This window comes from Siccirubricoccus soli (assembly GCF_024178315.1).
Taxonomy (GTDB): Bacteria; Pseudomonadota; Alphaproteobacteria; order Acetobacterales; family Acetobacteraceae; genus Siccirubricoccus; species Siccirubricoccus soli.
Window position 1 is genome coordinate 1 of the sequence record NZ_JAMZIK010000101.1, and the last position, 55,001, is coordinate 55,001.

The following is a 55,001-nucleotide window of genomic DNA, read 5'->3' on the forward strand; positions in this document are numbered from 1 at the left end:
CTGCCAAGGGCCGGAAGGCCCTTGGAACCCCTGAGTCGGCAGGCTGCACCTGCGCGCTCCAAACTCATGGTTTCCAAAGGCCCTTCGGCCTTTGGCGGGGTGAGCCCGAGAGGGGCGGCGCCCCTCTCGGAGGGAGGTTGTCATGGGTGAATACTTCGACGCCCTGGAAACCCGCAGCGCCGACGAACGCGACGCCGCCCTCGCCGCCGCGCTGCCGCGCCAGGTCGCGCATGCCAAGGCGAGCACGCCGCACTATGCGCGCCTGCTGGCGGATGCCGATCCCACCACGCCGCTCGCCATGCTGCCCGTCACCCGCAAATCTGCCCTCATCGCCCGGCAGGCCAGCGATCCGCCCTTCGGCGGCGTCGTCGCCGCGCCCTTCGCCTCGCTGGCGCGCGTCTTCGCCTCCCCGGGCCCGCTGCACGAGCCGGAGGGCGCCGGCCCGGATTACTGGCGCTATGCCCGCGCCCTCTTCGCCACCGGCCTCCGCGGCGGCGAGCTGCTGCATAATTGCTTCGCCTACCACTTCACCCCGGCCGGCAGCATGCTGGAAGGCGGCGCCCGCGCGCTTGGCTGCCCGGTCTTCCCCGCCGGCACCGGCAATACGGAGGCCCAGGCCCGCGCCGCCGCCCAGCTTCGCCCGCGCTGCTACAGCGGCACGCCGGATTTCCTGAAGACCGTCCTGGAGAAGGGCGACGAGCTCGGCCTCGACCTCTCCTCGCTCAGGCTCGGCCATGTCACCGGCGGCGCCTACCTGCCCAGCCTGCGGGAATGGTATGCGGCGCGCGGGCTGACGGTGCTGCAAAGCTACGGCACCGCCGATCTCGGCCTCATCGCCTATGAGAGCGAGGCGCGCGAGGGCCTCATCCTCGACGAGAGCATCATCCTCGAAATCGTCCGGCCCGGCACCGGGGAGCCGGTGCCCGATGGGGAGGTGGGGGAGGTGGTCGTCACCACCCTCAACCCCGTCCATCCGCTCATCCGCTTCGCCACCGGCGACCTCTCCGCCATCCTCCCCGGCACCTCGCCCTGCGGCCGCACCAACCGGCGCATCCGCGGCTGGATGGGCCGCGCCGACCAGGCGGCGAAGGTGCGCGGCATGTTCGTCCGGCCGGAGCAGGTGGCGGAGCTGCTGCGCGCCGTCTCCGGCGTCACCAAGGCCCGCCTCGTCATCGCCCTGGAGGGCGAGCGCGACACCATGACGCTGCGCGCCGAGGCCGCCGCGGCGGATGAAGCGCTGGTGGAACGCCTCGGCCTCGCCCTGCAATCCGTCACGCGCCTGCGCGGCGTGGTGGAGCTCGTCCCGCCCGGCAGCCTGCCGAATGACGGCAAGGTCATCGACGACACCCGCCCGGTCGCCGCCTGATGCTGCCCGCCGGCGACAGCTACGATTCCGTCCGCGCCGCCTTCCGCTGGCAGATCCCGTCGCGCTTCAATATCGGCGTGGCCTGCTGCGATGCCTGGGCGGATGGCAGCAACCGCCTGGCCCTGCTGCATCTCCGCGCCGATGGCCGGCTGGAGCCACTGAGCTTCGACGCGCTGAAAGCCGCCTCCAACCGCCTCGCCAATGCGCTGCGCGCCCAGGGCATCGCGCGCGGGGACCGCATCGGCGTGCTGTTGCCGCAGGTGCCGGAAGCCGCCATCGCGCATCTCGCCGCCTACAAGCTCGGCGCCATCGCCGTGCCGCTCTTCCAGCTCTTCGGCGAGGATGCGCTGGAATACCGGCTGCGGGATTGCGGCGCCGCCGCCCTCGTCACGGACGCCACCGGCCTCGCCAAGCTGGCCGCCATCCGCGCCCGCCTGCCGGCGCTGCGCCTCATTCTCTCCGCCGATGGCGCGGCGGAGGGCGCGCTGGACCTGCACGGCCTGATGGCCTGCGCCAGCGACGCCTTCACCCCGGTGGATACCGCGGCCGACGACCCGGCGCTCATCATCTACACCTCCGGCACCACCGGCGCGCCGAAGGGGGCCCTGCATGCGCATCGCGTGCTGCTCGGTCATCTGCCGGGGGTGGAGATGCCGCAGGAGCTGTTCCCCAAGCCCGGCGACCTGTTCTGGACACCGGCCGACTGGGCCTGGATCGGCGGGTTGCTGGACGTGCTGCTGCCCAGCCTGTTCCATGGCGTGCCGGTGCTGGCGCATCGCATGGCAAAATTCGACCCCGATTTCGCCTTCCGCCTGATGGCGGAGCACGGCGTGCGCAACGCCTTCCTGCCGCCCACCGCGCTGAAGCTACTGCGCGGCGCCCCGCCGGCCCCCGGGCTGCGGCTGCGCAGCATCGGCAGCGGCGGGGAGACGCTGGGGGCGGAGCTGCTGGATTGGGGGCGCGCCACCTTCGGCTGCGCCATCAACGAATTCTACGGCCAGACGGAATGCAATTTGGTCGTCAGCAATTGCTCGACGCTCATGCCCATCCGCCCTGGCCGCATGGGCCGTCCCGTGCCGGGGCATGCGGTGGCGGTGCTCGACGCCGCCGGCCGCCCCCTGCCGCCGGGCGAGGCCGGCACCGTCGCCATCCGCCGCCCGGACCCGGTGATGTTCCTCGGCTATTGGAACAATCCGGAGGCCACCGCGGCGAAGTTCATCGGCGACTGGCTCCTCACCGGCGACCAGGCGGTGCTGGAGGAGGATGGCTATCTCCGCTTCCTCGGCCGGGATGACGATGTCATCACCTCCGCCGGCTACCGCATCGGCCCGGGGGAGATCGAGGATTGCCTGACGGCGCACCCGGCGGTGGCGATGGCGGCGGTGATCGGCCTGCCTGACGCGCTGCGGACGGAAATCGTCACCGCAATCATCGTGCCGAAGCCTGGCATCGTGCCGGATGCGGCGCTGGCGGCCGAGCTGCAGGCGCATGTGCGGCAGCGCGTCGCCGGCCATGCCTATCCGCGTCGGGTGGAGTTCGTGGAGGCGCTGCCGCTGACCGCGACGGGCAAGATCATGCGTGGGGCGCTGCGGCGGCAATTCTCGGGGGGCGCTGCCCCCTGAAACCCCCGCCGGCCCCCGGTGTGAGTCGGCAGGCTGAACCGGCAGACTCGCACCGGGGTCCGGGGGGTGGTCCACCCCCCGGCGGAGGTGCAGGAGGCAGCGCCTCCTGCCGGGGCTCCGGGGGCGGAGCCCCCGGACTCGCCCCACGCCGAAATCGGTGCAGAATGCGGAAAACCGCGGGGGGGAACACGGCGTGGCCGAGATGCACTCATCTTCCTTGCTGGCCGCCGCGCGGCGCCTCGCCCCCCTGGTCCGCGCCGCCGCGCCCGAGGCCGAGCGCCTCCGCCGCTGCCCGCCCGACCTGGCCCAGGCCCTGACCGAGGCCGGCCTCTTCCAACTCTATCTCCCCCGCGCCCTGGGCGGGCCGGAGCTCGCGCCGCTCGAGGCCTTCGAGGTGGTGGAGGAGATCTCCCGCGCCGATGGCTCGGTCGGCTGGTGCCTCATGCTGGCCGCCGCCATGTCGCTGAACGTCGCCCGCCTGCCGCTGGAGGCGGGGCGGGAGCTGGCCGGCACGCCCGCCGATTACCGCGGCGCCGGCTCCGCCCGCTCCGGCGGCCGCGCCGTCGCGGTGCCGGGCGGGTATCGCGTCACCGGCCGCTGGAATTTCGCCAGCGGCATCGACCATGCGCGCTGGCTCTACGCCACCTGCACCGAGATGGCGGGCGAGGCGCCGCGCCTGACCGCCGCCGGCAAGCCGCAGCTTCGCGCCCTCTGGATTCCGAAGGCGCAGGTCACGGTGATCGACACCTGGCATGTGATGGGCATGCGCGGCACCGGCAGCCAGGATGTCGCGGTGGAGGATGTCTTCGTCCCCGCGCATCTCAGTACCCCGTCGGATGCGCCGCCGGCGCTGACCACGCCACTCTACCACCCGCGCGCCTGGCAATGCGTCACCTGGACCGTCTCCGCCGCCAATGCCCTTGGCATCGCCCGCGGTGCCATCGAGGCACTGATGGCGCTGGCCGGCAGCGAAGCCTCCACCATGAACACCCAGCTCCTGCGTGACCGTCCCGCGGTGCAGGCCCGGCTGGGGGAGGCGGAGGCGATCGTGCAGGCGGCGCGGGCCTATGTGGTTGCCGCCATCGGCCGGCTCTGGGCGGTGGTGAGCGAAGGGCGGGACCCGGGCGATGCCGAGATCGCCCAGGCGCGGCTGGCCATCACCCACGCCATGCATGAATCGGTGCGGGCGGTGGACAAGCTGTTCCACGTCGCCGGGACCAATGCCATCTATGCCAGCCTGCCGCTGGAGCGCGCCTTCCGCGACCTGCATGTGGTGGTGCAGCACGGCGCCGCGCTGCCGCAGTATTTCGAGAGCGCGGGCAAGGTGCTGCTTGGCCTGCGGCCGAGCGATCCGGGCTGGTAGGGCGCCACGCGGCTGCACGAGATGGCCCGCGCGGCGCAGAGACGGCCGTGACGCTGGGCCGCCCCAGGCGCTGCGCATGATCGGCGGCGCCCAGGCCGTGGCGGGGTTGCGCATGACAGCCAGCGGGGCAGCGGCGGGCGCCGCCGCCAGAATCCGTCCTCGCAATGCCTTGCCGGGACAATACTCGCGGATTCGTGATAATATTAGAAGAAGTCGGGAAAAATTACACCTCGACCTTCTCACGGGGAGGCGAGGCATAACTACAGTAATTTAGGATCTGGTATCAGAATTGCTCCTCTCCCCGCGGTGGCGACATGCCACCGGATCGCGAGGAGAACATCATGAAGTCTTGTACCAACTGGCTCGCGGCAGGGCTCTTTGCCGCCGTCGCAGCAATCGCCACGCCGAGCGCCGCGGACATCATCCCCTTCGCGGACACCATCAGCGGCGGGCCGCATGGCCATCTGATCGTGCAGGGCACGCCCTTCAGCTACACGCACAACATCAATGACAGCATCGACATCGTCACCGACACCATCGCGGAGGCCAAGCTGGCCATCGTCCTGCAGGATCAGGGCGGGGGCGAACGCGTCGAGGTGCGCTTCAACCTCGGCAGCTTCCTCGCCTTCGCCAACAACGTTTCGAACCCCGGCCAGACCTTCAACTTCGACCTCGGCACCCTGGCCGGCAGCATCATCGTGGCGCTGCAGCAGACGGGCCTGCTCGACGTGACGCTCCAGGTTCTGGGGCAGGGGGGCCAGACCAACGCGGATGTCCTGTTCTCCAGCTCCACGCTGACCGGCTTCGCCGAGCGGGTCAGCGTGCCGGAGCCAGCCTCGCTCGCCCTGCTGGGCGCCGGCCTGCTCGCCCTCGGCGTCGGCAGCCGCTGGCGGAGGCCGGCCGCCACCGGGCCGGCGCTGTCCAGCGCCGACTGAAGCCAGGGACGAGCGTCGTCATGGCGTGGCCTCGCGCGGTCGGCTGCAGGGCCGCACTGGCCGGGCGCCCTCGACGCAACCGAGCTGGCGGCGCCGGCATGCGGCACCGCGCCGGAGATGCGGCGCATCCTGCAGGCAGGAGGCCAGAATGGCCTCCGGCGCCTTCCCTTCCGCAGCAGGACATCCGACCGGTGACGTCACTGGGCCGGCCGTTGTTGGCCTAGAGCGTTTTCGGTTTACATGCGGGCACCGAAAGCGATCTACGCCTTTGTTTGCAGAGCAGATTCACGCCTTCGGGCGATGCCGCCCTACGGCGATCTGCTCTAGCCCGCCTGCCACTCCTTCACCGCCTGTACGGGCCAGAGCAGCATCAGCACGTTCAGCGTCAGGTTGTCACGGATCGCCACCAGCGCCAGCAGCTCCAGCCCCACAGCCAGCGCCACCGCGGCCCGGACGGGCAGCCGCGCCGCCAGCGCGAAGCCGGCCAGGGTGAACAGCATGTCGAAGACGGAGTTCAGCACGCTGTCGCCCTCATAGCCCTGGGCGATAGTCCCCGCGCGGTAGCGCTCGATCACCCAGGGGCTGTTCTCCACCAGCTCCCAGGCGATCTCGACGCCGAGCGCGATGAGCGCCCGCGCACCGAGGGAGAGCCGCGGCGCCAGCCAGGAGAGCGCGGCGTAGAAGAGCAGCCCATGGACGATGTGGGAGGGCGTGTACCAATCCGCGATGTGCTGGGAATTCTCCGGCCCCAGCGCATCGCCTTCCCACAGCTTCACCGTGCCGCAGCGGCAGATGGCCGGCCGGCCCATGGCGCGCTCCAGCCGCGCCGCGGCGGCCAGCAGCAGCAGGCCGGGGAAGAGGTAGCGCAGCCGGTGCCGCAGGATAGCCGCGGGGCCCCGCCAGCGCCTCACGCCGCGCGCAGCACCCGCCCGGCCACCGCATCCAGCTTCTGCAGCAGCGCCGGGTCGCGCTTCTCCGGCGCGGTGATGATGGCATGGTCCAGCGCCCGGTCGCAGCCGGCGGGGCAAAGGCCGCGTGGCTTGCCCAGCTCCGGCACCACCGCCTTCACCAGTGCCTTCGCCTTGTCGGCATTGCCGAGCAGCACCTTCACCACCTGGTCCACCGTCACATGGTCATGGTCGGGGTGCCAGCAATCGAAGTCGGTCACCATGGCGACCGTCGCGTAGCAGAGCTCCGCCTCCCGGGCGAGCTTCGCCTCCGGCATGTTGGTCATGCCGATGACGCTGCAGCCCCACTGCCGGTACAGCTCGCTCTCCGCCTTGGTGGAGAATTGCGGGCCCTCCATGACGAGATAGGTGCCGCCCCGCGTCACCGGCAGGCCGAGCCCCCTGGCCGCGCCCTCCAGCGCATCGCCGAGCCGCGGGCAGACCGGATGGGCGACCGAGACATGCGCGACACAGCCCGTGCCGAAGAAGCTCTTCTCCCGGGCGAAGGTGCGGTCGATGAACTGGTCCACGATGACGAAATGGCCGGGCGGGAGATCCTCCCGCAGCGAGCCGACGGCGGAGAGGGAGAGGATCTCGGTGACGCCGGCGCGCTTCAGCGCGTCGATATTGGCGCGGTAGTTCAGGGCGGAGGGCGGCGTCGGATGGCCGCGGCCGTGGCGCGGCAGGAAGACGCAGCGCACCCCGGCCAGCCGGCCGAAGAGCAGCTCATCCGAGGGCTCGCCCCAGGGGGTGAAGACGCGGCGCCATTCCCGCTCCTCGAGGCCGTCGATGTCGTAGAGGCCGGAGCCGCCGATCAGGCCGATGACGGGTTCGATAAGCTCTGGCATGGCATGCTCCTGCGACGATCGGGGTGCTTCTAGAGCAGATATGGCCCCGATGCAGCAGGAGGCGAGGATGCAGGGGGACGCGGCGCCACGGGTCAGCGTGCTGATGACCACCTGGAACGGCGCCGCGAGCATCCGGGCCAGCATCGCCAGCATCCTCGGCCAGAGCTGTCCGGACTTCGAGCTGGTGGTGGTGGATGACGGCTCCACCGACGGCACGGCGGAGATCCTGGCGGGGATCGGCGATCCGCGGCTGCGCGTGCTGCGGCCGGGGCGCAACCTCGGCATCGTCGGCGCCCGCAACCATGGCTTCGCCGCCTGTCGGGGAGAGTATCTGGCGGTGCTGGACCATGACGATCTGGCGCATCCGGCGCGGCTGGCGCGGCAGCTGGCGCATCTGGAGGCGCATCCGGAGATCGCCTTCCTCGGCACCGCGGTGGAGATCATGGCGGCGGATGGCCGGCGGCGAGAGGCGGAGGCGCCGCCGGGGCGGACGCCGCTGCTGCTGCGCTGGGCGCTGCTGGTGGACAACCCCTTCACCTGGTCATCCATGATGTTCCGCATGGCGGCGCTGCGGCGTCTGACCGTCTTCCTGCGGCCGGAGGCGGAGTATGCGGATGATTTCGACCTCTATCACCGCCTGCTGGCGGCGGGGGAGCCGGGGCGGCTGGCGGAGGTGCTGACGACCTATCGCTGGCACGCCACCAACACCACCCACGCGGCGGCGGCGGCGCTGACCGCACGGGCGGCGGCGGTGCTGGCGGCCGCCTATCGTCCCTGGCTGGGGGAGGGGGCGGAGGCAGCGGCGCGGCTGGCGGTGCGCCACCTCTCCGACCGCAAGCCGGTGCGGGAGGCCACGACCCTGCTGGCGCTGGGGGAGGTGCTGGAAGCGCTGCTGGCAGGGTTCGCGGCCGGGCTGGCGCCGGCGGATCGCGCCGCGGTGACGCAGGCGGCCGGCCGGCTCTGGTGGCGCGTGGTGCGGGCGGCGGCGCGGTCCGGCCAGCCCTGGCTGCTGCGGCACTGGCCGGCGGCGCCGGCGCTGGCGGCGGGGTTCCGGCCAGGGGCAGGGGAGGTGACGGCCGCCGCGGCCATCGGCCTATTGCGCGCGCTGCGCCGCCCGGGCTGAGCGCTGCCATCCCGTCGGCCGGCGGGGGCCTGCTTTCGCCGTCTGCGGCGCGCAGACGCTGCGCAGCGCGCTGCCGTCGAAGGCGACCTTCCGGCCTTGGGTGGCCTAGCCGGCCGGGGCAGCCAGGGTGGCGGCAGCGGCAAGGGCAAGGCATCCTGCCGGGAAAAGGAGTCCCGATGCCCCGCTCTCTCGCTCTCTGCCTGCTGATCCTGGGCATCGCCCTGGCCGCCTGCGGTGCCGTCGGGCCATCCCCGGCCGGCGACCGCATCGAACGCGGCACCGCCCTGCCGCCGCCCGGCCTGGACGCGCCGCCGCGGAACTGAGGCGCACCGCCGCGCCGCGCCGAAACGCGAAACGGCCGCCCACCGGGGCGGCCGCTTCCAGACATCCAGGGGCCAGGACCGCTCCTCGTCACGCGGGCGAACGGGGCCGGGGCGGCCGCCATTCCCCCGCGCGGCGGGGGTCAGTGCACGTCAGCCCAGACCTTGCGCTTCACGCTGTAGGCCAGGCCCGCCAGGATGACCAGGAAGACGATGATCTTCACGCCCATCGCCTTGCGCTGCTCCAGCTCCGGCTCGGCCGTCCAGGCGAGGAACTGCACCACATCGTTCACCATCTGATCGACGGTCGCCTTGGTGCCGTCATGGAACTCCACCTGGCCCTCGCCGGTCAGGGGCGGCGCCATGGCGATCTGATGGCCCGGGAAGTACTTGTTGTAGTTCATCCCCGGCATCAGGGTCACGCCGGCCGGCGGCTCGGCATAGCCGGTCAGCAGGGCGTGGATGTAGTCCGCGCCATTCTCCCGCGCCTTGACGATGACGGAGAGATCCGGCGGCAGCGCGCCATTATTCGCCGCCCGTGCCGCCCGCTCATTCGCGAAGGGGCTGCGGAAGCGGTCCGAGGGCCGGCCCGGCCGCTCGAACATCTCGCCCTCGTCATTCGGCCCGTCCTGCACCTGCACCGTCGCCGCGATGGCCCGCACCTCGGCATCCGAGAGGCCGAGCTCGCGCAGGTTGCGGTAGGACATCAGGTGCATGGAATGGCAGTTGGCGCAGACCTCCTTGTAGACCTGGAAGCCCCGCTGCGCCGAGGCGCGGTCGAAATGGCCGAAGATCCCGTCGAAGGAGAAGCGGGTGTTCGGGACCTCCACCCCTTCCCCGGCGGCGAGGGCCGGGCCGCCGGCGAGCAGGCCGGCGGCGAGGAAGAAGGCCTTGAGGCTGGTCAGGCGGCGCATGTCAGGCCTTCTCCATCGGCTTGCTCATGGCCCCGGCCGGCAGCGGCCCACCGCCGCGCAGCACGGGACGGGCGATGCTCTCCGGCAGCGGCAGCGGCCGCTCCAGCCGCCCGAGCAGCGGCAGGATCACCAGGAAGTAGGCGAAGTAGTAGAGCGTGGCGATCCGGGCGATCGTCACGAAGGGCTCGTCCGGCGGCTTGCCGCCGCAGTAGAGCAGGGTGAGGAAGGCCACCAGCCAGATCAGCAGCGCGATGCGCGCCAGCGGCCGGAAGCGCATCGACCGCACCGGAGAGGTGTCCAGCCAGGGCAGGACGAACAGGACGGCGATCGAGCCGAACATCATCAGCACGCCGCCGAGCTTGTTCGGGACCGCGCGCAGGATGGCGTAGAAGGGCAGGAAGTACCATTCCGGCACGATGTGCGGCGGCGTCACCAGCGGGTTGGCCGGGATGTAGTTGTCCGGGTGGCCCAGCATGTTCGGGAAGAAGAACACCAGCACGGCGAAGACGATGAAGTACACCACCAGGCCGACGCTGTCCTTCGCGGTGTAGTAGGGATGGAAGGGCAGGGTGTCCTGCGGCCCCTTTGGGTCGATGCCGAGCGGGTTGTTGGAGCCGGTGATGTGCAGCGCGGCCACGTGCAGGAAGACCACGCCGAAGATCACGAAGGGCAGCAGGTAGTGCAGGCTGAAGAAGCGGTTGAGCGTCGGGTTGTCCACGCTGAACCCGCCCCACAGCCAGGTGACGATATGCTCGCCCACCAGCGGGAAGGCGCTGAACAGGTTGGTGATGACGGTGGCGCCCCAGAAGGACATCTGGCCCCAGGGCAGCACGTAGCCCATGAAGGCGGTGGCCATCATCAGCAGGAAGATCACCACGCCGAGCATCCAGAGCAGCTCGCGCGGCGCCTTGTAGGACCCGTAGTAGAGGCCGCGCCAGATATGCACATAGACCACGATGAAGAACATCGAGGCGCCGTTGGCGTGCACGTAGCGCAGCAGCCAGCCGTAATTCACGTCGCGCATGATCCGCTCGACGCTGTCGAAGGCCATGCTCACATGCGCGGTGTAGTGCATCGAGAGGAAGATGCCGGTCGCGATCATGATCAGCAGATTGACCATCGCGAGGGCGCCGAAATTCCAGAAGTAGTTGAAATTCCGGGGAGTCGGGAAGGTCCCGTACTCCTTCTGCATCATTGAGATGACGGGAAGGCGCGCGTCGATCCAGCGCAGGACCGGATTGGCGACGTCGCTGTTGTGCAGGCCGCTTGCCATGGGGTGCTCCTCAGCCGACCCGGATCTGCGTGTCGGAGGTGAAGGTGTAGTCGGGCACCAGCAGGTTGGCCGGCGCCGGACCCTTCCGGATGCGGCCGGAGGTGTCGTAGTGGCTGCCATGGCAGGGGCAGAACCAGCCACCGTAGTCGCCGCGCGGGTCGGTTGGCTTCTGGCCCAGCGGCACGCAGCCGAGATGGGTGCAGACGCCGACCAGGATCAGCCAATTGTCCTTCTTCACCCGGGACTGGTCGGTGGCCGGGTCCCGCAGCTCGGAGAGCGGGACGTCGCGGGCCTCCTTGATCTCCTCCGCGGTGCGGTTGCGGACGAAGACCGGCTTGCCGCGCCACATGACGGTGACGGCAGAGCCGGTGGCGATGGGGCTCAGATCCACCTCGGTGGTCGAAAGCGCCAGCACGTCCCGCGCCGGGTTCATCGAGCTGATGAAGGGCCAGACCACCGCGCCGACCCCGACCGCGGCGAAGGCGCCGGTCACCAACTGCAGGAAGTCCCTGCGGGTTTCGCCGTCCTGCGGCGCCGTATGCGCCATACTTTCGGCCATGCCTCATCGTCCCTGGGTCGCGGCCTGGGCCCATCCCCCTGGCGGGGATGGGCGGGCCGAAGGTGGTGCGGCGGCGGGGCGGCAAGGGCACGCATGGCCCTGCGCCATCCCGCGGCGCCGCGGCGCATATAAAGCCACGCTCCGCAGGGTGGCAATCCGCCCGGGATGCAATCAGGATCGGCAAAGCAGGAGGATGGCTTGCCCGACACGATTACCCCCGCCGACCACCCCTATGCCGCCCCCGCCCGCGCCTGGTTCGAGAGCCTGCGGGACCGCATCTGCGCCGCCTTCGAGGCGATCGAGGATTCGCTCGATTCGGGCGCGCATGCCGCCCTGCCGCCCGGGCGGTTCGAACGGATGCCCTGGACCCGCCCCCAAGGCGGCGGCGGCGTCATCGGCCTGATGCGCGGCCGGGTCTTCGAGAAGGTGGGGGTGAACGTCTCCACCGTGCATGGCGAGTTCTCTCCGGATTTCCGCAAGCAGATCCCGGGGGCGGAGGCCGATCCCCGCTTCTTCGCCACCGGCATCTCCCTGGTGGCGCATATGCGCAGCCCCCGCGTGCCGGCGGCGCATTTCAACACCCGCTTCCTGGTCACCAGCCGGCCCTGGTTCGGCGGCGGTGGGGACATCACGCCGATGAACCTGACGGCGCCCGAGTCGCTGGCCGATGCCGCCCGCTTCCACGCCGCCTTCCAGGCCGCCTGCGACCGGCACGACCCCGGCTACTACCCCCGCTTCAAGACCTGGTGCGACGAGTATTTCTACCTGCCGCACCGGGGCGAGGCGCGCGGCCTCGGCGGCATCTTCTTCGACTGGCTGGGGGACCGGACGCCGGGGCAGGGGATCGAGAACGACTTCGCCTTCGTCCAGGATGTCGGCCGGGCCTTCCTGGAGGTGTACCCCGCCATCATCCGCGACCGGATGCACGAGCCCTGGACGGAGGCGGAACGGGAACACCAGCTCATCCGCCGCGGCCGCTATGTGGAGTTCAACCTGCTGCACGACCGGGGGACGCTGTTCGGCCTGAAAACCGGCGGCAATGTGGACGCCATCCTGATGTCCATGCCGCCGGAGGCCAAGTGGCCCTAGCCGGGTGTTGAGGGGGAGCGCCGCTCCCCCTCGAGCTCCCCCTCGCCAAGGGCCGAAGGGCCCTTGGAACCCTTGAGTTATCGCCGCCCGGAGGGCTTCGGATGGCGATTGAGACTCAGACCGGGGTCCGGGGACCGGTCCGGTCCCCGGCGGGGAGAGCCCGAGAGGGGCGGCGCCCCGCTCGGCACCCACTTTGACACCCGCCCCGCACCATGGCGCCATGTTGCGAACAGCTCCGGAGGCGGCATGGTGGACAAGCGGATCAATTGGCCGAACGGTGCCCAATGCGCCGTCATGCTGACCTTCGATTTCGACGCCGAGACCCTCTGGACCGCCCGCGACCCGAAGGACGCGCATCGTCCCGGCGTGCTCAGCCAGGGCCGCTACGGCGCCAAGGTCGGCGTGCCGAAGATCCTGGAGACGCTGGAGGAGGCCGGCCTCAAGGCCACCTTCTTCATCCCCGGCTGGACCGCCGAGAACCACCCCGCCCCCTGCGAGGCCATCCTGCAGGCCGGGCATGAGATCGGCCATCACTCCTATTCCCATCGCTGGGTCGCGGACAGCCCGGAGCATGAGACGGAGGAGATGGAGAAGGGGCTGGCGGCGCTGAAGAGCCGCCTCGGCGTGGTGCCGAAGGGCTACCGGTCGCCGGCCGGCGAGGTCAGCGAGAACCTCTTCCGCCTGCTGACGCAGCACGGCTTCCTCTACGACAGCTCGCTGCTCGACGACATCAACCCCTACCGCCACACCCTGGCGGATGGCTCCCGCGGCCCCATCGAGCTGCCCTGGCACTGGAGCCTGGACGACGCGCCCTATGCCCTGTTCTCGGTGGCCAGCCCCCGCCCGATCTTCCCCAACTCCCACATGCTGGAGGTCTGGCAGGAGGAGTTCCGGGAGATCCATCGCTGGGGCGGGCTCTACGACATCGTCTTCCACCCCCAGATCTCCGGCCGTCCCAGCCGCATCGCCCTGCTGCGGCAGTTGATCGCCTGGATCCGGACCTTCCCAGGGGTATGGTTCGCCACCGGGGCCGAGGTGGCCGAGGCCTGGTCCGCAGCGCATGAGGTGACGGTATGAGCGGCAGCTACGATCCCACGGGCTTCCGCCCCCTGACCTTCCACGACGCGGTGCCCGGCTTCCGCGACGGCAGGGACACGCCCCGCGCCTATCTGGAACGCTGCCTCGGCGTGATCGAGGCGAAGGAGCCGGTGGTCCGCGCCTGGGTCACGCTGAACGTCGAGGGCGCCCGCGCCGCCGCCGATGCCGCCACGGCACGGTACAGGGAGGGCCGGCCGCTCTCCCCCATCGACGGCATGCCGATCGGCATCAAGGATTTGATCCTGACGCAGGACATGCCGACCGAAATGGGCAGCCCGCTCTACAAGGGCTACAATCCGGGCACGGACAGCGCCGCCATCCAGGCGCTGCGCCAGGCCGGCGCCGTCATCCTCGGCAAGACGGTGACGACCGAGCTCGGCATGTCGCATCCCGGCCCGACCACCAACCCCTTCCACCCGGCGCATACCCCGGGCGGCTCCTCCTCGGGCTCGGCCGCCGTCATCGGCGCCGGCATGGTGCCGGCCGCCATCGGCACCCAGGTGGTGGGTTCCATTATCCGCCCCGCCGGCTTCTGCGCCAACCACGCCATCAAGCCGACCTATGGCGCGCTGAACCGGGGCGAACGCCAGGGCTTCTCCCAGAGCCATTTCGGCGTCCATGCCGGCAGCCAGCGCGACATGTGGCAGGTGGCCTGGGAGATCTCCCAGCGCGCCGGCGGCGATCCCGGCCATCCCGGCCTGTTCGGCGAGCCCCTCCCACGCCCGCCGGCGAAGCCGCAGCGCCTGGTGCTGATGGAGAGCGAGGGCTGGAAGCTGCTGGACAGCGCGACGCTTGGCGGCTTCGAGACCTTGCTCGGCCGGCTGCGCGACGCCGGCGTCGAGATCCTGACGCGCCGGGACAGCCCGCTGATCGAGGCCTTCGAGCAGGCCATCGGCCGCTCGCTCGAGATCTGCCGCGACGTCTGCGGCTTCGAGCAGCGCTGGACGCTGGAGAACCTGGCCGCCAAGCACCGCGAGGGCTTGAGCGACAGCATCTATTCCCGCCTGGTCCTGGCGCGGGAGATGACGCTGGACGACTACCGCGCCGTGCTGCTGCAGCGGGAGCTCGCCCGCCGCGCCTTCGCCGCCATCGGCGGGCTGGCGGATGGCGTCATCAGCCTCTCCTCGGTCGGCCCGGCGCCGCGCGCCGACAACCAGGCGAAGGACAGCGGCATCACCCACACCACCGGCCTGCCGGCCTTCAACGCGCCCAGCTCCGTGCTCGGCGCCCCGGCCATCACCGTGCCGCTGATGGCGGTGGGCGGGCTGCCGGTGGGGGTGCAGGTGATGGGCCAGCCGCATGCGGATGCGCCGCTCACCGGCCTCGCCGCCTGGCTGGCGCAGCATGTGCCGCCGGTGGTGGTGGCGTGAACCCGCTGCTGGGCGGCGGCAATCGCCTCAAGCTCGGCATCTTCGGCACCAACGGCAAGGGCGGCGCCCAGACGCTGGTGCCGGAAGCCTACCGCCCCACCTGGCAGGCGGCGGTGGAGACGGCGCAGCTGGCGGACGCCGCCGGCTTCGAGGCGATCGTCGCCTATGCCCGCTGGAAGGGCTACGGCGCCCTGCCGCCGGACCACCCGAGCGGCGTGGTGCTGGACCCCTTCACCTTCGCCGCCGGCATCGCCCAGGCGACGCGGCACGCCGCCATCTTCGCCACCTCCCACGCCCCCACCATCCATCCCATCGTCGCGGCGAAGATGGGCGCCACCATCGACATCATCTCCGGCGGCCGCTTCGGGCTGAACGTCGTCGGCGGCTGGAACCGGCCGGAGCTGGAGATGTTCGGCGCCCCGCTGCGCGAGCACGATGAGCGCTACGACCATCTGGAGGAATGGCTGCTGCTGGTGGAGCGGCTGTGGCGGGAGGAGGCGGAATTCGACTTCGCCGGCCGCTTCTTCCAGGTGGTCCGCGGCGCCTCCATGCCGAAGCCGCTGCAGCGCCCGCGCCCGCCCATCATGAATGCCGGCGGCTCCGGCCGCGGCATGCGCTTCGCCGCGCAGCACGCCGATATGTGCTTCATCATCCTGAAATCCGACCACCCGGAGGACAGCGCGCCGCAGATCGCCGAATACAAGCGCCTGGCGCGGGAGGAATACGGGCGGGAGGTGCAGGTCTGGACCTACGCCCCGGTGGTGCAGCGGGACACGCATGCGGAGGCCGAGGCCTATCTGCATCGCTATGCCGTGGAATACGAGGACACCGCCTGCCTCGACCAATGGACCGCCGGGCTGGCGGCGGAGACGCGCATCCTCGACCCGGCGAAGGCCAGGGAATTCCGCATGCGCTTCGCCGCCGGGGCCGGCGGCTCCATCCTGCTCGGCACGGCGGAGGACATCGCGGCGCAGCTCCAGGGCTATGCCGAGGCGGGGCTGGATGGCGCGCTGCTGACCTGGGTGGATTTCCATGACGGGCTGCGCCGCTTCACCGCCGGGGTCATGCCCCTGCTGGAAGCGCGCGGCCTGCGCCAGCCTTTCAAGGGAGATTCGTGATGGCGCAGCGGGTGGCGATCCTCTCCGGCGGGGCCGGGGAGCTGGGGCGGGCGCTGGTGGCGGAGCTGCTGCGGCAGGGCTACGCGGTGATGGCCACCGACAGCAACGACAAGGCGCTGGAGGCGCTGGCCGCCGCCCATCCCGAAGCCGGCGACCGCTTGGCCACCCGCGTCACGGACGCCACCGACCAGGCCCAGGTGGAAGCGGCAGTGGCGGAGGCGCTCTCCCGCTTCGGCCGCATCGATGCACTGGCCAATGTGGCGGGCGGCGCCGGCCCGGTGCGGGCGCGGCATGCGGATGAGATCGACCTGGAAGCCTGGACCCATGTCATCGACCTGAACCTGAAGAGCGCCTTCCTCTTCTCCCGCTCCGTGCTGCCGGCGATGCGGCGGCAGAAGCATGGGCGGATCGTGAACTTCTCCTCCAGCGCGGCGCGCGGCACCAAGGGCCCGCTGACCACCGTGACCGGACGGCTGCCCTACGCCACCTCCAAGGCGGCGCTGATCGGCATGACGGCGCAGATGGCCAAGGATCTGGCGGAGGAGGGGATCACGGTGAATGCGGTGATGCCCGGCCTCGTCCTCGGCGCCCAGGGCACCCGCATCCGCACCCGCTTCGAGGCGCTGACCGAGCCGGAGCGCGCCGGCATGATCGGCGGCATCCCCATGGGCCGCGCCGGCGTGCCGGAGGAAGTGGCGGCGGTGGTGGCGTTCCTGTTCTCGGAAGCGGCCAGCTACGTGTCGGGGGTGGCGTTGCCGATCGACGGGGCGGCGGCCTGAGGGGGAGCCCTGCTCCCCCTCAAACTCCCCCACGCCAACGGCCGAAGGGCCTTTGGAAACCATGAGTTTTGAACTCGTCGGTCGAGACGCAAAACTCTAGGGTTCAAAGGCCCCTTCGGCCCTTTGCGGGGGGGAGCTTGAGGGAGGGCAGCGCCCTCCCTCAACTCACCTGACGGCCCCCGCGAACCCCGGCGCCTTCTTCAGCGCATCCGTCGTATCGAAGTCCCGCAGCACGGCGTCGTCGGCCATTTCCACCTCCGCCACCCGGTCGGCATGCTTGCCCACCAGGTGCCGCGCCCCGACATCGCCGGTGATGCTCATCATCTCCGGCAGGAATTCCCGCGCCCAGAGCATCGGGTTGCCCTGCTTGCCGCGGAAGGTCGGCATGACGATGGCGCGGCCCTCCTCCGGGTCGAAGGCCGCCAGCAGCCGGTCGATCATCGGCCCCGCCACCAGCGGCATGTCGCCGAGGCAGATGACGACGCCCTCCACCTCCTTCGGCAGCGCAGCCAGCCCGGCCTTCAGGCTGGCGGAGAGCCCTTCGGCGTAATCCTCGGCATGGGCGAAGATGACGCCACGGCCGGTCAGCGCCTCCTCCACCCGCTCCCGCTCATAGCCCGTCACCACCACCACCGGCCGGGCGCGGGAGGCAAGGACATTGTCCACCACCCTCGTCACCATCGGCACGCCGGTGTCGTCGGTGACCAGCAGCTTGTTCAGCGGCGCCATGCGCCGGCTGCGCCCGGCCGCCAGCACCAGCGCCGCCACTTGCCGGCCGCGCCGCGGCGCCACCGCCGGGGCAGGGGCGTTCGCCGCCTCGGCCCGGGGCAGGGGCCGCACCTCGATCTCCTTCAGCAGCCCGCCGACGCCCATCCCCATCACGTCCCGCGCCGTCACCGCAAGCCCCGCGAAGATCCGCTGCAGCACCCAGTCGATGCCGTTCAGCTTGGGCGATTTGGCGCAGCCCGGCAGCACCAGCGCCGGGATGTCGTCGATATGCCCGAGGCAGATGAGGTTGCCCGGATCCACCGGCATGCCGAAATGGTCGATGGCCCCGCCGGCGCGGACGATGGCGGCCGGCCCCACATCCCGCCGGTCCACCACGGCGGAGGCGCCGGCGATCAGCAGCACCTGCGCCCCCTGGCGGCGCAGCCGGTTCAGGGCATCGGCAATCGCCGGCGTCTCGTGCCGCACCCGCTCGGCCGGCAGCAGCGTGCCGCAGAGGGCTTCCACCCGCCCCCGCGTCACCTCCACCGCGCCTTCCATGACGCTTTCCTTCACGCCCGGCAGCTCGGTCAGCACCAGCCCGACCTTCAGCGGGCGGAAGGGACGCACCGCCAGCACCGGCCCGCCCAGCTGCCCCGCCTGGCGCGCCTGCGCCTCCGCCACCTGCAGCACGGCGCCGGGAACGGCGAAGGGGATGACCTTGATGGTCGCCACCATCTCCTTCGCCGCCACCGGCACGTAATTGGCCAGGGTGGCGATGGTCAGGCTTTCATCCAGCGCATTGATCCGGTCGATGGCCGCCGGGTTCACCACCAGCAGGCCCGCGGCATCGGCCATCAGGTTCACCCGCCCGGTGGACGCCCGGCTGCGCGCCAGCAGCGGCCCCATCAGCGCATTGGCCAGGCGGTCAGCGGCCTCGTCCTCCGGCACGTCGCCCGGCTCCAGCCGCGCGGCGATGATGCTGCCATGGCCGCCGGCCTGCAGCGCCGCAATCGCCGCCTCGTCCAGCACCGTGCCCTTCTTGAGCACCTTGCCGGTCATTCGCACGGTATGCGCCAGCACGGCGCCACGCGCCTCCGCCAGCGGGGTAGGACCGAAGATCATGCCGCTGCCGCTGCCGGCGCCCGCCGGCCAAGCGCGGCGCCGCGCCGCACTGCCACGATCTCCGCCATGATGGAGAGCGCGATCTCCGGCGCCGTCACCGCCTCGATGTTCAGCCCGACCGGCGCATGGATGCGGGCGATGGAGTCGGCCGAATGCCCCATCTCCGTCAGACGCGCCACGCGCTTCGCATGGGTCCGCCGGCTGCCCAGCGCGCCGATATAGAAGCAGTCGGATTTCAGCGCGGCGTCCAGCCCGGGATCGTCCAGCTTCGGGTCATGCGTCAGCGTCACCACCGCCGTCCGGGCATCCGGCGCCAGCGCGGCCACCGCATCGTCGGTCCATTCATGGATCAGGGTGATGCCCGGGAAGCGCTCGGCGGTCGCCCAGGCACGGCGGGGATCCACCACCGTCACCGCATAGCCCGCCGCCTGGGCGATCGGCACCAGCGCCTGGGCGATATGCACCGCGCCGACGATGACGATGCGCAGCGGCGGGTTGTGCGGATGGATGAACCAGGCCTCGCCATCCAGGGTCAGGTTGCCCGCCGCATCCTCCTGCAGCGCCTGCGCCGCCGCCTCCGCGAGCGCCGCCGGCACGGCGCTGTCCGGCCACAGCAATTGATGCCCGTCGGAGAGCCGCGTCAGCAGCGCCACCGGCCGCTTCTTCGCCTGCGCCTCCTGCAGCGCGGCGAGCAATTCGGGCGTCACGCGAGCTTCTCCACGAAGACCTTCAGCTTGCCGCCGCAGGCGAGGCCCACTTCCCAGGCCCGCTCGTCGGAGATGCCGAAATCCAGGAGCTGCGGCGTCCCGCTGGCCATGGTCTGCTTCGCCGCATCCGCCACCGCCCCCTCGATGCAGCCGCCGGAGACGCTGCCCGCCAGCTTGCCGGAAGCGCTCACCGCCAGCCGCGACCCGGCCGGGCGAGGGGAGGAGCCCCAGGTCTCCACCACCGTCGCGATTGCCACATTCTCCCCGGCGGCCCGCCAGCCCGCGGCGGTCGCCAGGACATCTTCGGAATCGCTCATGCGGCCATCCTCCTCGGCTGCGGGGGGGCGCCGCTCAGCGTCGCCACCAGCTCCCGCAAGCTTGCCAGATTATGCACCGGGCGGAACTCGTCCACATGGGGCAACATCGCCCGGATGCCCTGGGATCTGGGTTCGAAGCCGGAAAACCGCAACAGCGGGTTCAGCCAGATCAACCGGCGGCAGGAACGGCGCAGCCGGTCCGTCGCCTCCGCCAGCCCCTTCGCCCCCTCCCGGTCCAGCCCATCGGTGATCAGCAGCACCACCGCGCCCTGGCCCAGCACCCGGCGGGACCATTGCCGGTTGAACAGCTCCAGGCTCTCGCCGATTCGCGTCCCGCCGGACCAGTCAGGCACGATGTGGCTCACCATCTCGAAGGCCACCTCGGCATCCCGCGCCCGCAACTGCCGCGTCACATTGGTCAGCCGCGTGCCGAAGAGGAAGGAATGCACCCGGTCGCGCTCATTGGTGACGGCGTGCAGGAAATGCAGCAGCACCTGCGCATAGCGCGCCATGCTGCCGGAGATGTCGCAGAGCGCGACGAGGGGCGGCGGCCGCTCCACCCGGCGCCGTCGCTCCAGCGTCAGCATCTCGCCCCCCTGGCGCAGGCTGGCGCGGATGGTGGCCCGCAGATCGATGCTCGGCCCCTGCGGATCCGGCCGGAAGCGCCGCGTCGGCCGCGCATCCAGCGGCAGCACCAGCTTGCGGATCTCGGCCTTGGCGGCGGCGATCTCGGCCGCCGACATCGCCTCGAAATCCATGGCCTGCAAGCGCTCCCGCTCGCTGACCGTCATCGTCATCTCGACCGGCGGCCGCTCCTCCGGCGGCTCGGCGGGCGGGTTCGGCCGCTGCTGCGGCGCCAGCGCCTCGGCAATCCGCCGGCTGGCCGGCGGCGGCTTCGCCGGGTCCTTGGCGCCCTCCATCAGCGCCATGGCCGCAGCGTTCCTGCCACCCTCCGGATCGCGCCAGAACAGCAGGAAGGCCTGGTCGAACACCTCGAAATGCTCGCGCCGATGCACCATCACGCCGCGCAGCGCCGCATGCACCTGCCGCCGGTCGCCGATATCGACCAGCGCCAGCGCCGCCATGGCCGCCAGCCCCTCCGCCGGCCCCACCGGCACCCCGGCCCGCCGCAACAGCCGCCCAAACGCCAGCACATTCGCGGCCAAAGCCCGCCCCGGCTCCGGCACCGAAACCAGCCCGGCCATGGCCGCGAAATCGTTCATGCGTCGGGATTGCCGCAGGGGGACGCTGTCCCCCTGCACCCCCTGCCAAGGGCCGAAGGGCCCTTGGAACCCATGAGTTTATCGACACCCAGGGGGCCCCCGATGGAGGCACCCTGGGTGTCGATTGAACTAATACCGGGGTCCGGGGACCGGTCCGGTCCCCGGCGGGGGGGCGGGGGGCAGAGCCCCCCGCGGACCACCCGACCCATGCCGATCACGCCGCCGTGGCCTGCTTCGTCTCGGCGACGAGGCGGGCGGCTTCGGCGCCGCGCAGCTTGGCGATGTCGTCCTGGTATTTGAGGAGCACGCCGAGGGTCTCGTCCACCGCGGCCGGTTCCAGTTCGCGGGCGTCGAGGGCCGTGAGGGCGGCGGCCCAGTCGATGGTCTCGGCCACGCCCGGCAGCTTGAAGTAGTCCCCGCCGCGCAGCTTCTGCACGAAGGCGACGACCTGGGCGGAGAGGGCTTCCGGCACCTGCGGCGCGCGGATGGCAAGGATGGCGTGTTCCCGTGCCGCGTCCGGGTAGTCCACCCAATGATAGAGGCAGCGCCGGCGAATCGCGTCATGCACCTCCCGCGTGCGGTTGGAGGTGATGATGACGATGGGCGGCGTCGCCGCCCGGATGGTGCCGAGTTCCGGGACGGAGAGCTGGAAATCGGCCAGCACCTCGAGCAGGAAGGCCTCGAAGGGCTCGTCGGCGCGGTCCAGCTCGTCGATCAGCAGCACGGCAGGGTCGCCGGTCAGCGCCTGCAGCAGCGGCCGCTCCTGCAGGAAGGAACGGTCATAGATGCCGCGTTCCAGCGCCGCGCGGTCCGCCGCCTCGCCGCTCGCCTCCGCCAGGCGGATGGCCATGAGCTGCTTGGCATGGTTCCACTCATAGGCCGCGGCGGAGAGGTCGAGCCCGTCATAGCATTGCAGCCGCACCAGCCGGCGCGGCAACTCCTTGGCCAGCACCTTGGCGACCTCGGTCTTGCCGGTGCCCGGCTCGCCCTCGAGGAAGAGCGGCCGGTTCATCTTCAGGGCAAGGTGCACCGTGGTGGCCAGCGCCCGGTCGGCGACATAGCCGCCGGCTGCCAGCAGGCGCTGGGTTGCTTCGACGCTGTCCGGCAGGCTCACAGGAACATCAGCGCCAGGATGACCAGCAGGATGAGGCTGCCGCCCCAGAATTGCAGCGGCAGGCCGAAGGGCTCGATATGCAGCAGCAGCCGCATCGGCGTCAGCGCCTCCGGCGCCACCGGCCGCGGGTTGGGCCGGTAGACCGGCTTGCCGCCGCCCGCGCTCGGGCCTTCCGCGCCATGCTGGGTGAGGGGGCCGGGGGCGCCGGCATCGTCCAGGTATTCCGTATCCGTCCCGGCCGCCACGCCGCCATGCCGGGCGGCCTCCACCCGGGCGCTGGTCGCCGCGGCATTGGCCGGGCTGCGGGTGGCCGCCATGCCGGCGGCGTTGGCGGCATCCTCCGGCGCCGAGCGCGGCGTCTCGGTCACGCCCACGTCCGCCCGCGCGGGCGCAGCGGTGGTCGCGCCCATCGCCTCGGCGGTGGTCGGCACCGGCGTCAGATTCGCAGCGAAGCGGTCGAAGAACTGGTCCGCCATCTGCTTCGCCGTGCTGTCGATCAGCCGGGCGCCGAGCTGCGCCATCTTGCCGCCGACCTGCGCCTTCACCTGGTATTTCAGCAGGGTCTCGCTGGCGGAGAGTTCCTCGAGCGCCACATCGGCGCCGCCCTTGGCGAAGCCCATGGCGCCGCCATTGCCCTCGCCGGTGATGGTGTAGCTCTCCGGCGGGTTGATGTTCTCCAGCTTCACCTTGCCGCCGAATTTGGCCGCCATCGGGCCGAGCTTCACCGCCACGCGCGCCTGGAACTGATCCTCGGCGGTGCGCTCGACGGATTCGCAGCCGGGGATGGCGGCGCGCAGCGCCTCGGGGTCGTTGAGGGCTTCCCAGACTTGCTGGCGCGGCGCGGGGATGCGCCGCTCGCCGGTCATTTCCATGCTCTGCTCCCGCGTTTGGCCCGGACCTTAAGCGCCGGGCCCCGGGAGGAAAACCCCCGGGACCGGCAACCGGTTTTGCTTGCGCCGGGCCTCCGGGCGGGAGATTTGGGGCGCATGCCCGGGAATCTCCACCGCCTGGCCCTGCCGGCGGCATCGCTTCTGCTTGTCCCCATGCCGGCGCTGGCGGCGCCGGAGCAGCTCGTCGGCCTTGTCTGGGGTCTGCCCTTTGCCGGGCTGCTGCTCTCCATCGCGCTGTTTCCCTTGCTGGCGGACCGGATCTGGCACCGGCGGATGGGGGTGATCGCGGCGCTCTGGGGGCTGTCCCTGCTGCTGCCCTGGGCGGCGCGCTTCGGCGCGGGCGCCGCCTTCCACTTGGCCTGGCATGCCATCCTGCTGGAATACCTGCCTTTCGTCGCCCTGATCTTCGCCCTGTTCACGGTTGGCGGCGGCATCGTGGTGCAGGGCGGGCCCTGGGGCCAGCCGGCAGGGAATACGCTGCTGCTGGCCATCGGCACCGTGCTCGCGAGCGTGATGGGCACCACCGGCGCCGCCATGGTGCTGATCCACCCGCTGCTGCGCGCCAATGCGCACCGGACGCGCAAGGTTCACCTGGCGGTCTTCTTCATCCTGCTGGTCGGCAATGTCGGCGGCAGCCTGACGCCGCTCGGCGACCCGCCGCTCTTCCTCGGCTTCCTGCGCGGCGTGCCGTTCTTCTGGCCGACCCTGCATCTGCTGGCGCCGATGGCGGTGGTGGCGGGGGTGCTGCTCCTCGTCTTCTTCCTGCTGGATTCCTGGCTGGCGCGGCGGGACCCGCCGCCGCCGGAGCCGCGGCCGCTCCGCCTGCGGGGCGGGGCCAACATCGCCCTGCTCGGCCTGGTGGTCCTCGCCGTGCTCATGCAGGGCGTCTGGCAGCCGGGCGAGGTGGCGCTGGCCGGCACGCCGATCGGCGGGGAGCGGCTGGCGGGGATGGCGCTGATGCTCGGCATCGGCCTGCTCTCGCTGCGCCTGACGCCGCGCGCCGCCCGGGAGGCCAATATGTTCTCCTGGGCCCCCTTCGCGGAGGTGGCGAAGCTCTTCGCCGCCATCTTCATCTGCATGGGGCCGATGGTCGCCATCCTGCAGGCGGGGGAGGCCGGGCCGCTGGGCGGCGTGCTGGCGCTGGCCACCGGGCCGGACGGGGCGCCCTTGCCCGCCGCCTATTTCTGGCTGACGGGCGGGCTCTCCGCCTTCCTCGACAACGCCCCGACCTATGTCGTGTTCTTCGAGCTGGCGGGCGGCGACCCGGCGCGGATGACCGGCGAGCTGGCGCGGGTGCTGCTGGCGATCTCCTGCGGCGCGGTCTTCATGGGGGCGCTCACCTATATCGGCAATGCGCCGAATTTCATGGTGCGGGCCATCGCCTCCCGCCGCGGCGTGCATATGCCGGGCTTCCTCGGCTTCATGGTCTGGAGCCTGGCGCTGATGCTGCCGCCCCTCGCTCTCGTGACCTGGCTGTTCTTCCTGTAGAGCGGGCGAAACGGCCGGGGGGCGGGGCGTTGCGGGGAATCGTCGCGGGGTTGGTCCTGCTGCCGGGTCCGGCGGCGGCAGCGGTGGTGGAGGGGGCCTCGCTCGGCCTCGGCTGGGGCCTGCCCTTTGCCGGGCTGCTGCTCTCCATCGCCCTGATGCCGCTGCTGGCGGGGCGGCTCTGGCATCATCACTATGGCAAGATCGCCGCCCTCTGGGTCCTGGCGCTCGCCCTGCCCTTCGCCATGGCCTTCGGGCCGGGGCCCATGATCGGCCTCTTCCGCCATGTGCTGGTGCAGGATTACCTGCCCTTCATCGCCCTGCTGCTGGCGCTCTACACCACCGGCGGCGGCGTGCTGCTGCGCGGCCGGCTGGTCGGCACGCCGGCGGCGAACACCGCGCTGCTGGCCGCCGGCACCGCCATTGCCAGCCTGATGGGCACCACCGGCGCCGCCATGCTGCTGATCCGGCCGCTGCTGCGGGCCAATGCCTTCCGTCGGCGCAAGACCCACAGCTTCGTCTTCTTCATCTTCCTGGTCGCCAATATCGGCGGCGGGCTGACGCCGCTGGGGGACCCGCCGCTCTATCTCGGCTTCCTCAAGGGGGTCGGCTTCTTCTGGACGGCCAGCCACCTGTTCGCCGAGGTGCTGTTCTGCGCCCTGCTGCTGCTCGCCGCCTATTGGGCGCTGGATAGCTGGGCCTGGGCGCGGGAGCGGCCGGTGCCGCCCGAGGCCCCGCCCGGGCGGCTGGGGGTGGAGGGCAAGGTGAACCTCGCCCTGATCGGCGGCATCGTCGCGCTGGTGCTGCTGCAGGGGCTCTGGCAGCCGGGGGAGGTGGCGCTGCTCGGCGAGCGGATCGGCCTTGAGCGGCTGCTGGCCATGGCCGGCTTCCTCGGCATCACCGCCCTTTCCCTGGCGCTGACGCCGAGGGCGTTACGAGAGGCCAACAGCTTCGCCTGGGGCGCGATGGCGGAGGTGGCGAAGCTCTTCGCCGCCATCTTCCTCTGCATGGCGCCGGTGCTGGAGATTCTGAAGGCCGGTCCGGCGGGCGCCGCCGCCGGCCTGGTCGCGCTTACCTCCGATGCCGCCGAGGCGCCGGTCCCCTGGGTGTATTTCTGGCTGACCGGGGGGCTCTCCTCTTTCCTCGATAATGCACCAACTTACCTGGTGTTCTTCAACCTAGCTGGCGGCAATGCGGTCCATCTCATGGGGGAGGGGGCGCTGGTGCTGGCGGCAATCTCCTGCGGTGCGGTCTTTATGGGCGCCAACAGCTATATCGGCAACGCGCCTAATTTCATGGTGAAAGCCATCGCCGAGGAAAGCGGCGTCCGGATGCCGAGCTTCTTCGGCTACTGCGCCTGGGCGGCGGCGGTGCTGCTGCCGCTCTTCCTGCTGGTCACCTTCGTCTTCTTCCGCTGAGGCAGGGGCGGGCGGCAATCCGTCCCGGCTATCGCCATCTTCCCGCCTCGGGAATTGACAGCGCCCGCATCCCGCCGCCTTCTGCCGCCACGCGAGAAGGAGACCTTCCATGCCCTATGTGATCGGCGCCGATGTGCCGGACGAGCCCGCCGGGCTCCGCTTCCGCCGGCTGCTGGAACGCCCGCAGATCCTGCAGATGCCGGGCGCCCATCTCGGTATCTCCGCCCTGCTTGCCAAGAAGCAGGGCTTCGAGGCGCTCTACCTCTCCGGCGCCGCCATGACCGCCACCATGGGCCTGCCCGATCTCGGCATGATCACGGTGGACGAGGTCTGCTTCTACATCCGCCAGGTGGCCCGCGCCGCCGGCCTGCCCATGCTGGTGGATGGCGATACCGGCTATGGCGAGGCGCTGAATGTCATGCACATGGTCCGCGCCTTCGAGGAGGCGGGGGCCGGGGCGGTGCATCTCGAGGACCAGCTCCTGCCCAAGAAATGCGGCCATCTGAACGACAAGAAGCTGGCCGACGCCCACGACATGGCCGCCAAGGTCGCCGCCGCCCGCAAGGCGCGGAAGCACCTCTATATCATCGCCCGCACCGATGCCGCGGCCAGCGAGGGCATGGACGGCGCCGTCGCCCGGGCGAAGCTGTATCTGGAGGCCGGGGCCGACGCGATCTTCCCCGAGGCGCTGAACACCCGGGAGATGTTCGAGGAATTCGCCCGCCGCATGCCCGGGGTGAAGCTGCTGGCCAACATGACGGAGTTCGGCCGCACCCCCTTCTTCACCGCCGAGGAATTCCAGGCCATGGGCTATGCCATGGTGATCTGGCCGGTCTCCCACCTGCGGGTCGCGGCCAGGGCGATGGAGGAGCTCTACCTCTCGATCAAGGAGAATGGCGGCACCCACAAGATGGTGGACCGGATGCAGACCCGGGCCGAGCTCTACGCCACCATCGGCTATCACGACTACGAGGCGCTGGACGCCACCCTGGTGAAGACCGTCATCCCGACGGCCATGCCGCAGCGGGGCTGACCCGCCGGGTCCGGTGGCCTGATCCCGAAGCCCTGCGGCCTTCGGGTCCCAGGCCGCCGGCTTGCACGTTCAGCGGGGCTCCTGTCCGTCCCTTCGCCGGGCATCCGGCGAACTCGGCCGGCAGGGCAGCAGTGGCTCCGGACAGGCCGTGCCGCCTGAAGCCGCTCCGGCGCCTTGTCTCGTTAGGCTTCCCGGGGGATGGCGGTCTTTCCCGGCCTGGAAATGCGCCAGCTCATACCGGCAGCGCGAGATGCCGGCCCATGGGCGCGCCGCCGGCATGTCCTTAATCCTGGTGCGCCGCCGCCACACCAACCCCTGCGTGCGATACCCGGCTCGGAACGTCAGGGCTTATCGAGCCGGCACCAGGCGTCTGCCGTCACGGCCGGGCCGGCGCCGTCCGAAACCTGCCACCGCCCGGCGTCATTCGGCGGCGCGCCGTGGAAGGCCGCGGGACGTCAGCGAATCCAGGGGCCACAAGGCCGCATGGCGGCCTTCTCGGGGGCTAGAGCAGATCGCCGTAGGGCGGCACTGTCCGAAGGCGTGAATCTGCTCTGCAAACAAGGGCGTAGAGCGGTTTCGGTGAACGCATGTAAACCGAAAACGCTCTAAGGCGGGGCGACGTCCTCGGGGGAGGGCGGCCTATTGCTGCCCTGGCGCCGGCTGCTGCTGGCCCATCATGCCGAACCGGCCGACATTGCCGAACAGCGCCTGCATCAGCGTCCGCTCCGTGCCCGGCGTCGGCGTCTCGCGGGCGACCATGGTGACGTTCTTGCCGTCCTCCGCCCCCAGCACCTTCACCTCCTGCACCACGCCGCGATTGTCGAACAGCACGGCGACGGTGCGCTGGTCGGTCACCGCCAGCTCCCGCCCCGGCCTGACGCGGGTGTTGGAACTGATGTAGTACCAGGCGCCGTCGCCGAAGGTGCTGCTCTGGGTGGGCGAGCCGAGCAGGGCCTGCACATCCTGCCGCGTCGCCACCCCGGGGGTGATCTGGGCGATCTGCTCGTCCGAGACCCGGTTGCCGCGCATGATGGTCGGGGAGTCGAAGATGCTGCAGCTGGCGAGCAGCAGCAGTGTCGCGGCCGCCAGCGGCCGGGCCAGAAGGCGCGCCGACAGGCCCCGGGGGCGGCCCCCAGGGGCGCCGGCCCGGGCACCGGCAGGGACACATGCCGCGTTGACCGTTCGGGTGGGGCGATCCATCTCTCGTTCCAACTGCCGGCCGGGACCCCCCGGCGCCGCCCGAGATGGCATTGCGCCACGCCCCGGTCAACTGCGCGCCGGCGTGGGAAGGGCCCGCCGCTATGCGCCCCCCGTTCCGGCACCTTGCCCGATCGCGCGATTCGCGCTTTCGGTCGAGCCACGTTCGAGCGACCACGCCTGACCCGAAGGACCGCCACCCATGGGCCTCTTCGCCCTGTTCCGCCGCAAGCCGCATGAGCGGGCCGGCTTCGAGCTCTACGGCGCCGCCGTGGCCGCCGCCCGCCAGCCCTGGTTCTTCGCCCGGCTCGGCGTGCCGGATACGCTGGATGGCCGCTTCGACCTGGTCGGGCTGCATGTCGCCTTGCTGATCCGCCGCCTCCGTACCGATGCCGACCCGCGCGGCCCGGCCCTGGCCCAGGCGGTGTTCGATGCCATGTTCGCCGACATGGACCTGAACCTGCGGGAGATGGGGGTGGGGGACCTCGCCGTCGGCAAGCGGGTGAAGCGGATGTGGGAGGCCTTCCACGGCCGCGCCCAGGCCTATGAGGCGGCGATCGCCGCCGGGGACGCCACCGCCCTGGCCGTGGCGCTCCGCCGCAATGTCTGGCGCGCCGAGGAGGCCGGGCCACCGCCCGCCGAGGCCCTGGCCCTCGCCGCTCATGCGATGCGGGCCGCCGCGGCGCTGGAGGGGCAGGGGCTCGCCGCGCTGCTCGCCGGCCAGGCGGTGTTCCCGCCGCCGGAGGGGGTGGCCGATGCCGCCTGAATTCTCCCGCCGCCTGCCGCTCGGCCTGGTCGGGCCCGGCGGCCGCACCGAATCCCTGGCCGCGACGCCCGAGGAATGCGCCGCGCTGGCCGCCCGCTTCCATCTGCTCGGCATCGACTCCCTCGCCGCCGAGCTGCGCCTCCGGCCCGATTCGGATGGCGCGGTGCTGGCGGAGGGGGCGCTGACGGCCGAGGTGACCCAGGCCTGCGTCGTGACGCTGGAGCCCGTGCCGCAGCGAGTCGAGGCACGCCTCGCCTTCCGCCTGTTGTCCCCGGGGCAGGAGGAATCGGACGGGCCGGAGGATCTGGACGAGATCGCCTGCCCCGATGGCGTGGCCGATCTGGGGGAGGCGGTGGCGGAGCAGCTCGCCCTTGCCCTCGACCCCTATCCCCGCGCGCCGGGCGCCGAATTGCCGCCGGAGGCGACGGAGTCGGAGACCGGACCCTTCGCCGCCCTCGGCCGCCTGAAACGGCCGAATTGAGTGACTTATGGACCGTCCCTGACGTGGCCTGACAGCAACGCCGCCACCGCCCAGGCCCTTGGCGCGAGCCTCCGGTTCGGACCCACGGGCCCCAGGCTCGGACCGGGGGGGCGGGGCCAGGTCCTGGCCCCGGCGAGGTGCAGGGGCAGAGCCTTGGCGGCGGTAGGCATTCCTGCCGCCAGGTCCCCGCAACTTGCGCCCCCAGCCCCCCAATGCTACAGCCCCGCGCTCCCGACGAATCTCGTTACGTCTATATGAAGGAAGGCTCGGCGCCATGGCCGTTCCGAAGAAGAAGGTTTCGCCCTCCCGTCGCGGCATGCGCCGGTCGCACGAGGCCCTGTCCCGCGAAAATCACGCGGAATGCCCGAATTGCGGCGAGCTGAAGCGCCCGCACCACGTTTGCAGCTCCTGCGGCTATTATGATGGCCGGGAAGTCGTGGCCGCGGAGGCCGTAAAGGGCGTGGTCCGCAGCTGACGGTCCCGGGGCAGCTCGGCGGAGGTTCGGAACCCGTGTCGCAACCCTTCTCCCTGGCGATCGACGCCATGGGGGGCGACCATGCACCCGACATCGTGCTGGACGGGCTGGAACTGGCGGCCGAGCGCCACCCGGACGCCCGCTTCCTGCTGGTGGGGGATGAGGCGCGGATCGGCGCCATGCTCGCCCGCCGGCCGCGCGCCGCCAAGCTCTGCCGGCTACGCCACGCCCCCGGCGTGATCTCCGCCGAGATGAAGCCGACGGCGGCGCTGCGCCAGGGGCGGAACAGCTCCATGCGCCTCGCCATCGACGCCGTCGCCTCGGGCGAGGCAGAGGGCGTCGTCTCCGCCGGCAATACCGGCGCGCTGATGGCGCTCGCCAAGATCGTGGTGAAGACCCTGCCGGAGATCGACCGGCCGGCGCTGGCCGCCATTGCCCCCTCGGCGCGCGGCGACGTGGTCATGCTCGACCTCGGCGCCAATGTGCAGTGCGACAGCCGCAACCTGGTGGAATTCGCCGTCATGGGCGATGCCTTCGCCCGTGCGGTGCTCGGCCTCACCTCGCCCTCCCTCGGCCTGCTCAATGTCGGCTCCGAGGAGCTGAAGGGCGACGACCGGGTGCGCCAGGCCGCCGAGGTGCTGCGCGAGAGCCATATCGCCGAGCATTTCCACGGCTTCGTGGAAGGCCACGACATTGCCGCCGGCACGGTGGATGTGGTGGTGACGGACGGCTTCACTGGCAATGTCGCGCTGAAGACCGGGGAGGGCGCGCTGAAGCTGATGCGCGACCTGCTGCGCCAGGTCTTCACCTCCTCCGTTCCCGCCCGCATGGGCTACCTGCTTGCCCGCCCGGCGCTCGACCGGTTGCGGGAATGGATGGATCCGCGCCGCTACAACGGCGCTATCCTCCTCGGCCTCAACGGTGTCGTCGTGAAGTCGCATGGCGGCACCGACGCGACCGGCTTCGCCCATGCCGTCGATGTGGCGATGGACATGGTGACGCATCGCTTCAATGATCGAATCCGCGAGGGGCTGACCCGGCTCGCCGCCCCCGCGCCGGTGGCGGCGGCAACGCCCCGCTGATGTCTCGGGGACACGGCATGACCTTGCGTTCGCTGATCGCCGGCTGTGGCGGCTATCTGCCCGAGAAGGTGCTGCGCAACGACGACCTCGCCGCCGCCTACGGCATCGAGACCTCCGATGCCTGGATCACCGACCGCACCGGCATCCGCCAGCGCCATGTCGCGGCGCCGGGGGAGACCGCCTCCTCCATGGGCGCGGCCGCGGCGCGGCAGGCGCTGGAGCGGGCCGGGCTGCCGGAAGCGGCGGTGGATTGCATCATCGTCGCGACCTCGACGCCGGACAGCGCCTTCCCCGCGACGGCCGTGCGCATCCAGGCCGAGCTCGGCTGCGGCCCGGGCTTCGCCTTCGACATCGCGGCGGCCTGCACCGGCTTCATCTACGCCCTCGGCATGGCGGATGCGCTGCTCCGCACCGGCCAGGCGCGCTGCGCCCTGGTGATCGGGACGGAGGTCTATACCCGCATCCTCGACTGGACGGATCGCGGCACCTGCGTGCTGTTCGGCGACGGCGCCGGCGCCGTGGTGCTGACGGCGGGGGAAGGGCAGGGGACGGCGACCGATCGCGGCATCCTCTCCACCCACCTGCATTCGGATGGCCGCTTCGCCGACATCCTCCACATCGAGGGCGGCGCCGGCAGCACCGGCGGCACCGGCCTGCTGCGCATGTCGGGGCGGGAGGTGTTCCGCCACGCCGTCTCGAAGCTGGCCGCGGTGGTGGATGAGTCGCTGGCGGCGCATGGCCTGGCGCAGAGCGATGTGCGCTGGCTGGTGCCGCACCAGGCGAATCTCCGCATCATCGACGCCATGGGCAAGAAGCTCGGCCTGCCGAAGGAGCGGGTGGTGGTGACGGTGGACCGCCACGCCAACACCTCCGCCGCCTCCATCCCGCTGGCGCTGGCCGATGCGGATGGCAGGGGCGCCATCGAACGCGGTGACCTGGTGCTGATGGAAGCGATCGGCGGCGGGTTGACCTGGGGCGCCGCGCTGGTCCGCTTCTGATGACCCCCTGCAAGGCCGCCGCGCGGCTTTGCGGAGGCCCCGGAGTCGCTGCTGTCCCGAAGGCTCGCACGGCCTTTCGCGGGCAGCCGCGGAGGCGGCGCGGGCGGTAGATTTGCCGGGCGCACCCGCGTCATTCCCGGGACACCGTGGCGCGCTTACCGGACGGCCGAAATCGCTCGCCTTTCGGCCTGCTGCGAGCAAGCAAGGGCGGCACGGTGCCGCCAGCCATCCAGCACCCGTCCCGGCCAGGCGGCAGGCGAAGGCCTGCCGCGCGGAACGGTTGACGCCCGCAGCCGATACGGGTTTTCTAGCCCACAGAACGGCTTGCAGGACCGGGCTCAGAGCATGAACACCTTGACGCGGGCGCATCTGGCGGAGGCGATCTACACCCAGGTCGGCCTGTCGCGGAACGAATCCGCCGCCCTGCTGGAGACGGTGCTGGAGCGCATCTCCGCCACGCTGGAAAGCGGCGAGGCGGTCAAGATCTCCGCCTTCGGCACCTTCCTCGTGCGCCAGAAGGGCCAGCGCGTCGGCCGCAACCCGAAGACCGGCGTGGAGGTGCCGATCCTGCCGCGCAAGGTGCTCTCCTTCCGCCCCTCCCAGGTGCTGAAGGCGCGCATCAACGGCCAGCCCCTGCCGCGCGGCGGCCAGGAGTGAGCGAGACCTTCCCGGAAGGGCGCGGCCGGAGCCAGAAGGCGCCCACCGCCTTCCGCACCATCTCCGAGGTGGCCGACGACCTGCGCATTCCGCAGCACGTGCTGCGCTTCTGGGAGACGAAATTCCCCCAGCTCAAGCCGCTGAAGCGCGGCGGCGGCCGACGCTACTACCGGCCGGAGGACATCGCCCTGCTGCGGCGGATCTCCGACCTGCTCTACACCCAGGGCTACACCATCAAGGGCGTGCAGCGCCTGCTGCGCGAGGGCGGGCTGGAAGAGGCCGAGCTGCATCCGCCCGAGACGCCCGAGACCGCCGCCGGCACGCTGCGCGAGGTGCTGGAAGAGCTGGAGGACATCGCCGGCGAGCTGCACGCCCTGGCGGGCCGCTGAGGTCTCCCGCCCCGCCAGCGCGAGGGGAGGGCCCGTCACGCCGCGCCGGCACGCAGCGCTCCGCCCCAGGCGGCCTGGCGCGCCGGTGCGGCTCCCCTGCCTGGCCGGCCGGGCAGCTTCGTCTCTCCGCCCGTCACCGTGGCTTCTCGAGCTGCCAGGTCAGGTGCGAGCGCACCGTGGGCCATTCGGGCGCCGTGATGCTGTAGACGCAGGTGTCGCGCAGCGTGCCGTCCTGCATGCGCTGGTGGTGGCGCAGCACGCCGTCGAGCCTGGCGCCGAGGCGCTCGATGGCGCGGCGGCTCGCATGGTTCATAAAATGCGTGCGGAACTCCACGGCGAGGCAGCCGAGCCGGTCGAAGGCATGCGCCAGCAGCAGGAGCTTGGCCTCGGTGTTCAGCTTCGTGCGCTGGACTCGGGCGGCGTACCAGGTGGAGCCGATCTCCACGCGCGGCCCGGCGGCGTCGATGTTCATGTAGGTGGTCATGCCGACGGGCCGGCCAGCCGGGCCGTCCAGGACGGTGAAGGGCAGCATGCTGCCCGCCGCCTGGAGGCCGAGGCGGCGGTCGATCTCGGCCGCCATCCTCTCCGGCGACGGGATGGCCGTGTACCACAGCCGCCAGAGCTCGCCGTCGCGCACGGCTTCGGCGAGGGCAGCGCAATGCTCCCGCGACAGGGGGACAAGTTCGACATGCCGCCCGGAAAGGGTGACGGGCTCCAACGTCATCGGTGAAACCTCACAAGCAAGGCGCGCCGGGGCCATCGGGAACGGCGCCGCGAGGCCTGCCCTCTATCCCGCCGCCTGCCCCTTGGGGAGCGGGTTGCGCCGGCAAGGACCGGAATTCCCCTCGGCCGCTTCCCCTTGCAGCCAGCGCCACCGCATGGGGCGGCGCGGCCACGGGCGCCGGCCCGGGCGGCAGCTCCTCCGGCAGGCGCGCTCTGCTGCCGCGCAGTGGGCCGGCGGCGGCCACCAGCCGGGCGACCAGCCCGGATCGGGCAGTTCGAGGCCCGCGCGCAGGAGATGGCCAAGGGCTTCGGCTTCGGTGGCCGAGGCGGTCTCCGGCATCGGCGCGTCCCGGCTTCGGGCGGCCCTGTGCCAAGCGCTGCTCCCGCAGGAATGATCCGCCGGGGCGGCGGGCGGTGCAAGGGGCCAGCCGGTCGCCGCCGATGCGGCCGGCCGGCCCCGGCGCAGCCTGCCCGCGCCGGCACCCGCCCCGCCCGAGGCCAGCCTCCCGCTTGCCGCCGCCGCGCCTTCGGTGCAGAGAGCCCCGAGGATTGCCGCGAGGGAGCGCCATGACCGCCAGCCGCACCGTGCTCGACCTGATCGCCGCCGGCGAGGCCGGGCGCCCCGCCATCCGCGCCCCCGAGCGCCCCGCCCTGACCTATGCTGGGCTGCTGGGCCTGGCGGAGCGGACCCTGGCGGCGCTGAACGGCATCGGCATCGGCCGCGGCGACCGGGTGGCGATCGTCCTGCCCAACGGGCCGGAGATGGCGTCGAGCTTCCTCGCCATCGCCGGCGCCGCCACCACCGCGCCGCTGAACCCCGCCTACAAGGACGAGGAGTTCGAATTCTACCTCACCGACCTGAAGGCCAAGGCCCTGGTCGTGTTGCAGGGGATGGAGACCGCCGCCCGCGCCGTCGCCGCCCGCCTCGGCGTGCCGGTGGTGGAGCTCGTCCCCGGCGAGGCGGCCGGCGACTTCACCCTCTCCGGCGGCAGCCGGGGCGCGGCGGCGCAGCCCGGCCCGGCGGGGGCGGAGGACGTGGCGCTCGTCCTGCACACCTCCGGCACCACGGCGCGGCCGAAGATCGTGCCGCTGACCCACGCCAACGTCACCGCCTCGGCCGGCAACATCGCCCGCACGCTGCGACTGACGCCCGGGGATGCCTGCCTCAACGTCATGCCGCTCTTCCACATCCATGGGCTGATCGCGGCGACGCTCTCCTCGCTGGCCGGCGGCGGCGCCGTCATCTGCACGCCGGGCTTCAATGCGCTGCGCTTCTTCGGCTGGCTCGATGCCGAGCGGCCGAGCTGGTACACCGCCGTGCCCACCATGCATCAGGCGATCCTGCAGCGCGCCGAGCGCAACCGGGAGATCATCGCCCGTGCCCCGCTGCGCTTCATCCGCTCCTCCTCCGCCTCGCTGCCGGCGCAGGCCATGCGCGACCTCTCCGCCACCTTCAGCGCGCCGGTGATCGAGGCCTATGGCATGACCGAGGCCAGCCACCAGATGTGCAGCAACCCGCTGCCGCCCGGCGTGCAGAAGCCCGGCCTGGTCGGCCTGCCGGCGGGGCCGGAGGTCGCCATCATGGATGATGACGGCAAGCTCCTGCCCCAGGGCTCGATCGGCGAGGTGGTGATCCGCGGTCCCAGCGTGACCAAGGGCTACGAGGCGAACCCGGACGCCAATGCCAAGGCCTTCACCAATGGCTGGTTCCGCACCGGCGACCAGGGGCTGTTCGACAAGGATGGCTACCTGCTGCTGACCGGCCGGCTGAAGGAACTCATCAAGCGCGGCGGCGAGCAGGTCTCCCCGCTCGAGGTGGATGGCGTGCTCTCCGAGCACCCCGCCGTCGCCCAGGCGCTCACCTTCTCCATCCCGCACCCGATGCTGGGCGAGGAGGTCGGCTGCGCCGTGGTGCTGCGCGAGGGCATGGAGTGCACGGAGCGTGAGCTGCGCGACCATGCGGCGAAGCACCTGGCGGATTTCAAGGTGCCGCGGAAGGTGGTCTTCCTGGCGGAGATCCCGAAGGGCGCGACGGGCAAGCTGCAGCGCATCGGCCTCGCCGAGAAGCTCGGCATCACCGCCTGATGCGCTCCCCGCCCCGGGAAGTGGGGTGGGCTGGAGTGCATATCGGCAAGACCCGCGCGGGGCGGCACCGGGGGCAGGGGGCTAACCTCCTCGCCCTGACATGCCCCGTCGGCGGGAGAGGGCGAGATCCATGAAACTTTGCATCTTCGGCGCCGGCGCGATCGGCGGCCTCATGGCGGCGAAGCTGGTCCGGAAGGGCGAGGTGGACGTCACCGTCATCGCCCGCGGCCCGCATCTCAAGGCCATGCAGGAGAAGGGCCTCGTGCTCCGCTCCGGGGACGGGGAGATCGTCACCCGCCCGCGCTGCGTCGCCAGCGCCGAGGAGGCGGGGCCGCAGGATTACGTCCTCATCACCCTGAAGGCGCCCGCCCTGCCCGGCGCGGCGCAGCAGATGCAGCCGCTGATCGGGCCGGACACCACCATCGTCGCCGCGGTGAACGGCATTCCCTGGTGGTACTTCCACAAGCTTGCCGGCCCGCATGAGGGCCGGCGGGTCGAGAGCGTCGATCCGGGCGGCGCCGTCTCCGCCCTGCTGCCGCCGGAGAAGGTGCTGGGCTGCATCATCTACCCCGCCGCCGAAGTCCCCGAACCGGGCGTCATCGAGCATACCTATGGCGACCGCTTCACCCTGGGCGAGCCGGATGGCAGCCGCAGCGAACGCGCCGACGCGCTCTCCAAGGCCCTCGTCGCTGCCGGCTTCAAGGCGCCGGTGCGGCCGAAGATCCGCGATGAGCTCTGGGTGAAGCTCTGGGGCAACATGGCCTTCAACCCGCTCTCGGCCCTCACCACCGCGACGCTCGACATCATCACCGGCGAGGCCGAGCTGCGCGCCGTCTGCCGCGCCATGATGCTGGAGGGCCAGGCGGTGGCGGAAAAGCTCGGCGTCCGCTTCGCCATCGACGTGGACAAGCGCATCGCCGGCGGCGCCGAGGTGGGCGCGCACAAGACCTCCATGCTGCAGGACCTGGAGCGCGGCCGGCCGATGGAGATCGATGCGCTGCTCGGCAGCGTGGTGGAGCTGGCCGATCTGGTGGAAGTGCCGGCGCCCACCTGCCGCACCGTGCTGGCCCTGCTGCGCACCCGCGGCCGGCTGGCGGGATGCTACTGACGCGCCGGTTCCTCGCCCGGCTGGCGGCGCTGCTGCCTCTTGCCGCCTGCGACGATGGCTGGGTGGCGGAGCCGATGGTGCGCCTGCCGCCCGGCCTGCCGCCGGGCGCGACCGAGCCACGCCGCTGGGCCTTCGGCGAGGCCGCCGCCCGGCTGCTCGACCGCCCCGCCGGGCTGCGCGGGGCGCCGGCCGAGACGGCCTGGGCCGCCGCGCTGGTGGAGTATCTGGCGACCGCCTTCCAGGACGGCGCCCTGCCCGATGGCCGCCACCTGACCCGGCTGCTGCGGGAGGGCCGCACCGCCCTGCGCCTGACGCTCGGCCTGCCCGTCGAGGCGCCGCCCCAGGCCATGGCCGATGCCCTCCTCGCCGCCGCCGGCCGGCGCGCGGGGGCGGTGCCGGCCCCCCTCGCCTCGGCCCTTGCCGGCTTCGATCCGGAGGATGCCCGGCTGGCCCCGCTGCGCCGCGCCCTGCGGGCGGTGCGGGATGCGCTTGCGGCGCAGCTCCTGCCGCGGTGAGGGCGGCGCCCGCGCCGCAGGACCCGCGCACGCCGCAAGGCTGGCGACAGGCCCCCGGGCGGGCCGCCCCTCGGCGGCGCCCTGTCGTGCCAGGCTACCACCGGAGACCTTCCGCAACGGTGGGTAACTTTGCATGACGCAGCCCTCATTCTCCCGGCAATTGCCGCGGCGTGATGGCAAGGTCATGCTGCTGGCGATTCGCTGGCCCTTCGGCCGCGCCATCTGGGGGATTTTCCACATGTTCCGTGCCCTGCCGCCCCTTGCGGCCGCGCTGCTCTCGCTCGGTGCCTGCGGCGTGCTGCCGCCGCCGCCACCCTCCGCCCAGCTCCCCTACGATGCGACGGTCGGCGCCGGCGACCCGATCCGTGCCGCGGCCGCCACCACCTCCTATAGCTTTTCCCACCAGGAGACGCTGGCCGGTCAGCCGGCCGCTGCGGCGCGCGCCCTGGCGCAGATGGAATTCCTGGCCGCCGACCTGCCCACCAACCCGCGCTTCCCCAACATGCCGCCGGAACTCCCGTCCCAGCTGGCCGAGGCCCGGGCGGAATGGCGCCAGGCCCTCGGCGTGCCGCGCGACCTGCCGCCCCAGCCGGTGATCGATTCGCTCTACGCCGCCGCGCGGGCCCTGAATGCCGGCCAGCCCGCCGCCAATGCCGCCGCCACGCTGCCGGCAAACGTCTTCACCCAGGGCGGGGAGGCGACGCTGACCCGCCTCGCGGCCCTGCCGCCCCTGCCGCAGACCGGCGTGGCCGCCACCACCTCCGCCGAGGTGCTGCGCCGCAGCATGGACGGCGACCGCCGCGGGCGGCTCTGAGCCATGGCGGGCGCTTTCCTCCACGGTCCGCGCCTGCTGCTCGCCCTGCTGCTGCCGCTCGGTGCCTGTGCCGAGCTGCGGCAGCCGGCGTCCCTGCCCTCGCCCGCCCCGCTCGGGGTGGTGACGGCGGATCCGGTGCGGGAGGCGGTCGCCGCCACCGCCCGCGCCTTCGCCGATCGCGGCGCCGCCCTGGCCGGCCAGCCTGCCGCGGCGGCCGAGGCGCTGGCCCGGCTCGAATTCCTCGTCGCCGAGCTGGACCGCAACCCCCGCTATGCCAGCCTGCCCGAGGGGCTGAAGCGGGAGCTGGGCTTTGCCCGGACGGAGACGCGCGACGCTGCCGGCATTGCCGAGACCGCCAGCGAGGCGGCGGTGACGCCGGCCCTGCTGGCGGCCGGGCGCGCGCTGCGGGCCGGCGATGCCGCCCGTGCCGCCGCGGCGCTGCCGGCGCCGCTCTTCCGCCCCGGCGGGGCGCGCTCCGTGGCCCGGCTCGGGGAGTTGGGCCCGCTGCCGCAGACCAACCTCGCCACCGGGCTGCTGGCGCAGGAGGTGGCGCAGCGCGATGCCGCCGGGGGCTGGATGGCGCCGGCCACCGCCGCGGCGGAGGCGCCGATCGGCGGCATCACCTTCGGCCAGAGCAGCGGCATCACCGCCGGATACTGATCCTCTCCCAGCGGGCACCGACGCGAAGGCGGCGCCGCGATGCCCGGCGCCGCGCGCGGGCCGCCGCGGCTCAGTCCAGGCGGATGTTGTTCGCCTCGATCACCTTGCGGAATTCCTCGCTATGGGTCCGCAGATAGGCCGCGAATTCGGCAGGGCCGCGGGGCAGGGGCTGCATGCCGATGCCCGCGACGCTCTGCTGCGCCTCCGGCGTCGCCAGCGCCTTCGCGGTCTCCGCCGCCAGCCGCTCCACCACCGGTGCCGGCGTGCCTGCCGGCATCATGTAGCCGCCGAAAGCGCCGGCATCGTAGCCCGCCATGCCCGGGACCTGTGCCAGCGGCTTGAGGTTCGGCGCCAGCGCCGTGCCGCTCTCCAGCGAGACGCCGAGCGCCCGGAGACTGCCCTGGCGGAACAGCGGCCCGGTCGCCGCCAGGGTGTCGATGGCGAAATCCACCTGTCCCGCCATCACCGCCGTCAGCGCCGGGCCGCTGCCCTGGAAGGGCACATGCACCGTGTCCAGCTTCGCGCGGCTGAGGAACATGAGGGTGATGAGATGCGCCGCCGCCCCGGCGCCGGAGGTGGCGTAGGTGTACTTGCCCGGCGCCGCCCGCACCTTGGCGACGAATTCCTCCGCGCTCTGCGCCGGGAAATTGTTGTTCACCACCAGCACATAGGGGGAGATGCCGATCATCGCGACCGGGATGAAGTCCTTCTGCGGATCATAGGCGGTGCGCTGCACCAGCGGTGCGGTGGTGATGGGTCCGGTGGAGGCGGCGAGCACGGTGTAGCCATCGGCCGGCGCCTTCGCGACGAAATCCGTGCCGATCATCCCGCCCGCCCCGGCCTTGTTCTCCGGCACCATGGGCTGGCCCCATTGCTCGCTGACCTTCTGGGCGACGACGCGCGCCATGAGATCCGTCGCCTGGCCCGGCGGCCAGGGGATCACCAGCCGCACCGGCCGGTTGGGATAGGCGCCCTGGGCGCGGCCCGTCGAGGCGATGAGGGCGGGGGCGGCGAGCATCGCTGCCGTGGACAGCAACAGGGGCCTGCGGCGCATCTTGGACGTTCCCAGACAGTGGTTGTTCGTGGTTGTCCGCCAAGAGGTAGGGGAGGGCGAGGCGCTTGCCAAGCGCGCGCCGCGCGAGTGTCCGGCCGCGAATACCACCGGCCATGGGATGTGCCGCAGCTGCCCTCCGCCGCGGCGACCGCCAGCCCGGTGCGGGACGCCGGGCGCCGCAGCTGCGCCACCTGCTCCGCGTGGATGCGCGGCGCCCAGGCGGCCGCCTCCTCCCGGCCTGGATAGCCGGGGCGCCGGCTCATTCGCGCGGACAGCCGCATGATCAGCAGCGGCGGCATTGCCGAGGCGCGATTCACCGGGCATTTTTGCATTGCAACAAGGGGCTCCCGCCATGCCGCTGATCGACACCGCCCGCTTCCTGCAGGACCTGAACGAGCTGCGGCAGATCGGCAAATACAAGACCGGCGTGCACCGCCCGACCTACTCGCCGCAGGACATGGAAAGCCGGCGCTGGCTGGTGGCGCGGCTGGAGGAATGCGGGCTGGAGGCGGAGATCGACGGCATCGGCAATGTCTTCGGCCGGCACAGGGGCAGCGGGCCGCATCTGCTGGTGGGCAGCCATATCGAGAGCCAGAACTACGCCGGCTGGCTGGATGGCGCGCTTGGCGTGATGGCGGGCGTCGCGCTGGCGCGCGCCGGGCTGCCGGTGGATGTCGCCGCCTTTGCCGATGAGGAAGGGCATTTCGAGGGCGGCTTCCTCGGCAGCAAGTCGCTCATCGGCATCCTCTCCGAGGAGGAGATCGACCGCAGCCGCAGCCGCAATGACGGCCAGCCCTTGCGCGAGGCGCTGGCGGCGGCGGGGCTGGCGGGCAGGAAGCGGCTGCGGCTCGACCCCTTGCGCTACAAGGGCTTCTTCGAGATGCATATCGAGCAGGGCACCCAGCTCGAGAATGCCGGGCTGCAGGCCGGGGTGGTGACCGGCATCGTCGCGATCTGGCAGTGGCGCATCATCATCGAGGGCATGCAGGACCATGCCGGCGGCACCACCATGGCGGAGCGGCGCGACGCCGGCCTGACGGCAGTGCGGCTGCTGGCGATGCTCGACCAGGAAATGCCGAAGGTCTGCGGGCCGCGCAGCGTGTGGACGACGGGGCGCATCACGCTCGACCCTGGGGCGCCGAGCATCATCCCGGGGAGCGCCGACATCCTCTTCCAGTTCCGCGACATCGACCTGCCGACGCTGGAGCGGATGGAGGATTGCCTGCGGCGCTGCGTGCAGGAGATGAACCGGCGGGAGCGCTGCACGGTGACGCTGCACAATGTCAGCAAGTCGCTGCCCGCGCTGTGCGAGCCGAAGATGATGGCGGCGCTGGACGCGGCGGCGGAGCGGCTGGCGCCGGGCAAGTGGCAGCGCATGCCGAGCGGGGCGGGGCACGATGCGCAGTACATCGCGCGGGTGATGCCGGTGGCGATGCTGTTCACGCCAAGCATCAAGGGCATCAGCCACCATTGGGCCGAGGACACCAAGGAGGAGGATCTCGCGCTGTGCTGCGAGATCCTGGGGGAGGCGGCGAAGAGCTACCTGGAAGCTTGAGGGAGGCTCTGCCTCCCTCAAACTCCCTCCGCCAAAGGCCGAAGGGCCTTTGGAAACCGGGGGTTTTGCACCCGACGGTGGCACCCTATGCGGGCTCCGCCCAGCGGGGGATGCGGGAACGGCCGGCGGCAAAGCCGAGCATCCGGCGCATCAGGCGGAAGATCCAGGCGGGCGGGCGCCAGGGGCGCTCCATGATCGCCGAGAGAATGCGACGGATCACCTCGCGGTAGATTTCGGACAAATCCACATCCGGCAGCCAGGTGGAGGGGCCGGGCAAGGCCGAGGGCATGCGCAGCCGCTTGGCGAGCATGATCCCGGCCAGGCCCATCAGCCGGATGGCGCGGCGGAAGGCGCAGCACACCCGATAGGCCAGGCCGTCCCACACCGGGGCGCGGTCCCGGCGCGCGACGGCGATCAGCAGCATGGCCCAGAGCCCGGCCTTGCCCCAGCGGCGGTGCGAGCGGGAGGCGGTGTCCGGCTTGCCGAATTCCGGCGGCAGGTCGGCCCAGGGGGCCCGGAGGCCGCCGCGCTTCAGGGTGCAGGCGCGGAAGATGGCATCCAGCCGGGCGCGCGGGCTGTCCCGCATCGGCCGGCCGGGGCCATCGGCCTGGGCGCATTTGGCCGCGGCGAAGATGGGGGCGATGGCGGCCCATTCCTCCTCGGTCAGCGGGGCCCAGATGGTGGGCGGCGTCAGGCGCAGGACGGGGTCCAGCACCAGGCGGCGGGTCAGGAATTCGCGGGGGAGGAGGCTGGCGGGGAAGAGGTCCGGGGGGAGAAGGCGGCGAGGGCGCATGGGAGAAGGACCGCAGGGGAATTCGGGAACGTATCAGCAACCACGACCCGTCTTCAAGGAAAATAATCTTATCTGCTGCGATGGCCGCGGCCGCGGCGGGGCTGGCGCGAGGCTTGCCTGGCCGGCATCGCCGCCCGGCGTGCCGGGGCTTGCGCAGGGTGTCGTGGGGCCCGACTGGTTCAGCCCTCGGGTCCGAACTCAGACCGGGGTCCGGGGCCAGGTCCTGGCCCCGGCGGGGTGCAGGGGCAGAGCCCCTGCCCGGGGTTCCGGGGCGGAGCCCCCGCCTTTCACTCCGGCATCAGCGAGACATGCGCCGCGACGATGCGCCAGCCTTCCTCCGGGAAGCGCACCCAGCTCTGGCTCTGCCGGCCGCGGCGGCCGCTGCGGAGGAATTCGGTGTTGGCCGTGGCGAAGTCCCGGCCATAGGTGGTGATGACCGTGTTCTCCAGCGTGCGCGCCAGCCCGACCGGGGAACGGGCGGCGCGGAAGGCGGCGATCGCCTCCCAGCCATAGAGGTTCTCGGCGGGGCCGTAGCGCAGGGTGCGGGCGTCCTTGCGGAACAGGCGCTGCAGCGTCTCGACGTCGTTGGTGACGAGGGCGCGTTCGTACTCGGCGAAGGCGGCCTGCATCTCCGCCATGGGTTCCGGGAGGTCGAACTCCATCAGGCCTGGTCCTTTGCTGCGAGATAGGCGCGCCAGCCGCCATGGGCGGAGATGTCCGGCGCATCGGCCAGCGCCGCGGCCTCGGCGAGGAAGCCGAGGGGCGTGCTGCCATCCGAGAGGGTGACGCGGCCGAAGCCGAGGGGCGGCGGGATTTCGGCGAGGAAGGGCCCGAGGCTGGTGGCGGGCAGCGCCCAGATCTCGCCGGCAATGGCGATGCCGCCGCTGGCGACGCGCGCCATGCCGGGGCGGTTGCCGAGGTCGTGCAGCCGGTAGTGGGGCGCGGTGGTGGCGGCGCGGAGGAAGCGGCCGCCATGGCGCAGCAGCTGCGGATTGAGGGGCAGTCCGGACATGTGGGCGCCGATGGCGAGCAGGGGGAGCTCGTCCGCGGCAAGCGTCGGCGGAACGGGAGGCGGCGGGGTGGGGGTGCCGAGGGCGCCGAGGGGGAGGCCCGCCGTGGCGTGCAGCGCGGCGCCGAGGCCGGCGAGGCGGGCTTCGGAGAAAGCCGGGCCGATGAGGGTGAGGCCGGCGGGCAGGCCCGCGGCGGTGAAGCCCGCGGGGATGGCGAGCGCGGCCAGGTCGCAGATGTTCACGAAATTGGTGTAGGTGCCGAGGCGGCTATTCGCCGCGACGGGCTCCGCCGCGAGGGTCGCCAGGCTGGGCAGGCCGGGCGCGGTGGGCAGCAGCAGCGCATCCGTGCCAGCGAAGAGGGCACGGGCGAGGCGGCGGGCCTCCGCCGCGGCGTGGAAATCCTCCCAGGCGTCCACGGTACGCTTGTCGAGCCCGGCCTCGAGGATGGTGCGGGTGACGGGGTGGACGCTCTCCGGCCGCGCGGTGAGGAATTCCCGTAGCGCAGCGGTGCGCTCCGCGACCCAGGCGCCGTCATAGAGGCGGCGGGCGATGGCGAGGAAGGGGGCGATATCGACGCGGGCGAGGCTGGCGCCGAGCGCCTGGGCGCGGCCGAGCGCGGCCTCGTAGAGCGCGGCGTCGCCGGGCGTGTCGAAGCTGAGCTGCGCGGGCAGCGGAGCGGCGAGGCGCCAGGCGGGCTGCGGCGCCGGGGCGGCGCGCCAGAAGGGCGGCGCGGGGCGGGAATAGGGGTCGGCGGCGTCGGGGCCGGCAGCGACGGCGAGCACCGCGGCGGCATCCGCCACGGTGAGGGCGAAGATCGAGACCGTGTCGAGCGAGCGGCAGGCCGGGACCATGCCGCGGCTCGGGATCAGGCCGAGGCTCGGCTTCAGCCCGACGATGTTGTTCGCCATGGCCGGCACCCGGCCGGAGCCGGCGGTGTCCGTGCCGAGGGAGAACGCCGCGATGCCGGCAGCGACGGCGGTGGCGGAGCCGGAGGAGGAGCCGCCGGGGACATGGCTCGGCAGCAGGGCGTTGCGCGGCGTGCCATGGGGGCTGCGCGTGCCGTTCAGCCCCGTGGCGAATTGGTCGAGGTTGACCTTGCCCAGCAGGATGGCGCCGGCCTTCAGCAGCCGCGCGACGACAGGCGCGTCCTCCGCCGGGGTGTAGGCGTAGTCCGGGCAGCCGGCGGTGGTGGGAAGCCCGGCGCAGTCGATATTGTCCTTCACCACGAAGGGCACCCCGTAGAGCGGGCGGCCCTGCGGGCCCTCCGCCGCCAGGGCGGCGGCGCGGGCGCGCACCGCGTGCGGCTCGACGCGGGTGAGGAAGAGGGCGGGGTCGGCCCAGGCGGCGATGCGGGACAGCGCCGTATCCGCCACCGCGACGGGGCTGCCGCCGGCCGCGTGGAAGGCGGACAGCGCGTCCAGGGTGAAGGTCTCGGGCGGGCGCATCAGGCGGCCAGCAGGTCCAGCGCGGCGCGCATCAGCGCGCCCTGGGGGGATTCCAGGGCGTGCAGGATGCGGAAATGGTCGGCGTTCGGCACGGGGATGAGCGGCCCCGGGCAATGCGCGGCGGCGCGGGCGGCGTGGAAGTCGCGGGAGTGGCGGATCAGCTCGCGCGTCTCCTTCGTGCCATAGGCGATGGCCAGCGGCTTCGGCACCATGGGCAGGCGCATGGGCGAGAGGGCGGCCAGCTCCGTCTCGGTGAGGTGCAGCTTCTCGTTCAGGTAGGTCTCGCGGATCGGGGCGAGTTCGTAGATGCCGGAGATGGCGAGGCCGGCGCTGACCAGCGGATGGCCGAGCGCCATGGCGGCGAGATGCCCGCCGGCGGACCAGCCGGAGACGATGACGCGGCCGGCGATGCCGTGCTTCGGGCCGTTCTCCTGCAGCCAGTCGAGGGCGGCGATGATCTCGGCGACGATCTGGGTCAGCGTCGCATCCGGCGCCAGGGAGTAGCCGGGCAGGGCGGCGGCCCAGCCATGGGCGTGGGCGCCGGCCATGAAGGCGCAGAAATCCTCGCGCCGGTTGCGCTGCCAGTAGCCGCCATGGATGAAGACGAGGCAGGGGGCATCGGCCCGCGCGGCGGGGAAGAGGTCCCAGACATTGCGCTCATTGGGGCCGTAGGCGAGGCCGAGATGGCCGGCATGGGTGGCGCGGAAGCTGGCGGCGGCGGCGTTGCGGGCCTCGATCAGGGCGGCGCTGTCGGGGACGGCGCGGTTGTTGTCGTAGCAGGCGTCGCGCTCATCCTGGGTGGCGCTGGCCCAGAAGCCGGGCAGGGGGGCGTAGGACATGGGCGGTGTTCCGGTGCGGTGGCGCGGGTGGTGAGGCTGGACGAGCGTATCGTAGGTGGCGCTGGCGGATGACCTAGTGCGGCTTTGCCGTGAGCATTCCATTGTCGCTGCTAGAGCAGATCGCGTCCAGATGGACTCATCTGAACGCGTGAAGCTGCTCGCAAAACAACGGCCTGGAGCATGCGGCGTGAGCGCAAGCGAACGCCGCATGCTCTAAGGACGCTGTCGCGTCCGGGCGCGCCCTGCGCGCTCGACACCGTCGGGCACATTCCAAGCCCACGCCATGGGCCGGATGTCGTATCGAGGCCTTCGCCGCGCGCAGCGCGGTGCCGCTTCACGGCATCCTTGACACGAAATCCGGACCATGGCCCTCGCGAATGGCCGCCTTCGACGGCGTCGAAGGCGCGCAGAGGCGCCTTCGGGTCACCGGAGAGGGACAACCTCCATGCTGCCGGCATCTAATGGTGCCCGCCCAGCATGGCCGCGAAGCGGCGGCGCAGCGCGTTGAATTCAGGGGAGGTCGGGTCGCGCGGCCGGGGCAGCATCACCTGCTCATCGGCGACGATGCGGCCAGGGCCGGGGGACATCACCACGATGCGGTCGGAGAGGAAGATCGCCTCCTCGATGGCATGGGTGACGAAGAGGACGGTCAGCTTCGCCCGCGCCCAGACCTCCAGCAGCTCCTCCTGCAAGCGCTCCCGCGTCATCGCGTCCAGCGCGCCGAAGGGCTCGTCCATCAGCACCACTTCGGCATCGTTCGCCAGCACGCGGGCGATGGCGACGCGCTGCTGCATGCCGCCCGAGAGCTGGTGCGGATAGGCATCGGCGAAGCGCGTCAGCCCGACCATGTCCACGAAGCGCTTCGCCGTCGCCGCCACCTCCGCCTTCGGGCGGCCGCGCGCGGCGGGGCCGAAGCCGACATTCTGCGCGACGGTGAGCCAGGGAAAGAGGCCGTAATCCTGGAACACCATGCCGCGGTCCGGGCCAGGGCCGGCGATGGGCTTGCCCCACATCAGCAGGCTGCCCGCCGTCGCCGTCTCGAACCCCGCCACCATGCGGAGCAGGGTGGATTTGCCGCAGCCGGAAGGGCCGATGAGGCAGATGAACTCGCCCTTCCCGATGCGCAGCGAGGCATCCGAGAGCGCGGTGATCTGCTCCGCCCCGAAGGCGAAGCGCTTGGTGACACCCTGCACCTCGAGGATCGGCAGCTGCGTCATGGGCCGGGTCTCGGTCCGGGGAGCCAGGTCATCCATGCTGGGGGCTCCAGCGCAGCAGGCGGCGGCCGAGAAGCTGCACGATCCGGTCGGAGAGGAAGCCGAGCACGCCGATGGTCACCATGCCGGAGATGACGATCTCGGTGCGGGAGAGCTGGCGCGCCTCCATGATGATGGCGCCGAGCCCGGTCTGCACGCCGGTCATCTCGCCGACCACGATCACCACCCAGGCGAAGCCGAGGCCAAGCCGCAGCCCGGTGAAGATGGAGGGGAGCGAGGCCGGCAGCACCACCTTCCAGAACACCGCCTGCGGCGAAACACCGAGCATCGCCGCCGCCTCGAACAGCCGGCCCTCGACATTCTTCACGCCGAAGATGGTGTTCAGCAGGATGGGGTAGAAGGCGCCGAGGAAGACCAGGAAGAAGGCGCTGCGCGGGCCGATGCCGAAGACGATCATGGCCAGCGGCAGCCAGGCGGTGACGGGGATGGGGCGCAGGATCTGCAGGCTGGGGTCCAGCAGGTCGCGTACCGCCGCGACGCGGCCGATCAGCATGCCCATGGGCAGCGCCACCAGCGCCGCCAGGGCGAAGCCGCCATAGACGCGGGAAAGGCTGGCGAAGGTGTGGGTGAGCAGGGTCTCCGAATAGAGATCGTCCCAGACCCCGCCGAAGGCGAGGTCCCACCACTGCACCGCCACATCCCAGGGCGGGGGGATGAGGCTGTAGGCCTGGCCGTGCGTCGCCAGGTGCCAGGCGAGCACGCCCAGCACCGGCGCCGCCAGGGCCAGCACCACCTGGCGCGGGGACAGGCCGTGCGCGGTCATGGCCGGCGCGGCCGCTGCGCGCCCGTGGGCCGACGCCCGCCAGCGGCCCGGGACATGCGCATCCGGCCCGGGCCCGCGGAGCCCTGCCGTTCAGCGATCGGGCGCATGCTCAGGCCGCCGACTTCGCCAGCTCGTCGGAGAATTTCGTCTCGAAGAAGCTGGCGAAATCGGGCAGGGCACGGATCTGCCGCAGCGCCAGCATGTGGTCCGCATAGGTCCTGGCGCGGCCCAGCATCTCCGGCGTCATCTGCCAGTTCAGCTCGACGTTCGGCAGGCTCAGCTCCAGCGCGTCCCGCCGCATGCCGAGACGCGTCACCGCCGTCTCTATCGTCACCTCGCGGTTGGCCATGCCGAATTCGCTGGCCTGGCGGTGCACCTTCAGCATCTGCCGCACCAGGTCGGGGCGCTGCGTCACCGTCTCCGCATGGCAGGCGAACACCATGTTCAGCGAGCCCATGGGCGTGGAATAGGGATACTCCACGATCTTGCCGATGCCGGCGGCCATCGAGACGCCGGGGCCCGGCTCGGCGCCGACATAGGCGTCGATATCGCCGCGGGCGAGGGCGATGGGCATTTCGCTGAAGGAGACGCGGATGGGCTGGATGTCGCGCACCGTCATCCCCTCCATCTTGAGGCGCTCCAGGATGAAGACCTCCTGGGTCGAGCCGGGCCAGATGCCGACCTTGCGGCCCTTGAGGTCGGCCAGCTTCCCGATGGGCAGCTCCTTGCGGGCGACCACCGCCATGCCGCGGTCGCAGCAGGAGCCGACGACCGTCACCGGCTCCCGCGCCGCGGCGCCGAGGATGCCGGCGGCGATGCCGAAGGCGCCGAAATCGACGGATTTCGTCACCACGGCGTTCTTGCCCTCGGTCGGGCTCTCGAAGGGGATGACCTCGATCTTCACGCCGGCGGGCTGGAAGCGCTCGTACAGGTAGGGCGCGATGGAGTGGATGAGGCGGAGCGCACCCATCCGCACTGTCACGCCCTGGGCATGCAGGGCAGGCGCGGCGAGCGGCAGGGTGGCGGCGGCGAGCAGGGCGCGGCGCGTGAGGGCCATGGCGGCGGAATCTCCCGGAAAATCGTTCGGGAGGACCAATGCAACGAATGTGCCGGGCAGGGGCGCTGCCCCCTGCACCCCCGCCGGGGCCAGGACCTGGCCCCGGACCCCGGTCCGAGTTCAGACCCGTGGGTTGGGCCGGCCGACTCACACCGGGGTCCGGGGGTGATCCACCCCCCCGGCGGGGGCTTGGAGGCGGAGCCCCCGTCCTTAACGCCCTCCCCCGCGCCAGTCTGCCTATTCCGCGCGCAATTCGCGGATGGGCGTGCCCTTCAGATAGGCCTCGATCGCCTCGATCGCGCCCAGGTAGTAGGCGCGGTAGCTTTCCTCCGTCACATAGCCGAGATGCGGCGTCAGCACGGTGTTCGGCGCCGACAGGATGGGGTGGTTCGCCGGCAGCGGCTCCTGATCGTACACGTCGATCCCGGCCCCGGCGATGCGGCCCTCCTGCAGCGCCGCGATCAGCGCCGCCTGGTCGATCAGCGGGCCGCGGCTGGTGTTCACGATGATGGCGCTGCGCTTCATCCGCGCCAGTTCGGCCGCGCCGATCATGCCGCGGGAACGGTCGGAGAGGACGACATGCAGCGTCACCACATCCGCCTGCTCCAGCAGCGCCTCCTTGCTCGCCGCCAGGGTGGCGCCGGCGGCCGCGGCCTTCTCCGCCGTCAGGTTCTGGCTCCAGCCGAGGATCTGCATGCCGAAGGCGGCGCCCACCTTGGCCACGCGCGAGCCGAGATTGCCGAGGCCGATGACGCCGAGCGTCTTGCCCTCCAGCCCGGTGCCGAGCTTCACCTGCCACTTGCCGGCGCGCAGCGCGGCTTCCTGTTCCGGGATGTGGCGCAGGACGGAGAGGATGAGGCCCCAGGTGATGTCCACCGTCGGGTTGCCGAAGCCCGGCGTGCCGCAGACGGTGATGCCCCGTGCAGTGGCCGCCGCGACATCCACCGATCGGTTGCGGGCGCCAGTCGTGATCAGCAGCTTGAGGTTCGGCAGCCGGTCGAGCAGGGATTTCGGGAAGGGCGTCCGCTCCCGCATGATCAGCAGCGCGTCGAAGGGCGCGAGGCGGGCGGCGAGCGCGTCCTGGTCGGTGATGGTGTCGCGGAACACCTCGATGGCGATGTCCTTGGGCAGCCGGTCCCAGGGGCCGAGGCTGCGGGCGACGCCCTGGTAGTCGTCGAGGATCGCAAGGCGGGTCAGGCTGGGCATCCGGGTTTCCTCCATCGGGGCGCCTAGCGCATGCTGCGTTCGCTTGCGGTCACGCAGCATGCGCTAGGCCGTTGTTCTGCGAGCATCTTCACGCGTTCAGATGACTCCATCCGAACGCGATCTGCTCTAGGTGGGATCGCTTGCGGTGGCGTCACCGGAAGCGCGGATCGCGCGGTCGAAGGCATGGCCGGGGCAGGGTGGCGCGGCGAGGCCCGGCCCGCCCTGGGGCGGGATCAGCCGAGTCTCGCTTCTCTGTCCCGTCCCAGCGCGTCGTCGGCCGCGCGATTCGCGGCTACGGCCGATCCGACCGCAACCGATCACGCCCTAGCGTTGGCGCAACTGCGCCGGCTACGCAATCGCCCCGGCGGCGGCGCCCGGTTACGGCGCGGACGGCAGCAGCTTCCGCATGGCCGCCTCGCGCAGCTTCGCCGGCAGGGGCACGGTCCGGGTCTGCTCCGCCCGGGCGACATAGACATGGACGAAATGCGCCTCGGCGCTCGCCTGGTCCTCGTCATTGCGGAACAGGCCGATCTCGTAGCGGATGGAGGAGGTGCCGAGCCGGCCGCAGCGCACCCCGCAGGTGATGCGGTCCGGGAAGGTGATGGGCGCGAAGTAGCGGCACTGCGTCTCCACCACCAGCCCGACCTCGGTGCTGGTGGCGAGGTCCAGCACGCCGTTCTCCAGCAGGAAGAGCGCCACCGCCGTGTCGATGAAGCTGTAGTACTGGACGTTGTTCACATGGCCGTAGATGTCGTTGTCCATCCAGCGCGTCGGCATTTCGGTGAACCAGAGGAAATCGGCGCGGGTGGCGATGGGCGGCTTGCTCATGCGGAAAGCGCTTCCTCCACGATGGCATTGTCCACGCAGGCGGTGAAGGGCGGGATGTGGCTCATGGCGCCGGCGGCGACCATGGCGCGGCCGAGCCGGGTCAGCGCCGCCTCCGGGAAGTGCGGGCCGGCGCCCCAGAGGTCGAGGCCCTGGTAGCGGGCGATGCCGCGCCGGAGGTGGTCCCCGGGCACATCGGGAAAGCGCGGGGCGAGGAGGGCGGCGACCTCGGCGGCCGGGGCGGCGCGGAGGAAGCGGAGCGATTCGTCCATGGCGCGGATCATCGCCATGAGCTCCGGCCGGCGGGCCGCGATCCCGGCCTCCGTGGCGTAGAAGGCGGTGTAGGCGGTGAGGCCGCGGCTGGCCTGGGCGTGCAGCACGGCGCCGCCGGCATCCTCCACCCGGCAGGCGAAGGGCTCGAACATCTGCGCCAGGTCGAGCGTGCCGGCGGCGAGCGAAGCGGCGTTCTCCGCCATGGAGGGGCCGGCGGGTGGGGGCAGCGGGGGCAGCCCGGCCTCGGCCAGGTCGCCGGCCAGGCACCAGACCGGGGTCGGGACCTCGGACACCAGGCCGAGGCGGAGCCCGGCGAGATCGGCGAGCGAGAAGCCGGGACGCGGGGCCGGGCCCACCAGCAGGAAAGGGTCGCGCATCACCACGGCGCAGAAGCTGCGCAGCGTGCAGCCGGGGTCGCGGCTGCGCAGCAGCATGGGGCGCATCGGGCCGGACCAGGCGAGGTCCGCCTCCCCGGCCAGCAGCTTCGCGCAGGCGGCATCGGTGCCGCCGGCATCGACCATCCGCACCTCGACACCCTGGCGGGCGAAGGCGCCGCGCGCCTCGGCCAGGTAGAAGGGGGCGTAGAACAGCGCCCGGAAGGGCTCCAGCAGGGTCATCGGGCGCATGCGGCGGCTCCTCGGCAGGGCCTCCATTATGCCGGGGAAGCGCGGCTCGCCCAGGAGGGGGCGCCGCCGGGCGCCGGCTGGGCACGCGGAATCCGGGCAAAACCGCGCATCCGGGCTTCGCCGCGGGGGCGCGCATGGCTATAGACCGCGGCAGGCAAGCCGCTTCATGCTGCGCCATCCGCATCCGACCTCAGCCGAGTCCCCCGCTTGAGCCAGACGCTGCCCGAAACCTTCAGATTGCGTGCCGGCAATTTCAACCTGCTGGTGCTGCGGCTGCTGGACCCACGGCCGGAGGCGGTGCTGCCCGCCCTGGGCGACCAGTTTCGCCGGGCGCCCGGCTTCCTGCGCTTCGCCCCGATCGTCATCGGCCTCGGCGACCTCGAGGCCTCCCCGGACGAGGTGGATTTCCGCGGCCTGATCGAGGGGCTGCACGCGCTGGAGATCGTCCCCATCGGCACCAGCGGCGGCCAGCCGGCGATGCGCCAGGCGGCCCAGGCCGCGGGGCTGCCGCCGCTGCGCGCCGTCGGCGGCCGGGATGCCGAGGAGGCGCCGGGCCCCGTCCCCGCCGCGCCGGTGCCGGAACCCGCCGCGGCGCCGCTGCCGCCGCCGGTCGAGCCCGGGCGGCCGACCTTGCTGGTGACGGAACCGGTGCGGTCCGGCCAGCGGATCTACGCCGCGGGCGCCGACCTCATCGTCACCGCCACGGTCAATCCGGGGGCGGAGGTGATCGCCGACGGGCATGTCCATGTCTATGGCGCGCTGCGCGGCCGGGCCATCGCCGGGGCGCGGGACATGCCGGAGGCACGGGTCTTCGCCCTGAATTTCGACCCCGAGCTGATCGCCATCGCCGGCTTCTACGCGGTGCGGGAGCAGCTCGGGGACACCGCCTCCGGCCGGCCGACCCAGGTCTGGCTGGAGGGGGAGGAATTGCGCTTCGGACCGCTGGGCTAGTGTCCTGCCCGCCAAGTTCGTGGGATTTCCCGCGGACGCAGCGGATCGGCAGGCCACTGAAGACAATGGCTGGTGGCCTGAGGACGAAGTCCGCGGGACTTCGACATCAGGACACCAGGGCGTGACCGGTTGAGGCCAAATCGGCCGAAACCCTGCGTCAGGCGACCGGATGGCGGCCGGGGCGGGATTGGGCCGGGCGACGTTCAACCGATCGCGCTCCGGCCTGCCGCCTGCGGCCGCCGCCGGGCACCCGGCGAACGGGCACCCGGCGAAGCGGCCGCCGGCAACAAAGGCTGGCGGCCCGGGAATGAAGCCCGTAGGACTTCGGGACCGGGCCGGTGACGCTGCCGCAGGAGGATGGATCGGGTGTGGATCCGTCGGCGCGGCGGCGGGCGGCCCGGGACGCCGCGGCGGTGGGCCGGCCGAGGGACGGCTTGGTCCGATCGGCGGTCGCTTCGGTCGGGCCAGGGGAATCGCCCGGCGGTGCCGCGGCGGGGGAATGGGTTGGGTTCGGGGCATGACCCGCAGGCCGGCCGATGCCGGCGGGCAGGGACCTGCACCGGGCGAAAATGGTTTCAGGGAGGGTCGGCGGGGGAATCGCTCGCACGGGATGGAAGGTGGCGGAACCGGGGCCGGCGGCCCCGGCAGCCCGGCGCACATGCCCGGCGCGGCAGCTGCCCGCAGGCCGAGGGGATTCGAGAGGGGTATGCGTTCATGGCGCAAGTGATCGTCGTCACTTCGGGCAAGGGGGGCGTCGGCAAGACGACGACCAGCGCGGCCATCGCGACCGGGCTGGCGCAGCGCGGCAAGAAGACCGTGGTCATCGATTTCGACGTCGGGCTGCGCAACCTCGACCTCATCATGGGGGTCGAGCGCCGGGTGGTGTTCGACATCGTGAACGTCATCCAGGGCGAGGCGCGGCTGAACCAGGCGCTGATCCGCGACAAGCGCACGGAGAACCTCTCCATCCTTCCGGCCTCCCAGACCCGGGACAAGGACGCGCTGACCAAGGAGGGCGTGGCCGAGATCATCGAGGAGCTCGGCAAGGATTTCGACTACATCCTCTGCGACAGCCCGGCCGGCATCGAGAAGGGGGCGCTGCTCGCCCTCTACTTCGCCGACGAGGCGATCATCGTCACCAACCCGGAAGTCTCCTCAGTGCGGGATTCCGACCGCATCCTCGGCGTGCTGCAGAGCAAGTCCCGCCGGGCGGAGGAGAAGCGGGACAAGGTGAAGGAGCACCTCCTCGTCACCCGCTACGACGCGAACCGGGTGGAACGGGGGGAGATGCTGAAGCTTGAGGATGTGCGGGAGATCCTCGCCATCCCGCTGCTCGGCGTGGTCCCGGAGAGCGAGAGCGTGCTCAAGGCCTCCAACACCGGCACGCCGGTGATCATGGATGCCGAGAGCGTGGCGGGCCAGGCCTACAAGGATGCGGTGGGCCGGTTCCTCGGCGAGGAGCTGCCGCACCGCTTCCTCGAGCCGGAGAAGAAGCCGGGCATCTTCAAGCGTCTGTTCGGGGGGAGGGCGGCCTGATGAGCTGGCTGGATTTCTTCCGCAGCACCCGGAAGCCGGAGCCGGCCAGCGCCAGCGCGGCGAAGGAGCGGCTGCAGATCGTGCTGGCGCATGAGCGCATCGGCCGGACGCGGGAGGATTTCCTGCCACGGCTGCAGCAGGAGCTGGTGGCGGTGGTGGCGCGCTACGTGGCGATCGACCCGGGGAAGGTGGCCATCAACCTGGACCGGGGCGGGGACATGTCCACCCTGGCGATCGAGATCGAGCTGCCGGGGCCGAAGGGCGCGCCGGCGCCGCAGCAGGCGGCGGCGGCCGGGCGGTAGGGGCGGGGCTGCGGGTTCAGCCGGCCCGACAGCCACGCCGGGGCCCAAGGACATGCCGGGGCCGGGAGCGGTGCCCTTTGCGGCGGGAGGGGCAGGGGGCGGCGACCCTGGTCAGGCCGCTGCGGCCACCGGCAGCGGCAGCTCCGACGCGACCAGGGCCAGCAGTACCCAGGGCTGGGTTTCCGAATTCGTCTCCCCGGCCACCGGGCTGGTCAGGTGCTCCACGCCCTCCGGCCTGCGCCGCGCGGTCGTCGCCAGCTGGTCCTGGCACAGGCGGATGAGGCGGCCGAGCCGGTCCCATTCCTCCGTCAGCCAGGGCAGCCTGCCCTCCTGCCGGCGGGCGCGGACCTGCTTCAGCGCCCGCAGCAGCAGCCCGACCTTGTAGGTCCAGAAGGCGCCTTCCTCGTACAGGTGGCCATCCGGCTTGCGGGTGCGGACCACGATGGTGTCGAAGGGCAGGGCGATGTCGCCGCGCGGCACCGGCAGGGTGCCGAGGCGGAGCGCCAGCACGGCGCGACGCAGCGCGGGCGGCACCCGCGCGTCGCAGCCCGGCCGGGCCAGCCTTGCCAGGGCGAGGATCGCCGCCGCCTGGCAGTCCAGATGCGCGACGATGCCGCCGGTATCGATGAACAGCCCGTCATTCTCGCCGCCCTGCTGGCGCTGCAGCAGCATGTCCAGCGCCGCCTCCCGCGCCAGCCGGTAGCGCCCCTCGCCGCTCGCCTGCAGCATGGTGTCGAGCGCCAGGATGGCGAAGGACATGCCGCGGACGAAGATCGCGGGGCCCGGCGCCTCGGCCGGGGC

54 protein-coding genes and 1 pseudogene (1 of these 55 running past the window's edge) are annotated in these 55,001 nt (G+C 71.9%); 30 read left to right on the top strand and 25 right to left on the bottom strand.

The features are described 5' to 3' along the window. Positions 1-142: 142 nt before the first annotated feature. The 4 genes from NJ376_RS16120 (at position 143) to NJ376_RS16135 (ending at position 5,286) form a co-directional block, all read left to right on the top strand. Positions 143-1,366, top strand: coding sequence for a phenylacetate--CoA ligase family protein (locus NJ376_RS16120; protein WP_252954310.1), 1,224 nt, complete (start codon positions 143-145; stop codon positions 1,364-1,366). After that, the gene (locus NJ376_RS16125; protein WP_252954311.1) at positions 1,366-2,988 is read left to right on the top strand and encodes an acyl-CoA synthetase; all 1,623 of its coding nucleotides are present in this window, start codon (positions 1,366-1,368) and stop codon (positions 2,986-2,988) included. The genes NJ376_RS16120 and NJ376_RS16125 overlap by 1 nt, the downstream gene beginning before the upstream one ends. A 202-nt stretch (positions 2,989-3,190) precedes the next feature. Further along, on the top strand, positions 3,191-4,351 hold the full coding sequence (locus NJ376_RS16130) for an acyl-CoA dehydrogenase family protein (RefSeq protein ID WP_252954369.1): 1,161 nt from the start codon (positions 3,191-3,193) through the stop codon (positions 4,349-4,351). Between the two features lie 341 nt (positions 4,352-4,692). Beyond that, complete coding sequence (locus tag NJ376_RS16135) at positions 4,693-5,286, top strand: PEP-CTERM sorting domain-containing protein (RefSeq protein ID WP_252954312.1); 594 nt, start codon at positions 4,693-4,695, stop codon at positions 5,284-5,286. 323 nt (positions 5,287-5,609) lie between these two features. Here NJ376_RS16135 and NJ376_RS16140 read toward each other — a convergent pair whose 3' ends face one another. Then, positions 5,610-6,197 (bottom strand): DUF2585 domain-containing protein, encoded by a 588-nt coding sequence (locus NJ376_RS16140; protein ID WP_252954313.1) that lies wholly within the window; start codon positions 6,195-6,197, stop codon positions 5,610-5,612. After that, positions 6,194-7,081 (bottom strand): S-methyl-5'-thioadenosine phosphorylase, encoded by an 888-nt coding sequence (locus tag NJ376_RS16145; protein WP_252954314.1) that lies wholly within the window; start codon positions 7,079-7,081, stop codon positions 6,194-6,196. The genes NJ376_RS16140 and NJ376_RS16145 overlap by 4 nt, the downstream gene beginning before the upstream one ends. Positions 7,082-7,148: 67 nt before the next feature. On the opposite strand from NJ376_RS16145, the gene NJ376_RS29000 reads away from it, so the two are divergent. Then, complete coding sequence (locus NJ376_RS29000) at positions 7,149-8,204, top strand: glycosyltransferase family 2 protein (RefSeq protein WP_305879988.1); 1,056 nt, start codon at positions 7,149-7,151, stop codon at positions 8,202-8,204. Positions 8,205-8,380: 176 nt separating this feature from the next. Continuing rightward, positions 8,381-8,527 (top strand): hypothetical protein, encoded by a 147-nt coding sequence (locus NJ376_RS16155; protein WP_252954315.1) that lies wholly within the window; start codon positions 8,381-8,383, stop codon positions 8,525-8,527. A 140-nt stretch (positions 8,528-8,667) separates the two neighbouring features. Here NJ376_RS16155 and NJ376_RS16160 read toward each other — a convergent pair whose 3' ends face one another. The 3 genes from NJ376_RS16160 to petA are packed head-to-tail and all read right to left on the bottom strand — an operon-like array spanning position 8,668 to position 11,270. Further along, on the bottom strand, positions 8,668-9,438 hold the full coding sequence (locus NJ376_RS16160; protein ID WP_252954316.1) for a cytochrome c1: 771 nt from the start codon (positions 9,436-9,438) through the stop codon (positions 8,668-8,670). A 1-nt stretch (position 9,439) separates the two neighbouring features. Then, on the bottom strand, positions 9,440-10,711 hold the full coding sequence (locus tag NJ376_RS16165; RefSeq protein WP_252954317.1) for a cytochrome b: 1,272 nt from the start codon (positions 10,709-10,711) through the stop codon (positions 9,440-9,442). 10 nt (positions 10,712-10,721) lie between these two features. Beyond that, a complete protein-coding gene (petA, locus tag NJ376_RS16170) occupies positions 10,722-11,270 on the bottom strand; it encodes a ubiquinol-cytochrome c reductase iron-sulfur subunit (RefSeq protein WP_252954318.1) in 549 nt (182 codons plus the stop codon). 165 nt (positions 11,271-11,435) lie between these two features. On the opposite strand from petA, the gene hemF reads away from it, so the two are divergent. The 5 genes from hemF (at position 11,436) to NJ376_RS16195 (ending at position 16,724) form a co-directional block, all read left to right on the top strand. Then, positions 11,436-12,359: an oxygen-dependent coproporphyrinogen oxidase gene (gene hemF / locus NJ376_RS16175; RefSeq protein ID WP_370288325.1), complete on the top strand. Its 924-nt coding sequence runs from the start codon at positions 11,436-11,438 to the stop codon at positions 12,357-12,359. 246 nt (positions 12,360-12,605) lie between these two features. Continuing rightward, entirely contained in the window at positions 12,606-13,436 is an 831-nt protein-coding gene (locus NJ376_RS16180) for a polysaccharide deacetylase family protein (RefSeq protein WP_252954320.1), read from the top strand. Then, positions 13,433-14,827: an amidase gene (locus NJ376_RS16185; protein WP_252954321.1), complete on the top strand. Its 1,395-nt coding sequence runs from the start codon at positions 13,433-13,435 to the stop codon at positions 14,825-14,827. Before NJ376_RS16180 ends, NJ376_RS16185 begins: the two co-directional genes overlap by 4 nt. Next, complete coding sequence (locus NJ376_RS16190; RefSeq protein WP_252954322.1) at positions 14,824-15,945, top strand: LLM class flavin-dependent oxidoreductase; 1,122 nt, start codon at positions 14,824-14,826, stop codon at positions 15,943-15,945. The genes NJ376_RS16185 and NJ376_RS16190 overlap by 4 nt, the downstream gene beginning before the upstream one ends. Next, positions 15,945-16,724, top strand: a complete 780-nt coding sequence (locus NJ376_RS16195; protein WP_252954323.1) for an SDR family NAD(P)-dependent oxidoreductase — start codon at positions 15,945-15,947, stop codon at positions 16,722-16,724. The genes NJ376_RS16190 and NJ376_RS16195 overlap by 1 nt, the downstream gene beginning before the upstream one ends. A 165-nt stretch (positions 16,725-16,889) precedes the next feature. On the opposite strand, the gene NJ376_RS16200 is transcribed toward NJ376_RS16195, so the two are convergent. The 6 genes from NJ376_RS16200 to NJ376_RS16225 all read right to left on the bottom strand — a co-directional run bounded on the left by NJ376_RS16200 (position 16,890) and on the right by NJ376_RS16225 (position 22,787). Further along, positions 16,890-18,554, bottom strand: coding sequence for an NTP transferase domain-containing protein (locus tag NJ376_RS16200; protein WP_252954324.1), 1,665 nt, complete (start codon positions 18,552-18,554; stop codon positions 16,890-16,892). Then, entirely contained in the window at positions 18,551-19,261 is a 711-nt protein-coding gene (locus NJ376_RS16205; protein WP_252954325.1) for an XdhC family protein, read from the bottom strand. Before NJ376_RS16205 ends, NJ376_RS16200 begins: the two co-directional genes overlap by 4 nt. Continuing rightward, complete coding sequence (locus tag NJ376_RS16210) at positions 19,258-19,578, bottom strand: XdhC family protein (RefSeq protein ID WP_252954326.1); 321 nt, start codon at positions 19,576-19,578, stop codon at positions 19,258-19,260. The genes NJ376_RS16205 and NJ376_RS16210 overlap by 4 nt, the downstream gene beginning before the upstream one ends. After that, the gene (locus NJ376_RS16215) at positions 19,575-20,801 is read right to left on the bottom strand and encodes a vWA domain-containing protein (RefSeq protein WP_252954327.1); all 1,227 of its coding nucleotides are present in this window, start codon (positions 20,799-20,801) and stop codon (positions 19,575-19,577) included. Before NJ376_RS16215 ends, NJ376_RS16210 begins: the two co-directional genes overlap by 4 nt. A 214-nt stretch (positions 20,802-21,015) precedes the next feature. Further along, positions 21,016-21,915 carry an AAA family ATPase gene (locus NJ376_RS16220; protein WP_252954328.1) on the bottom strand — a complete coding sequence of 300 codons (900 nt, stop codon included), beginning with the start codon at positions 21,913-21,915 and terminating at the stop codon, positions 21,016-21,018. Then, positions 21,912-22,787 carry an SRPBCC family protein gene (locus NJ376_RS16225; RefSeq protein ID WP_252954329.1) on the bottom strand — a complete coding sequence of 292 codons (876 nt, stop codon included), beginning with the start codon at positions 22,785-22,787 and terminating at the stop codon, positions 21,912-21,914. The genes NJ376_RS16220 and NJ376_RS16225 overlap by 4 nt, the downstream gene beginning before the upstream one ends. Positions 22,788-22,901: 114 nt before the next feature. Between NJ376_RS16225 and NJ376_RS16230 the strand changes: the two genes are divergently transcribed. The 3 genes from NJ376_RS16230 (at position 22,902) to prpB (ending at position 26,741) form a co-directional block, all read left to right on the top strand. Further along, positions 22,902-24,293, top strand: a complete 1,392-nt coding sequence (locus tag NJ376_RS16230; protein WP_252954330.1) for a sodium:proton antiporter — start codon at positions 22,902-22,904, stop codon at positions 24,291-24,293. Positions 24,294-24,343: 50 nt separating this feature from the next. Next, on the top strand, positions 24,344-25,708 hold the full coding sequence (locus NJ376_RS16235; RefSeq protein ID WP_252954331.1) for a sodium:proton antiporter: 1,365 nt from the start codon (positions 24,344-24,346) through the stop codon (positions 25,706-25,708). A gap of 109 nt (positions 25,709-25,817) precedes the next feature. Next, complete coding sequence (gene prpB / locus NJ376_RS16240) at positions 25,818-26,741, top strand: methylisocitrate lyase (RefSeq protein WP_252954332.1); 924 nt, start codon at positions 25,818-25,820, stop codon at positions 26,739-26,741. 639 nt (positions 26,742-27,380) lie between these two features. On the opposite strand, the gene NJ376_RS16245 is transcribed toward prpB, so the two are convergent. Then, complete coding sequence (locus NJ376_RS16245; protein ID WP_252954333.1) at positions 27,381-27,941, bottom strand: outer membrane protein assembly factor BamE; 561 nt, start codon at positions 27,939-27,941, stop codon at positions 27,381-27,383. 199 nt (positions 27,942-28,140) lie between these two features. Between NJ376_RS16245 and NJ376_RS16250 the strand changes: the two genes are divergently transcribed. From NJ376_RS16250 to NJ376_RS29360, 7 genes and pseudogenes are all read left to right on the top strand, one after another. Beyond that, complete coding sequence (locus tag NJ376_RS16250) at positions 28,141-28,704, top strand: ubiquinol-cytochrome C chaperone family protein (protein ID WP_252954334.1); 564 nt, start codon at positions 28,141-28,143, stop codon at positions 28,702-28,704. Next, complete coding sequence (locus NJ376_RS16255) at positions 28,694-29,185, top strand: YceD family protein (RefSeq protein ID WP_252954335.1); 492 nt, start codon at positions 28,694-28,696, stop codon at positions 29,183-29,185. Before NJ376_RS16250 ends, NJ376_RS16255 begins: the two co-directional genes overlap by 11 nt. Positions 29,186-29,459: 274 nt before the next feature. Next, positions 29,460-29,660: a 50S ribosomal protein L32 gene (rpmF, locus tag NJ376_RS16260; protein ID WP_252954336.1), complete on the top strand. Its 201-nt coding sequence runs from the start codon at positions 29,460-29,462 to the stop codon at positions 29,658-29,660. A 35-nt stretch (positions 29,661-29,695) separates the two neighbouring features. Further along, positions 29,696-30,742, top strand: coding sequence for a phosphate acyltransferase PlsX (plsX, locus tag NJ376_RS16265; RefSeq protein WP_370288328.1), 1,047 nt, complete (start codon positions 29,696-29,698; stop codon positions 30,740-30,742). A 17-nt stretch (positions 30,743-30,759) separates the two neighbouring features. Continuing rightward, the gene (locus NJ376_RS16270; RefSeq protein WP_305879989.1) at positions 30,760-31,740 is read left to right on the top strand and encodes a beta-ketoacyl-ACP synthase III; all 981 of its coding nucleotides are present in this window, start codon (positions 30,760-30,762) and stop codon (positions 31,738-31,740) included. 324 nt (positions 31,741-32,064) lie between these two features. Next, positions 32,065-32,397 (top strand): integration host factor subunit alpha, encoded by a 333-nt coding sequence (locus NJ376_RS16275; protein ID WP_256476396.1) that lies wholly within the window; start codon positions 32,065-32,067, stop codon positions 32,395-32,397. Beyond that, positions 32,394-32,663 (top strand): annotated as a pseudogene (locus NJ376_RS29360) (MerR family transcriptional regulator); the annotation flags it as partial. The gene NJ376_RS16275 and the pseudogene NJ376_RS29360, both read left to right, overlap by 4 nt. Positions 32,664-32,919: 256 nt before the next feature. Here the strand turns inward: NJ376_RS29360 and NJ376_RS16285 are convergent. Continuing rightward, positions 32,920-33,510 (bottom strand): GNAT family N-acetyltransferase, encoded by a 591-nt coding sequence (locus tag NJ376_RS16285; protein ID WP_252954339.1) that lies wholly within the window; start codon positions 33,508-33,510, stop codon positions 32,920-32,922. Positions 33,511-34,076: 566 nt separating this feature from the next. On the opposite strand from NJ376_RS16285, the gene NJ376_RS16290 reads away from it, so the two are divergent. From NJ376_RS16290 to NJ376_RS16310, 5 genes are all read left to right on the top strand, one after another. After that, positions 34,077-35,594 (top strand): acyl--CoA ligase, encoded by a 1,518-nt coding sequence (locus tag NJ376_RS16290; RefSeq protein ID WP_252954340.1) that lies wholly within the window; start codon positions 34,077-34,079, stop codon positions 35,592-35,594. Between the two features lie 130 nt (positions 35,595-35,724). Then, positions 35,725-36,702 (top strand): 2-dehydropantoate 2-reductase, encoded by a 978-nt coding sequence (locus NJ376_RS16295; protein WP_252954341.1) that lies wholly within the window; start codon positions 35,725-35,727, stop codon positions 36,700-36,702. Next, positions 36,693-37,217: a hypothetical protein gene (locus tag NJ376_RS16300; RefSeq protein ID WP_252954342.1), complete on the top strand. Its 525-nt coding sequence runs from the start codon at positions 36,693-36,695 to the stop codon at positions 37,215-37,217. The genes NJ376_RS16295 and NJ376_RS16300 overlap by 10 nt, the downstream gene beginning before the upstream one ends. 133 nt (positions 37,218-37,350) lie before the next feature. Next, positions 37,351-38,031, top strand: coding sequence for a hypothetical protein (locus NJ376_RS16305; RefSeq protein ID WP_252954343.1), 681 nt, complete (start codon positions 37,351-37,353; stop codon positions 38,029-38,031). A gap of 3 nt (positions 38,032-38,034) precedes the next feature. Continuing rightward, the gene (locus NJ376_RS16310) at positions 38,035-38,691 is read left to right on the top strand and encodes a hypothetical protein (RefSeq protein ID WP_252954344.1); all 657 of its coding nucleotides are present in this window, start codon (positions 38,035-38,037) and stop codon (positions 38,689-38,691) included. 70 nt (positions 38,692-38,761) lie between these two features. Here the strand turns inward: NJ376_RS16310 and NJ376_RS16315 are convergent, their stop codons facing one another. Beyond that, positions 38,762-39,745 (bottom strand): Bug family tripartite tricarboxylate transporter substrate binding protein, encoded by a 984-nt coding sequence (locus tag NJ376_RS16315; RefSeq protein WP_252954345.1) that lies wholly within the window; start codon positions 39,743-39,745, stop codon positions 38,762-38,764. 352 nt (positions 39,746-40,097) lie between these two features. Between NJ376_RS16315 and NJ376_RS16320 the strand changes: the two genes are divergently transcribed. Next, the gene (locus tag NJ376_RS16320) at positions 40,098-41,300 is read left to right on the top strand and encodes a Zn-dependent hydrolase (protein WP_252954346.1); all 1,203 of its coding nucleotides are present in this window, start codon (positions 40,098-40,100) and stop codon (positions 41,298-41,300) included. Between the two features lie 85 nt (positions 41,301-41,385). On the opposite strand, the gene NJ376_RS16325 is transcribed toward NJ376_RS16320, so the two are convergent. The 10 genes from NJ376_RS16325 to NJ376_RS16370 all read right to left on the bottom strand — a co-directional run bounded on the left by NJ376_RS16325 (position 41,386) and on the right by NJ376_RS16370 (position 51,411). Further along, complete coding sequence (locus tag NJ376_RS16325; protein WP_252954347.1) at positions 41,386-42,093, bottom strand: transposase; 708 nt, start codon at positions 42,091-42,093, stop codon at positions 41,386-41,388. A 287-nt stretch (positions 42,094-42,380) separates the two neighbouring features. After that, positions 42,381-42,755: an oxalurate catabolism protein HpxZ gene (hpxZ, locus tag NJ376_RS16330; RefSeq protein WP_252954348.1), complete on the bottom strand. Its 375-nt coding sequence runs from the start codon at positions 42,753-42,755 to the stop codon at positions 42,381-42,383. Continuing rightward, complete coding sequence (atzF, locus tag NJ376_RS16335) at positions 42,755-44,548, bottom strand: allophanate hydrolase (protein ID WP_252954349.1); 1,794 nt, start codon at positions 44,546-44,548, stop codon at positions 42,755-42,757. The genes hpxZ and atzF overlap by 1 nt, the downstream gene beginning before the upstream one ends. Further along, positions 44,548-45,387, bottom strand: coding sequence for an alpha/beta hydrolase (locus tag NJ376_RS16340; protein WP_252954350.1), 840 nt, complete (start codon positions 45,385-45,387; stop codon positions 44,548-44,550). The genes atzF and NJ376_RS16340 overlap by 1 nt, the downstream gene beginning before the upstream one ends. Before the next feature lie 458 nt (positions 45,388-45,845). Then, positions 45,846-46,604, bottom strand: a complete 759-nt coding sequence (locus tag NJ376_RS16345; RefSeq protein WP_252954351.1) for an ABC transporter ATP-binding protein — start codon at positions 46,602-46,604, stop codon at positions 45,846-45,848. A gap of 28 nt (positions 46,605-46,632) precedes the next feature. Beyond that, positions 46,633-47,424: an ABC transporter permease gene (locus tag NJ376_RS16350; RefSeq protein WP_252954352.1), complete on the bottom strand. Its 792-nt coding sequence runs from the start codon at positions 47,422-47,424 to the stop codon at positions 46,633-46,635. Positions 47,425-47,533: 109 nt separating this feature from the next. Next, positions 47,534-48,481, bottom strand: coding sequence for an ABC transporter substrate-binding protein (locus tag NJ376_RS16355; RefSeq protein ID WP_252954353.1), 948 nt, complete (start codon positions 48,479-48,481; stop codon positions 47,534-47,536). A gap of 237 nt (positions 48,482-48,718) precedes the next feature. Further along, positions 48,719-49,687: a D-2-hydroxyacid dehydrogenase family protein gene (locus NJ376_RS16360; protein WP_252954354.1), complete on the bottom strand. Its 969-nt coding sequence runs from the start codon at positions 49,685-49,687 to the stop codon at positions 48,719-48,721. Between the two features lie 378 nt (positions 49,688-50,065). Continuing rightward, complete coding sequence (locus NJ376_RS16365) at positions 50,066-50,515, bottom strand: acyl-CoA thioesterase (RefSeq protein ID WP_252954355.1); 450 nt, start codon at positions 50,513-50,515, stop codon at positions 50,066-50,068. Then, entirely contained in the window at positions 50,512-51,411 is a 900-nt protein-coding gene (locus tag NJ376_RS16370; RefSeq protein WP_252954356.1) for an ABC transporter substrate-binding protein, read from the bottom strand. The genes NJ376_RS16365 and NJ376_RS16370 overlap by 4 nt, the downstream gene beginning before the upstream one ends. A gap of 207 nt (positions 51,412-51,618) precedes the next feature. On the opposite strand from NJ376_RS16370, the gene minC reads away from it, so the two are divergent. The 3 genes from minC to minE all read left to right on the top strand — a co-directional run bounded on the left by minC (position 51,619) and on the right by minE (position 54,200). Then, positions 51,619-52,362 (top strand): septum site-determining protein MinC, encoded by a 744-nt coding sequence (gene minC / locus NJ376_RS16375; RefSeq protein WP_252954357.1) that lies wholly within the window; start codon positions 51,619-51,621, stop codon positions 52,360-52,362. A 714-nt stretch (positions 52,363-53,076) separates the two neighbouring features. Then, entirely contained in the window at positions 53,077-53,898 is an 822-nt protein-coding gene (minD, locus tag NJ376_RS16380; RefSeq protein WP_252954358.1) for a septum site-determining protein MinD, read from the top strand. Beyond that, positions 53,898-54,200, top strand: a complete 303-nt coding sequence (gene minE, locus NJ376_RS16385; protein ID WP_252954359.1) for a cell division topological specificity factor MinE — start codon at positions 53,898-53,900, stop codon at positions 54,198-54,200. Before minD ends, minE begins: the two co-directional genes overlap by 1 nt. A gap of 111 nt (positions 54,201-54,311) precedes the next feature. On the opposite strand, the gene NJ376_RS16390 is transcribed toward minE, so the two are convergent. Next, on the bottom strand, positions 54,312-55,001 hold the 3' portion of the coding sequence (locus NJ376_RS16390; protein ID WP_252954360.1) for a hypothetical protein. 1,266 nt of this gene lie beyond the right edge of the window; only the last 690 of its 1,956 coding nucleotides appear in the window; its start codon lies beyond the right edge, outside the window; its stop codon occupies positions 54,312-54,314.

Excerpts from the sequence above, each read along its gene's own strand:
- NJ376_RS16120 (WP_252954310.1), top strand. The coding sequence starts at position 143 with ATGGGTGAATACTTCGACGCCCTGGAAACCCGCAGCGCCGACGAACGC.
- NJ376_RS16125 (WP_252954311.1), top strand. The coding sequence starts at position 1,366 with ATGCTGCCCGCCGGCGACAGCTACGATTCCGTCCGCGCCGCCTTCCGC.
- NJ376_RS16130 (WP_252954369.1), top strand. The coding sequence starts at position 3,191 with ATGCACTCATCTTCCTTGCTGGCCGCCGCGCGGCGCCTCGCCCCCCTG.
- NJ376_RS16135 (WP_252954312.1), top strand. The coding sequence starts at position 4,693 with ATGAAGTCTTGTACCAACTGGCTCGCGGCAGGGCTCTTTGCCGCCGTC.
- NJ376_RS16145 (WP_252954314.1), bottom strand. The coding sequence starts at position 7,081 with ATGCCAGAGCTTATCGAACCCGTCATCGGCCTGATCGGCGGCTCCGGC.
- NJ376_RS29000 (WP_305879988.1), top strand. The coding sequence starts at position 7,149 with ATGCAGGGGGACGCGGCGCCACGGGTCAGCGTGCTGATGACCACCTGG.
- NJ376_RS16155 (WP_252954315.1), top strand. The coding sequence starts at position 8,381 with ATGCCCCGCTCTCTCGCTCTCTGCCTGCTGATCCTGGGCATCGCCCTG.
- NJ376_RS16160 (WP_252954316.1), bottom strand. The coding sequence starts at position 9,438 with ATGCGCCGCCTGACCAGCCTCAAGGCCTTCTTCCTCGCCGCCGGCCTG.
- NJ376_RS16165 (WP_252954317.1), bottom strand. The coding sequence starts at position 10,711 with ATGGCAAGCGGCCTGCACAACAGCGACGTCGCCAATCCGGTCCTGCGC.
- petA (WP_252954318.1), bottom strand. The coding sequence starts at position 11,270 with ATGGCCGAAAGTATGGCGCATACGGCGCCGCAGGACGGCGAAACCCGC.
- hemF (WP_370288325.1), top strand. The coding sequence starts at position 11,436 with ATGCAATCAGGATCGGCAAAGCAGGAGGATGGCTTGCCCGACACGATT.
- NJ376_RS16180 (WP_252954320.1), top strand. The coding sequence starts at position 12,606 with ATGGTGGACAAGCGGATCAATTGGCCGAACGGTGCCCAATGCGCCGTC.
- NJ376_RS16185 (WP_252954321.1), top strand. The coding sequence starts at position 13,433 with ATGAGCGGCAGCTACGATCCCACGGGCTTCCGCCCCCTGACCTTCCAC.
- NJ376_RS16195 (WP_252954323.1), top strand. The coding sequence starts at position 15,945 with ATGGCGCAGCGGGTGGCGATCCTCTCCGGCGGGGCCGGGGAGCTGGGG.
- NJ376_RS16200 (WP_252954324.1), bottom strand. The coding sequence starts at position 18,554 with ATGATCTTCGGTCCTACCCCGCTGGCGGAGGCGCGTGGCGCCGTGCTG.
- NJ376_RS16210 (WP_252954326.1), bottom strand. The coding sequence starts at position 19,578 with ATGAGCGATTCCGAAGATGTCCTGGCGACCGCCGCGGGCTGGCGGGCC.
- NJ376_RS16215 (WP_252954327.1), bottom strand. The coding sequence starts at position 20,801 with ATGAACGATTTCGCGGCCATGGCCGGGCTGGTTTCGGTGCCGGAGCCG.
- NJ376_RS16225 (WP_252954329.1), bottom strand. The coding sequence starts at position 22,787 with ATGGAAATGACCGGCGAGCGGCGCATCCCCGCGCCGCGCCAGCAAGTC.
- NJ376_RS16230 (WP_252954330.1), top strand. The coding sequence starts at position 22,902 with ATGCCCGGGAATCTCCACCGCCTGGCCCTGCCGGCGGCATCGCTTCTG.
- prpB (WP_252954332.1), top strand. The coding sequence starts at position 25,818 with ATGCCCTATGTGATCGGCGCCGATGTGCCGGACGAGCCCGCCGGGCTC.
- NJ376_RS16245 (WP_252954333.1), bottom strand. The coding sequence starts at position 27,941 with ATGGATCGCCCCACCCGAACGGTCAACGCGGCATGTGTCCCTGCCGGT.
- NJ376_RS16250 (WP_252954334.1), top strand. The coding sequence starts at position 28,141 with ATGGGCCTCTTCGCCCTGTTCCGCCGCAAGCCGCATGAGCGGGCCGGC.
- NJ376_RS16255 (WP_252954335.1), top strand. The coding sequence starts at position 28,694 with ATGCCGCCTGAATTCTCCCGCCGCCTGCCGCTCGGCCTGGTCGGGCCC.
- rpmF (WP_252954336.1), top strand. The coding sequence starts at position 29,460 with ATGGCCGTTCCGAAGAAGAAGGTTTCGCCCTCCCGTCGCGGCATGCGC.
- NJ376_RS16270 (WP_305879989.1), top strand. The coding sequence starts at position 30,760 with ATGACCTTGCGTTCGCTGATCGCCGGCTGTGGCGGCTATCTGCCCGAG.
- NJ376_RS16285 (WP_252954339.1), bottom strand. The coding sequence starts at position 33,510 with ATGACGTTGGAGCCCGTCACCCTTTCCGGGCGGCATGTCGAACTTGTC.
- NJ376_RS16290 (WP_252954340.1), top strand. The coding sequence starts at position 34,077 with ATGACCGCCAGCCGCACCGTGCTCGACCTGATCGCCGCCGGCGAGGCC.
- NJ376_RS16295 (WP_252954341.1), top strand. The coding sequence starts at position 35,725 with ATGAAACTTTGCATCTTCGGCGCCGGCGCGATCGGCGGCCTCATGGCG.
- NJ376_RS16300 (WP_252954342.1), top strand. The coding sequence starts at position 36,693 with ATGCTACTGACGCGCCGGTTCCTCGCCCGGCTGGCGGCGCTGCTGCCT.
- NJ376_RS16305 (WP_252954343.1), top strand. The coding sequence starts at position 37,351 with ATGACGCAGCCCTCATTCTCCCGGCAATTGCCGCGGCGTGATGGCAAG.
- NJ376_RS16310 (WP_252954344.1), top strand. The coding sequence starts at position 38,035 with ATGGCGGGCGCTTTCCTCCACGGTCCGCGCCTGCTGCTCGCCCTGCTG.
- NJ376_RS16315 (WP_252954345.1), bottom strand. The coding sequence starts at position 39,745 with ATGCGCCGCAGGCCCCTGTTGCTGTCCACGGCAGCGATGCTCGCCGCC.
- NJ376_RS16320 (WP_252954346.1), top strand. The coding sequence starts at position 40,098 with ATGCCGCTGATCGACACCGCCCGCTTCCTGCAGGACCTGAACGAGCTG.
- NJ376_RS16325 (WP_252954347.1), bottom strand. The coding sequence starts at position 42,093 with ATGCGCCCTCGCCGCCTTCTCCCCCCGGACCTCTTCCCCGCCAGCCTC.
- hpxZ (WP_252954348.1), bottom strand. The coding sequence starts at position 42,755 with ATGGAGTTCGACCTCCCGGAACCCATGGCGGAGATGCAGGCCGCCTTC.
- atzF (WP_252954349.1), bottom strand. The coding sequence starts at position 44,548 with ATGCGCCCGCCCGAGACCTTCACCCTGGACGCGCTGTCCGCCTTCCAC.
- NJ376_RS16340 (WP_252954350.1), bottom strand. The coding sequence starts at position 45,387 with ATGTCCTACGCCCCCCTGCCCGGCTTCTGGGCCAGCGCCACCCAGGAT.
- NJ376_RS16345 (WP_252954351.1), bottom strand. The coding sequence starts at position 46,604 with ATGACGCAGCTGCCGATCCTCGAGGTGCAGGGTGTCACCAAGCGCTTC.
- NJ376_RS16350 (WP_252954352.1), bottom strand. The coding sequence starts at position 47,424 with ATGACCGCGCACGGCCTGTCCCCGCGCCAGGTGGTGCTGGCCCTGGCG.
- NJ376_RS16355 (WP_252954353.1), bottom strand. The coding sequence starts at position 48,481 with ATGGCCCTCACGCGCCGCGCCCTGCTCGCCGCCGCCACCCTGCCGCTC.
- NJ376_RS16360 (WP_252954354.1), bottom strand. The coding sequence starts at position 49,687 with ATGCCCAGCCTGACCCGCCTTGCGATCCTCGACGACTACCAGGGCGTC.
- NJ376_RS16365 (WP_252954355.1), bottom strand. The coding sequence starts at position 50,515 with ATGAGCAAGCCGCCCATCGCCACCCGCGCCGATTTCCTCTGGTTCACC.
- NJ376_RS16370 (WP_252954356.1), bottom strand. The coding sequence starts at position 51,411 with ATGCGCCCGATGACCCTGCTGGAGCCCTTCCGGGCGCTGTTCTACGCC.
- minD (WP_252954358.1), top strand. The coding sequence starts at position 53,077 with ATGGCGCAAGTGATCGTCGTCACTTCGGGCAAGGGGGGCGTCGGCAAG.
- minE (WP_252954359.1), top strand. The coding sequence starts at position 53,898 with ATGAGCTGGCTGGATTTCTTCCGCAGCACCCGGAAGCCGGAGCCGGCC.